Raw genomic sequence first — 57,671 nt, 5'->3', positions numbered from 1 at the left:
TCGAGATCCCGAAGCGCCGGCTGACGGTGTTCACCGGTGTCTCCGGCTCGGGCAAGAGCTCGCTGGTGTTCGGCACGATCGCCGCGGAGTCGCAGCGGCTGATCAACGAGACCTACAGCGCCTTCGTGCAGGGCTTCATGCCCACGCTGGCGCGGCCCGAGGTCGACGTACTCGAAGGGCTGACCACCGCGATCAGCGTCGACCAGCAGCGGATGGGCTCCGATCCCCGCTCCACGGTGGGCACCGCCACCGACGCCAACGCGATGCTGCGGATCCTCTTCAGCCGGCTCGGCAAGCCGCATATCGGCCCGCCCAGCGCTTACTCCTTCAACACCGCATCGGTCCGGGCGAGCGGCGCGATCACGGTCGAGCGCGGCGACAAGAAGACCGTGAAGGCGACGTTCAGCAGGACCGGCGGCATGTGTACGCGCTGCGAGGGCCGGGGCTCCGTCTCCGACATCGACCTGACCCAGCTCTACGACGACACCAAGTCGCTCGCCGAGGGCGCGTTCACCATCCCCGGCTGGAAGTCGGACAGCCAGTGGACCGTGCAGGTCTACGCCCAGTCCGGCTTCGTCGACCCGGACAAGCCGATCCGCAAGTACACCAAGAAGGAACTGCGGGACTTCCTCTACGGGGAACCGGTCAAGGTCAAGGTCAACGGCGTCAACCTCACCTATGAGGGGCTGATCCCCAAGATCCAGAAGTCGTTCCTGTCCAAGGACAAGGAGGCGATGCAGCCGCACATCCGGGCGTTCGTGGAGCGCGCGGTCACCTTCACCACCTGCCCGGAGTGCGACGGCACCCGGCTCAGTGAGGGCGCCCGGTCGTCGAAGATCAAGCGGATCTCGATCGCCGACGCGTGCGCGATGGAGATCAGGGACCTGGCCCGCTGGGTCGCCGGTCTCGACGAGCCGTCGGTGGGGCCCCTGCTCGACGCCCTGCGCCAGACCCTCGATTCGTTCGTGGGGATCGGCCTCGGCTATCTCTCGCTCGACCGGCCCGCCGGCACGCTGTCGGGCGGCGAGGCGCAGCGCGTCAAGATGATCCGCCACCTCGGCTCCGCGCTCACCGACGTCACGTACGTCTTCGACGAGCCCACGATCGGGCTGCATCCGCATGACATCGAGCGGATGAACGGCCTGCTGCTGCGGTTGCGCGACAAGGGCAACACGGTGCTCGTCGTCGAGCACAAGCCGGAGACGATCGTGATCGCCGACCATGTCGTCGACCTCGGTCCCGGCGCCGGTTCGGGCGGCGGCACCGTCTGCTTCGAGGGCACGGTCGAGGGACTGCGGGCCGGTGACACCATCACCGGGCGTCATTTCGACGACCGGGCCGCCGTCAAGGAGACGGTGCGCAAGGCAACCGGAGCGCTGGAGATCCGTGGCGCGACGGCGAACAACCTGCGGAAGGTCGACGTCGACGTCCCGCTCGGGGTGCTCGTCGTCGTCACCGGCGTCGCCGGCTCCGGCAAGAGCTCGCTCGTGCACGGGTCGATCCCGGCGGGCGAGGGCGTGATCTCGGTCGACCAGAGCCCGATCCGCGGCTCGCGGCGCAGCAACCCGGCGACGTACACCGGGCTGCTCGACCCGATCCGCAAGGCGTTCGCCAAGGAGAACGGTGTGAAGCCGGCGCTGTTCAGCGCCAACTCCGAGGGGGCCTGCCCCACGTGCAACGGCGCCGGCGTCATCTACACGGACCTGGCGATGATGGCCGGGATCGCCACCCCCTGCGAGGACTGCGAGGGCAAGCGCTACCAGCCTTCGGTACTGGAGTACCGGCTCGGCGGCCGGGACATCAGCGAGGTGCTCGCGATGTCGGTGGCCGAGGCCGAGGAGTTCTTCGGCGGGGGCGAGGCGCGTCTGCCGGCCGCGCACCGCATCCTCGAGCGGCTCGCCGACGTCGGGCTCGGCTACCTCAGCCTCGGCCAGCCGCTCACCACGCTGTCCGGCGGCGAACGGCAACGGCTCAAGCTGGCCACGCACATGGGTGACAAGGGCGGCGTCTACGTGCTCGACGAGCCGACCACCGGCCTGCACCTCGCGGACGTCGAGCAGCTGCTCGGCCTGCTCGACCGGCTCGTCGACTCCGGCAAGTCCGTCATCGTCGTCGAGCACCACCAGGCCGTGATGGCGCACGCCGACTGGATCATCGACCTCGGTCCCGGCGCCGGGCACGACGGCGGCAAGGTCGTCTTCGAGGGCACGCCCGCCGACCTCGTCGCCGGCCGCTCCACCCTCACCGGTGAGCACCTCGCGTCCTACGTCGGCGCCTGACCGGAAGCCCGTCCGGCCGCCGCCGGCCCGTGCGCACGTCCTGGAGCGGATCCCCCGGGGAAACCCGGGGGATCCGCGGGGGAAAGCGTCCTCTTGGTGACATGAGGGACCATGTACGTCCACTGCACACCTCGGTACCCACAAGCGGACGAAGCTCCGCCGTTCGCGCGCGTCCGGCCGAACGGATCCAACATTTCCGCAACGTCCGGCTCACGGACTGACGCCCTGTCAGCTCCCGGCGCCAGCAGTCGTACGGGACATTCCGTCTGAGCTGTCGATTGCCTGTGAAGACGCGACGGGTGCTGGTCAGGCACGGTTCGGCCGGGATGCCGGTGCCATTCCGCTTGGCCCCGGAATGCTCAACACCTGAGCTCTTCCAACCGAGTTGGATCGTTCCCGTGCCACTTCATATCCGCAAACATTCGATGCTGTACGCGTCCAGCATTCCGAGCCACGGCATAGGATCATGCCGCGCCACTGGAGCCCCTTCCTCCCCATACGCAACTGTGCAAACGATCCACCAGTGTTCCAACCGACACCCCCACAACCCGTTAACAGGTATCTGCGTGTCACCGATACTCAGCACCGGTTCCGGCGATGGAGCCGCGCAGTGAAGATCAATCGTCGTCTCGTCCTGCTCGTCACCGCACCGCTCACCGTGGCAGTCGCCTTCTCGGTACTGGCCCTCGCCCCTGCTACCGATCAGGCGCTCCAGGCCGACCGGCTGACGGCGATGGTCGATGTCGCCGCCGGCGCGGGAGAGCTGACCCAGCAGTTACAGCGCGAGCGGGTGGCAGCCACCGCCCTGGTCTCCGAACAGGGAGATACGGACGCCTTCCGATTAAGCACCGACGCGACCGACAAGAGTGTCGCCACCTTCCGCAGCAAGCTCGGGGACCTGTCCGAGGTACCCGGCAGCGCCCGGGACTCGCTGGACCGCATCGAGCGCTTCATCGATGAACTGCCCGCCCTGCGTGCCCGGGTGAGCTCGGGCAGCAGCACCATCTCCGCGCTGGCCTTCGGCTACCGGATCGTGATCGCCGACCTCAACAGCTACCGCGACGGCATCGCGCAGGCCGACGGCGTCGACGCCGACATCGCGGACCGGATCCGCGCGGCCGCCGCACTGTCCGAGGCCTCCGAGCACACGGCCCAGCAGCAGGTCACCGTGATGAGGGCGCAGGCCGCCGGCGGCTTCACCATCGCCTCCCAGCGGACGTTCGACGACAGCCGGCTCGGCTACACGGAGTCCACCGGTGTGCTGTTCGACCTCGGCCCCGGCGAATGGCGGACCTGGCTGGAGCGCACCCTCTCCGGCACGAAGGCGCTGGAGGCCCGGCGGCTCGAGGACGAGATCGGGCGCACGGGAACGACCAAGGACATCCAGGTCACCCCGAAGGCATGGCTCAAGGCCTCCAACGACCGCCAGACGCTGCTGCGTTCGGTGGAGAAACGCGTCGACGCCTCCGTCTACGCGACGGTCTCCGACGCACGCAGCAAGCTCGTCTGGACAGCCGGCGCCGAGGTCGTCCTGGTGCTGCTGACCCTGGTCGGCGTCGTCGTCGTGGCCGTCCGCCTGGGGCGCGTCATGATCCGCCGGCTGCGCGATCTGCGCAATGCCGCCCACGAGGTCGCCCACACCGGGCTGCCTGCCGTGATGAGCGAACTGTCGCAGCCCGGTGCGCTGAGCGGCGCGACACCCGAGCAGGTCGCCCTGCGCACCGGGAACCCGGTCCGGACGACGGGCGGGGACGAGATCGGCGAGGTCGGTGAGGCGTTCAACGCCGTCCACCACGAGGCCGTCCGGCTTGCCGCCCAACAGGCAAGGGTCCACGAGCAGTTCGCCGAGACACTGGTCCGGGTCGCCCGCCGGGGCGCACAGCTGACCAGTGTCATGGTGTCCGAACTGGACACGGTGCAGCGCGACGAGGCCGACCCCGAGCGCATGAAGACCCTCTTCGCCCTCGACCACCTCGCCATCCGCATGGAGCGCAACACCAACAACCTCCTGGTGCTGGGTGGTTACGGAAACGCCCGGGTGCGCTCGGCCGACATCGCCTGCTCCACGGTCATCGTGGCCGCGGCCCAGCAGATCGAGCGGTTCGACCGGGTGTCCCTCGGCGTCATCGAATCGGGTATCGGCATCTCCGCCCGCGCCGTGCACGACGTGGCGCACATCCTGGCGGAACTCCTCGACAACGCCACCCGGTTCTCGCCCCCCGACGTCCAGGTCGGAGTGGCCGTATGGCGGCTCTGGGACCGGGCCGTGGTGCAGATCGTCGACGAGGGAGTGGGCATCACTTCGGAGCGCCGCGCCCTCCACAACGCCACGCTGCGCGAACCGCAGGCCGGCCTCGCGGACGTGCGGTCCATGGGCCTGCACGTGGTGGCGCGGCTGGCCGCGCGTCACGGCATCGTGGTCGAACTGCGCGACTCATCGGGTCCCGGCACCATCGCGGAGGTCACCCTGCCCGCGGGTGTGCTGGCCGCGGCCCCGCAGGAGACCGTACCGCCGCAGGGCATGCCCGGCGCGGACGGGAGCGAGGGCGGCCGCGACAACGGTGTCCGCTACGAGACGCCGCGTCCGATCACCCGCCCCGGCCTGCCCGGCCGCAGACAGCCGGCCAACGCGGACGGGTCACCCGGCCGCAGTGGCGTCCCCGTCGGTACGGGCATCGGCGCCGGCCGGGGCACCTACGAGGGCGCGGGCTCCCGGGCCACGGCACCCGGCACCGCCGGGGACGACGGGTTCCACGGCGGCGGACCGGGCAGCGACGCGGGCGAGCGCGGCACCAGGCCCGCCCCGCACCCCGTGCACGACGAGCCGGTCTCGCGCATCGCCGGAGTCAGCTCCTCGGGGCTGCCCCTGCGACAGCGCAGCACGCCCCAGCAGTGGCCCGCCCCGGGCAAGCGGGGCGGCACCGAACAGCGTCCCGGCGCCGCCACGCCGAGGCCGTCACCACGCCGCCGGGACTCCCGGCAGGTCTCCGACGTCCTCGCGGCCTACGCCCAGGGGATCAACCGGAGCACGAACCGCGGGCGCTCCACCACCGACGACAACACCGAACGGACCAAGAAATGACCTCACCCACCGACCTGAGCTGGATCCTGAGCGACTTCGCCGGACGCATCCCGGAGGTCACCCAGGCGATAGCCGTGTCCGTGGACGGACTCGCGCTGGCCTACACCGGTGTGGAGCGTGACGACGCGGACCGGCTGGCCGCCATCGCATCCGGCGTCGTCAATCTGCTTTCCGCAGCAGCACAGTTGACGAACACGGACCCCGTCGAGCACAGCCTCACCGCGATGGAGGGCGGCTACATGTTCTCGATGGCCGTCTCCAGCGGCGCCTCGCTCCTGGTGACGACCACCAGGGAGGCGGACATCGGAGAGGTCAGCTACATGATGTCCGAACTGATCAACCAGGTCGGTGACTCGCTGTCCCCGCACGTCCGCGCCCCGAGCCCCTCGCCCACGCGCTGACCGCCGGCCGTCTCCCCCACTGCCGCACCACCCGCTCGTCGAGCGCGCTCCACAGCCAGTGACCCGATCGCCCCTTCCTCCCGATGAGAGCCTCCATGTTCTTCGACATATCCCGCCCACGCCGCCACCGCAGATTCCGGCCGGCCGGCGCTGCCGCGCTCGCCCTCGGCCTCGCAGCCGTCACCGGGTGCAGCAGCGACAGCGGCGCCGGCGACAACACCGTGAAGGTCGGCCTGGTGGCCTCCCTGTCCGGCACCTACAAGCCGGTCGGCATGGACCTGCGTGCCGGTTTCGAGCTGTACCTGAAGACCCACGACAACAAGCTGGGCGGGCGCAAGGTCCAGCTCATCGTGGCGGACGAGGGCGACGGTCCCCCGACCGCCGTCCCGGCCGCCACCAAGCTGGTCAAGAAGGACAAGGTCGACGTGCTGACCGGCCTCGTCAGCGGTGGGTCGGTCAACGCGGTGCTGCCGCTGGTCACCCAGGCCAGGATCCCCTTCCTGGGATCGAACGCCCGGCCGCCCGTCAAGGACCCCGAGTACGTGTGGACGACGAGCTTCATGTCCGACGAACCGGGCAGGGCCATCGCCCCGTACGTCAAGGAGAAGGTCGACGGACCGGTCTACGCGATCGGCCCCGACTACCAGGGCGGATACGACGAACTCCGCGGCTTCACCGACGAGTTCAAGCGCGTCAAGGGTGAGCTCGCCAACCCCGGCGGCAAGACCACCTGGACGCCGTTCCCCAAGACCACCAACTTCATGCCGTACTTCGCGGAGATCGCCAAGACGGACGCCAAGGCGGTGTACTGCTTCTACGCCGGCAAGGCCGCGATCGACTTCGCCAAGCAGTACGCGCAGTCCGACATCGCCGATCTGCCGCTGTACACGGCCTTCGTCACCGAGGGCAGCGTCCTGCAGGCGCAGGGCGCCGCGGCGAAGGACATCTACTCGGTCCTGAACTACGCGGCCGACCTGGACAACGCGGCGAACCGCAAGTTCGCCGCCGACTGGACGGCCGAGCACGACACCCAGCCGACCACGTACGCGATGGCGTCCTACGACGCGGCCGCCGTGCTGGACAAGGCGATCGCCGACGCCGCGAAGGACGGCGACGTGACGTCGAAGACCATCAACAAGGCCATCGCGGGCCTGGGCCAGATCGACAGCCCGCGCGGTGCCTGGGAGTTCAGCGACAAGGCGCACTCGCCGGTGCAGAGCTGGTACCTGCGTCAGGTGCGGCCGGACGGCGACCAGTTGGCCAACGTCATGGTCCAGGACCTGGCGACACTCGGCGGCTGACATGGAGCTGCTCGATGCCCACCTCGTGCCGGCGGTGGACGGGGTGGCCTACGGGCTGCTCCTGTTCGTGGTCGCCGCCGGCCTGAGTCTCGCGTTCGGCACCGCCGGCGTCCTGAATCTCTCGCACGGCACGCTGTACGCGATCGGCGCCTACACGGGGGCCGGGCTGAGCGACGGAACCTGGGGCGGCCTCGCCGCCGGACTGGCCGCCGGAACCGTGGCGGCGGCCGCCGCCGGAGCGGTGCTGTCCGCCGCGACGGCTCCGCTCGCCAGGCGTGGGCATCTCGCTCAGGCACTGCTGACGTTCGGGCTCGCCCTGGCCGGCGGTGATCTGCTCATCCAGCTCTTCGGGGCGGACGAGCTCCCGGTACGCGTCCCCGGCGCGCTCGACACCTCGGTGCGGCTGCTGGGGCACCGGTACCCCGCGTACCGGCTCTGCTTCATCGTGATGGCCGTACTGCTGGCGGCGTTCGGTACGTGGGTGCTGACCCGGACCCGGGTGGGGGCCGCGGTCCGGGCCTCCGCCGACGATCCGCAGATGCTCGCGGCCACCGGCTACAGCCCGCGGGCGGTGCACACCGGCGTTCTCGCGGCGGCGGGTGCGCTGGCCGGTGCGGCCGGCGTGCTCGGGGCACCGATCATCGGGCCGGGCCCCGGCACGTCCGAGAACGTGCTGATGCTGTCCCTCGTGGTGGTCGTGCTGGGCGGACTGCGCTCGCTGTGGGCGACGTTCGCCGCGGCGATCGCCGTGGGCGAGGTCCAGACGCTGGGCGTCTCGGTGCTGCCGGACCTGGCACCGTATCTGCTCTTCGCCGCGATGGCGGCGGTGCTGGTGTTCCGCTCCCGCTTCGCCGAACCGGCCGGCGCACACGGCCCGGACGGCCCCTCCCCGGATCCGGTGGACCGGCTCCGCCGCCGCCTCGCGGCGCGGCTGCGCCCGCGCGGGGCGGCGGGGCCGGTGGTGCCGGCCGGCGCTCCCTCGGCGGCCGGGGGGCTCGCGGAGCCCCGGGGGCTCGTGCGCGGGGCCGCGTGGCGGCGGGCCGCTCCGATGCCCGTCCTGCTCGCGGTGCTGATCGCGTTGCCGTGGATGCTCGACTCGTACAGCATCTCGCTGGCCGGTTCCGCGCTGGCCCTGGGGCTGCTCGCGGTCAGTGTCACCGTCCTGACCGGGTACGCCGGACTGCCCACGCTCGGCCAGACCGCGCCGTTCGCCGTGGGCGCGTACGCCACCGCGAACCTCGCGGATGCCGGATGGACGACGGGCCCGGTCCAGATCGTCCTCTCGGCGTGCGCGGCCGCGGTGTTCTCGGCGGTGACCGGACCCGCCGTGATCCGGGCCCGGGGCACCACCGTGCTGATGATCACGCTCGCCGTCGGTGAGCTGACCGGGGCGGTCATCAACCAGGTCAAGTCCGTCACCGGCGGCGCCGACGGTCTCGTCGGCTTCCCCGCCACCCGGGCGCTGTGGGGCGGGGAGGGGATGACCGGGGAGAGCGAGCTCTACACGTACGCGCTCGTCGTCTCGGTCCTCGCCGTCCTCATCACCCTGCTGGTGCTGCGCTCCCCCGCCGGGAAGCTGCTGACCGGTGTCCGGGGCGCCGAGGCCCGGATGCGTGCCTCGGGCCATCCCGTGGGGCGCTACCTGCTGGTGGCGCACATCTGCGCCGGTGCGCTGGCCGGTGTCGGCGGTTCGCTGATGGTCACCGTCCAGCAGTACCTCTCCCCCGCCGACGTCGGCTTCGAGATCGCCGCGTTCGCGCTGCTGGCGGCCGTCATCGGCGGGACGACATCGGTGATCGGCGCTCTGCTGGGCGCCGGGCTCATCGTCTTCACCCGGGACTGGGTCGCCGGTACGTGGCCCGGACACGGGCCGCTGCTGCTCGGGGCGCTGTTCATCGCGGCCGTGTACCTGCTGCCCCGCGGTCTGGCCGGCCTGCGCGGCGGCTCCGGCCGGGGCGGGCAGCCGCCGGACGGACAGCGCCCGGACCCTGCCGTCCCCGCCCCGTCCCCCGCCGGGAAGGCCGCCCCATGACGCCCGCACCGACCACCGCGCCGGTTCCACCCGTGCTGGACCTCGCCCGTCTCACCCGCAGATACGGCAGTCTCACCGCCGTCGACGACGTCAGCCTGACCCTGCCCGCAGGCGCCAGGCACGCCGTCATCGGGCCCAACGGCGCCGGCAAGACCACCCTGCTCAACCTGATCGCGGGTACGGACCGGCCCGACCACGGCACCATCTGCCTGAGCGGCGCGGACATCACGCGCAGGGGCACCGTCCGGCGCAGCCGTCTCGGTATCGCCCGCAGCTTCCAGCAACCCTCGGTGATCGCGGATCTGACGGTTCTGGACAACGTCGTACTGGCCGGCTGGCCGCACCACCCGAAGCGGCGCGGCGCCTGGCGCAGCCCGTCCCGCTACCGGCAGCTCACCGAGTCCGCGGCCCGCCATCTGGAGACCGTCGGCCTCGCGGACCTCGCCCACCGGCAGGCCGGCACGCTCTCCCACGGGCAGCGCCGCCTGCTCGACCTCGCCGCCGCGCTGGCGGGCGAACCGCGCCTGCTGCTCCTGGACGAACCGGCGGCCGGGCTGACCGACGGCGACATCGGCCGGCTGCTCGGCATCATCGGCGGTCTGCCGACGAGCATCGCGATCATCCTGGTCGAGCACCATGTGGAGGTCGTCGCCCAGCTCGCGACGTCGGTCACCGTGCTGGCGGCGGGACGGGTGCTCGTCACCGGCCCGACCCGCCAGGCGCTCGCGCACCCCGAGGTCCGCGACGCCTACCACAACACCGTTACGCAGGCGGGCCCGTCAACGGACCGCACCACGGACCCCGGTGCCGGGAACGCCGTCCCGTCCGCCACCGACGCGAGAGGATGACCGGCCCCCGATGCTCGAACTCACCGGCCTGACCGTCGGCTACCACGGCAGCACCGTCCTGCACGGGCTCGACCTGTCGGTCCCCGCCGGTACGGTCCACGCCGTCGTCGGGCACAACGGCGCCGGCAAGACCACCCTCGTCCACACCGTCGCCGGACTGCTGCGCCCCGGCGCGGGTACGGTCCGGCTCGACGGTCGCGACGTCACCGGGCAGCCCGCCCACCGGATCGCGCGCGCCGGGATCGGCCTCGTCCCTCAGGGCCGCCGTGTCTTCGCCGGGCTCACCGTCGCCGAGCACCTGCGGCTCTCGTTCCGTCCGCCGCGCCGCGGCGACACCACGCGCCCCAGTGTGTGGACGCCCGCACGGGTGCTGGAACTGCTGCCCCGGCTGGGCGAGCGGCGGGGCAACCGCGGCGCTGATCTGTCCGGCGGTGAGCAGCAGATGCTGGCGCTGGCCCGGGCGCTGCTCGGCTCGCCGAGTGTGCTGCTGCTCGACGAGCCGACCGAGGGCCTCGCGCCCGCCCTGGTGCGTCAGGTCCACGAGCTGGTGACGACACTGGCCGACGAGGGCATCGCCGTACTGCTGGTGTCCCCGAGTCCGATCCGTGCGGCCGAGTGCGCCCATGCGCTCACGGTCCTCACCTCGGGGCGCGTCGCGCTGCGCCAGGACGGGGCGGAGGCCCGTGCCGATGCCGGCGCCCTGCACGCCGCACTCGAACTCGCGCCCTGAGCAGCCCTGAGCAGCCCGGATCAGACCTGATCCGGTCGGGCCGGGGCTGATCCGGGCGAACAGGCCTACCGGGCCTTGAGGCTGTGGCCGCCGAAGCCGCTGCGCCGGTCGGAGCCGCTGTTCTGGTCCTGCCACCACCCGTCGAACTCCGGCTGCCCCATGGCGGACCAGTCCGGTGTGTTCTCGACCTGCGCACTGCCCATGCGGCGGGCGAGCGCGACCATGGCGGCGCCGATGGCACCGCGGCCGGAGTCGTACCGGTCCAGGACGTCCTTCCAGCTCTCCCCGGCCACCCAGGCGGCCTCGAGAGCGGTGGCGTCCTGAAGCGCCTTCACGCTGCCACCGCCGATGTGCGGACGCGCGACGCTGGCCGCGTCGCCGACGAGCACCATCCGTCCCGAGGTGTAGTGCGGCACCTCGAGGTCGTAGATGGGCTGGATGAACGTGGTCTCGGCGGGGGTGCGCAGCACCCTGGCCGCCCAGTACGGCGGGAAGTGCTCGGCCACCAGGGCGCGCAGGGCGGCGGTGAGTTCGGCGTTGAGCCGGCCCGGCGGCAGGGAGGTCGGGGTCCGCAGGTCGGGGTGGAGGCCGTCGGTCTGCGGGGGCGCGGTGTACAGAACCCAGTTGAGCCGGTGCCCGCCGGCGCCGTCCGGGATGCGGTAGATCATGCAGTGGCCGCCGGGGAAGACGACGTTGTGCGCCTCCTGACCGTCCGAGGGCAGGCCCTCGACGTCCGAGGAGGTGCCGCGCCAGCCGATGTAGCCGGCGTACGCCGGGCTGATGCCGGGGAACATGGCCTCACGGACGACGGAGCGGTACCCGTCGGCGCCGATCACCAGGTCGAAGTGCCCTTGGTATCCGTCGGCGAGCCGCAGCGTCACCCCGTCCGCGTCCGGCTCCAGGCCGGTGACCACGGCACCCGAGCGGTAGGTGACGTCCTCGGGCACCCGGCTGCGCAACTCGCTCCACAGGGAACCCCAGTTGTAGGCGCGGAAGGGGAACGGCTGCTCGCCGAGGGCCCGGCCGTGGTCCGCGTCGCCGTCGCGCACGCTCCACACCCGCCGGGTCAGGGGCGCCCAGGGCATCTCGGGGGCCACGTATCCGAGATCTCTCAGCTCGTCGTAGCGGTCGCTGTGAAGGGCGATGCCCACACCCCTGTCACGGAGCCGGTCATCGGCCCGCTCGAAGACGGTGACCTTGCCCGCTCCCGCGCGCGATACGGCCAGGGCCGTGGCACATCCCGCTATGCTGCCGCCGACCACGGCGATGCTGCCTCCACGCATGACTGGCTCTCCACTCATCTGGGGTTCCGGTCGCATCGCGCCGACGCGGCAGGCCGGAAGTCCGTTTGCACCAGGGCCTCTCGGGATCCTATCGAGGGGCATCCGGCCGGCGGTCCGGCGTCCGGTACGGCGAGCCGGTTCGCGCCCGGCCGGCACGGGGTCCGGTGGCCGGCTTCCTCGTCGAACTCACGTACAGCACGGATACCTTGATCGACATTGTCACGGTACAGCCGCCGGGTGTCCGGGCTTCTCAACGCGACCGCTGCGGAATCAGACGTTCAGTCAACATGGTTTCTCCCTCCCGTGCTTCACAGAAATGCCTCTCATCAGCCACAGGGGCACCGTGCGCAACGTGGCCCGTTCCAACTAGAGTTCGGTCATGTCCCCCTCGCCGGTCATCCGCTCAGATCGCCGAATGCCGGCCGGCTTCTGCGTTCCGGCCGGGCCGGGCACTCCTCATCCAGCCGGAAACGGCAGCGCACGGGCTCGTGGACGCCTCCCCCAAGCTCCGGAGCCCGGAGCCGGCCTCCGGCCGGACCGCGAGGAGGACAGGGAGCAGGCCCCGCCGCAACACGGCGCGCGCGCCGAATCCCGCCATTTCGCCGGTCCACCTGACCGTCCTCCCCTTCCCTCCTGCGTACACGGCGGCAGGGGACCCGGCGGATTCCTGATCACTCGCCCCGGCCGAACGATCCCCCGTCCACCCGCAGTCGGCCTCGGCGGCCAACAGACCCCGGAACCCCCCGGGCACTACGGAGTACAGACACGATGGAACGCCACCCCCGTAACGAGCAGTACGGCCCGACCGGCGACCTGCGCACCGGAACCGTCTCCCCGATGACCGCGAGGGCCTGATGACCGAACTGATACTGATCGTGGTCGCGTTGGCGGCCGGCACAGGTTCGACGGTCTACTTCCAGCGCAGGGCCCGCGCCCAGCGGCGCCGCGCGGACGGCCTCCAGCAGCACACCGAGCAGCTCGCGCAGCAGATCCGCGCCGCCGAGCAGTTCGCCGGCTACATCGCGCAGACCGTCATTCCGGCCGCCGCGTCGCATACCCAGAACGGACAGATCTACCAGCCCGATCTGGCGGTGCCGCCGCAGCTGGCACACACCCAGATGTCGGGCGCTCTCGGCAATCTCGCCGTTCAGGCCTGCGCCGCCGTCAGCCAGACCCGGCAGCTCGCGCAGAACGCCGCACAGGACCAGCTCGCCCAGGTCTGGAAGGAGGCCGAGCACCAGGTCGCGCAGGCGCGGCAGGAGTCGGTGGACGTGGCCCGGGCGGCGGTCCGGGCCTTCGCCTCCAGCACGGTGCAGCGGGCCGCGAAGCTGAGCAGCGCGATCAGCTCCGGCGTGCGCCGCCATGTGTCGGACGAGGCGTACGCCACGCTGGTCGAAATGGACCACCTGGCCCAGCAGATGCTGCTCACCGCGTCCGGGTACGGCGTCCTGGCCGGCGACAAGCTGTCGCGGCGCTGGCCGGCGACCACCCTCACCGACGTCGTACGCACGGCCATGGGCCGGGTCGAGGGCTACCAGCGCATCCAGCACACGGACCTGGAGTCCTTCGCCGTACAGAGCCGGGCCGTGGAGGCGGTCGTCCACACCCTGGCGGTGCTGCTGGACAACGCGCTCCGCTACTCCCCGCCCAACGCCCGGGTGCACGTCTCCCTGGAACACGGGGCGAACGCGGCCTTCCTCGTCGTGGACGACGCCGGACTGCGGATCGAGGACGAGCGGCTGAACTGGGCGCGCGAGGTGATGTCCGGCAAGCAGCGCGACGACATCACCCAGCTGGGCGCCTACCCGCAGACCGGGCTGCGGGTCGCCTCCGTGCTCGCCGACCAGTACGGCTTCCGCGTCGAGCTGACGGCGCCCAACCTGTACGGCGGCACCCGCGCGATCATCGTGCTCCCGCAGGCGCTGCTGACCACGCCCCAGCCTCCCCGGCCGTCGTCCGCGCAGAGCCTGCCGGCCGCACGTCCGGCCCCCGCCCCGGAGGCGGAACCCGCGCCGGCGCCGGCGGCCGCGCCCACCACGGCGAGCGGGCTCACCGTCCGCAGGCGCGCCGGGCGGCCCGCCACCGATGCACGGCCGGCCCCCGATCCGGTGGAGCCGGGTACCCCCGCGGTGGCCGCCGCCTGGATGGCGGGCAGCCGTCGCAGCCGGGACAACCAGAACACCGCCAGCACTGACGAAGGACGTTGAACATGTCGGACACCCACTCGAACACCTTGGGCTGGCTGCTGGACGAGCAGCTGGGATCCGTGGAGGGCGTCCGGTACGCCGTACTGATGAGCGGCGACGGCCTGCTCAAGGCCCGGACCGCGACCATCGGCCAGGAGGACGGCGAGAAGCTGGCCGCCCTGACCGCGTCGCTGCGGGCCTCGGGCCGGGCATGGGACGAGTTCAACGGCGGGCACGGCGTGCGCCAGCAGCTGATCGAGAGCGTCGAGCGGATCGGCCTGACGACGGCCGCCGGCCAGAACACGATGCTCTCGGTCGTCACGACGGGTCCGCACGCCGACGTCGGCCTGATCAGCCATCACATGGCCCTGCTCGTGGTGCGCCTGGGCGAGCAGCTCGGCACCGCGGAACGCAGGCCCGTTCTCCAGCCGGACGGAGGCTCCGCGGCATGACCGGTCCGCGGCATGACCCGGACATGGTGAGGCCCTACGTCCGCACGGGCGGAAGGGTGCGCCCGCGCCGGAACGTACTTCTGGAGAGCGTGGTCATCGCCGCGACCAGCCCCACCGACGAGCTGGGGCCCGATTCCCGGCGGGTGATGAACCTGTTCTCCGTGGGCCGCGGCGGGCTGGCCGTCGCGGACATCGCCGCCGCGCTGCAGCTGCCGCCCTCCACCATCCGGATCCTCGTCTCCTCCCTCATGGACAGCGGCCATCTGGCCAGCCCGGCGGCCGCTGTGAACGATCAGCCCGAAAACGACCTCCTGCAGAAGGTGCTTGATGGACTGCGAGAACTGGTCTGACACGCCGAACGCCGTCTCGTACGTGCCGGCCACGGTGACCCGGTCCGCCAAGATCGTGATCGCCGGCGGATTCGGCGTCGGCAAGACGACCTTCATCGGCAGCGTGTCCGAGGTGCGGCCGCTGCGGATGGAGGAGCCGATCACCGAGGACAGCGTCGGGATAGACGATCTGCGCGGCACACCGCACAAGACGACGACGACCGTGGGCATGGACTTCGGCCGCATCCACCTGGCCGGCGGCGCCCTTGCCCTGTATCTGTTCGGGCTTCCCGGCCAGATCCGCTTCCAGCCCCTGTGGGAGGACCTCGCACAGGGCGCCCTGGGCTGCCTCGTCCTGGCCGACACCCGCGACCTCGAGTCGAGCCACGGGGCGCTGAGTCTGCTCGAGGGCCAGAACATCCCCTACGCGGTCGCGATCAACGCCTTCCCCGACGCGCCCGTCTACGACCCCGAAGAACTGCGCCAGGCCCTCGCCCTGGACCCGCACACGCCGCTGACCACCTGCGACGCGCGGGACCGCACCTCCTCCCTCCATGCCCTCATCACGCTCACGGAGTACCTGATCTCGCACCGTGCAGCCATTTCCCTGGAGCCCACTTCATGACCTACACCAGCTCCGTGCCCCCGGTCGCACCGGGCAGGGTCGCTCTGTACGAACCGGGCTTCGCCGCCGACCCGCACGGTGCCTACGAGCGGATGCGGAAGACCTACGGCCCTCTGGTGCCCGTCGAGCTGTCCCCCGGTATCCCGGCCACACTGGTGATCGGCTACCTCCAGGCCCGCCGCATCCTCAACGACCCCATGTACTTCCCGCCGGACCCGCGCATCTGGGAGCAGCAGGTGCCTGCCTCGTGCCCCGTGCGGCCGATGATGGAGTGGCGGCCCAACGCCCTGCGCAACGGCGGTGCGGAGCACGCCCGTTACCGGGCGGCCAACACGGCGAGCATCAACGCCGTCGACCAGCACCGGTTGCGTGCCCAGGTGGAGAGGATCGCCTCGGAGGCCACCGCGGACTTCCTCGCGGCCGGCAGCGCCGACCTGCTCACCCAGTACGCGTGGCCGATCGCCTTCCGGATCCTGAGTGCCCTGCTGGGCTGCCCCGACGAGCTCGGAGCCCGTATCGCCGACGGAATGGCCCGGATCTTCAACACCACCGATGCCGCTCAGGGCAACCAGATCCTCGGCCAGGCCCTCGCCGACCTCGTCGCCCTGCGCCGGCGCGATCCCGCCGACGACATCACCTCGCGCCTGCTGGCCCACTCGGCGGCGCTGTCCGACGAGGAGATGAGCCACCAGCTCGTCACTCTCTACGGCGCCGGCATCGAGCCCCTGACCAACCTCATCGCCAACACCCAGCTGAAGATACTCACCGACGAGGACTTCTCCGCCGGACTGCACGCGGGCCAGTCCACGGTGCGAGACGCGCTCGACACCGTCCTGTACACCGACCCGCCGATGGCGAACTACTGCATCACCTATCCGCCCTATCCCGCGGACATCGACGGCTTCCTGCTCCCGGCCCACCAGCCCGTCGTCATCTCCATGGCGGCCTGCAACAACGACCCCGAACTCACCCAGGGGTCGGCCGGGATCTCGGGCAACCGCGCCCACCTGGCCTGGAGCATCGGCCCGCACACCTGCCCGGCCCGCTCCCACGCCTACCTCATCGCGGAGACCGCGGTCACCCATCTCCTCGATGCCCTGCCCGAGATGGATCTCGCCGTCCCCGCCGCTGACCTGCGCTGGCGTCCAGGCCCCTTCCACCGCGCCCTGGAATCGCTCCCCGTCCGCTTCGCCACCGCTCGCTGAAAGAGAGACACCATGTCCGAGCAGCCCATACTCGTCCTCGATCCCACCGGCTCCGACCGCCACGCCGAGTACCAGGCCCTGCGCGAGCGCGGTCCGGCCACCCGGGTGGACATCCTCGGGGTGACCGCGTGGTCGGTCACCGACCCGGCTCTCCTCAAGGAGCTCCTCACCAGTTCGGAGGTCTCCAAGGACGCCCGGGCGCACTGGCCCGCCTTCGCCGAGACCGTGGCCACCTGGCCCCTCGCCCTCTGGGTCGCCGTGAGCAACATGTTCACCGCGTACGGGGGCGACCACCGCCGGCTCCGCCGGATGGTGGCCCCGGCGTTCAGCGCCCGCCGCATCCAGGACCTGCGCGTATCGGTCGAGAAGACCGTCGCCGCTCTTGTCGATGATCTCGCCACCAGGCCGGCCGGCGAAGTGGTCGATCTGCGCCAGGACCTCGCCTACCCGCTGCCGATCGCGGTGATCGGCCAGCTCATGGGCGTCCCCGAGAACCGGCTCGACGGTTTCCGCGCCGTGGTCGACGGTGTCTTCGACACCACCCTCACCATCGAGGAGGCCACCGCGAACACGGCCGCGCTGTACGAGGCCCTCAACGGGCTGATCGCGGCCAAGCGCGCGGATCCCGCCGACGACATGACCTCGCTCCTCATCGCCACCCGTGACGACGAGGGGGACGGCAGCGCCCTCACCGACGACGAGCTGCGCGACACGCTGCTGCTGATGGTCTCCGCCGGATACGACACCACCGTCAACGTGATCGACCAGGCCATCACCGCCCTGCTGGCCGACCCCGAGCAGCTGGCCCACCTGCGGGCCGGCCGCGCCGACTGGAACGATGTCGTCGAGGAGAGCCTGCGGCACGAGCCCGCCGTCAAGCACCTGCCCCTGCGCTTCGCCCTGGCGGACATCCCCCTGCCCGACGGGCAGACGATCGCCCGGGGTGAGGCGATCCTCGCCTCCTACGCCGCCGCCAACCGCCACCCCGGCCTGCACGGTGACTCCGCGGACAGCTTCGACGTCACCCGGCCGACGAAGGAGCACCTGGCCTTCGGCCACGGTGTGCACTTCTGCCTCGGCGCCCCGCTCGCCCGCCTGGAGATCGCGACCGCGCTCCAGCAGCTCTTCGAGCGGTTCCCGGAGGCCGAACTCGCCGTTCCCGCCGCCGAACTGAAGCCGCTGCCCTCCCTGATCAGCAACGGGCATCTGACCCTCCCGGTCCGTCTTCGCCCGGCCGCCGGCTGATCCTCCGCGTACACGGGCCCCCGCCACCCACCTGGTGGGGGTCCGTACGCGTACGGGCATGTCCGCCGGGCGCGACTGCCGGCCGCGAGCCGGTGAATTCCGGAAACAGCCCGGGCCGACGCGATATGCTGATGCATAATGTGCACGCGGTTTGCAAAATGAGGAGGGTCATGGCTACTCGGGCGACCGACGCCGGCACGAACCAGAGCGTCGAACGCGCAGTCTCGGTGCTGCGCGCACTGGACTCCGGCCGCGCCGAACTACGCGTCGCCGATGTCGCCGAGCTCACCGGACTGGGCTCCTCCACCACTTCCCGGCTGCTGTCCACGCTGGAACGCCTCGACATGGTCGAACGCGACCCCGTCAGCAACCTCTACCGCCTCAGCCTCGGCATCCTGCCCCTCGCCGCGACCGCCGCCAACCGCCACCCCGTGCACCGCGCCGCCCGCATGGTCCTCCAGGACCTCGCCACCCGCACCGGCCTCGGAGCCAACGTGGCCGTCCGCCGGGGCACCGAGCTGATGTTCCTGTGCAATTTCGAGGGCACCCGCGCGCCCAAGTCCTACACCCAGGCCGGGCACACCGCCCCGCTGCACGCCACCAGCATCGGCAAGTGCCTGCTCACCGGGCTCACGCCCAAGGAGCGCCGCACCCTGCTTCCCGAACCGCTCGCGGCGCACACGGACTACACGACCACCAGCCACGACCTCCTCGACACCGAGATCGACACCGTGCGCCGCACCGGCTACGCCGTCGAGGCCGAGGAACGCGCCCTGGGCCGCGCCTCCCTGGCAGCGCCCGTCCGCGACGCCTCGGGTGATGTCGTCGCCGCCATCTCGCTCTGGGGCCCCACCTCCCTCCTCGGCAACCGCACCGAAGCCGAGGGGCAGCACCTCGCCCTCACCCGCGAGGTCATCGAGGCCGCCGACGCCATCAGCCAGGCACTCGGCGCCATCTGAATCACATGGCGAAGGGCCCGGGTGAAGGTCGGCCGACCTTCACCCGGGCCCTTCGCCCTGCGGCTACGCGCCGTACGCCTTGAACGCGATCACATGCACGTGCCGCGCCCCGTGCGTCGCGTCCACCACCAGCCGCAGCGCGTCGGTGCGCACGGGCCCGCCGTCCGCACGGCTCAGAGCGTGCACGCGGTGGCGGCGGCGGTTGCCCGTCACCGTCAGCAGCGTGCACCAGGTGCCGTCGGGCTCGCGGCACTCGATGCGGTAGTCGCGGACCAGTTCCGGCATCACCTCGAACGGGGTGCGGTGACGGTGCAGGTTGTTGAGGTACTCATCGACGTCGTCGTCGAACACCACACGCGCCTCGGTGAGCTGCTGCCCCCGCTCCCAGTCCAGGCGCAGCCACTGCGCGGCCCGTTCCGGGTCGGGCAGCAGCTCGGACGACCACATCTGCGGTCCCCCGTAGGGGCGCTGGAATCCGCCGACGGCGCGCTCGGGCAGGAACGCGGCGGTGTCCGGTGCCGCACGGAAGCCGAAGGTCCGGCGGCGCAGCCCGCGGGCCTGCCACTCCAGGACCAGCTGGCCCTCCTCCTCGGGGATGTCGTGGTCGACGGCCGCGTCGCCCTCGGCCCTGCTGCGCAGTGCGAGCACGCCGTCGGTGCGCTCGGGAACGAGGACCAGCGCCGCACCCGGGCAGGCGCGCACGATCAGGACGACGTTCTCGGGGGTGTCCGGGCGGTGGCCGAGGCGGGCCGTGACCCAGTGGGGGCCATCGGCCGGCACGGTCACGGTGGTGGTGAGCAGATGGTCCACGGGGACCGCGTTCTCGGGGCGGCCGGTGCTCCACAGTTCCACGGTGAGCTCGGCGGGCCCCTCGCCGGGGGCGCCGTGGACGAGCAGGTCGACCGTGTCGAGCGCGGGGTCCACCGGCAGCAGCAGCGCGAGGTCGCGGGTGAGCGGATACGGCTCACCGGGCGCGGCCGGCGTCGGCTCGGCGGCCAGGCGGCCCAGGTGCGAGGAGGCGCTGACGCGGGCCGTGCGGGCCAGGTTGCCGGGGTCGTCGTCGTCCAGGCCGATCACCGAGGCGTCCTGCCGCAGCAGGGCGCGGCGCACCAGCTCGGGGTGGTCTGCGGCCAGTTCGCGCGGGCTCAGCCCCTCGGAGACGCAGAGTGCGGCGGCCGTGCCCGCGGCCTCGCCGAGCGTGGCGCAGGTGGCCATCACACGGGTGGCTCCGAAGGCGATGTGGGTGGCGGATATGTTGCGCCCGGCGAACAGGAGGTTCGTGACGTTCGCCGAGTACAGGGAGCGCAGCGGGATGTGGAAGATGCCGTCCGCGTAGCGCTGGCGGGCGCCGGGCTCGTCGGCGTACATCCCCTGCACCGGGTGGAGGTCGACGGACCAGCCGCCGAAGGCGATGCGGTCGTCGAACTGCCGCTGCTCCAGGATGTCCTGCTGGGTCAGCACGTAGTCGCCGAGGAAGCGGCGGTACTCGCGCTTGCCGGGGAGGCTGCCGACCCACTCCATCGTGAGGTTCTCGGCGTCGGGGAACTCGCCGGAGTTCTTGATGTGGTCCCAGATGCCCATGATCACGGCCTGGAGTTCGTCGCGGATGCGCTCGTTGTCGTGGACGGTGTCGAGCTCGCCACCCCACTCGATCCACCAGTAGTCGCAGCCGTTGTCGCCGGTGCGCAGCACGCGGTTGCGCAGGATGGGGGTGCCGGTGAGGTCGCGCGCGTACGCGGGCGGCACGAACTTCACCGGCCGGCCCATGTCCTTGGTGTGGAACAGGATCGTCGATCCGAGCAGCGCCTCGTCCTGCTCCTCGGGGGCCCAGGGCTCGCCGAACTCCGAGCGTGACTCGCGGCCGATGCGGTGGCGGGCGCCCACGAGGCTGCCGAGCAGGCCGTCGCCGGTGCAGTCGAGGAACTGACGGGCGTGGAAGGTGATGCGCCGCTCGGAGCCCATCATCCAGCCGGTGCAGGAGTGCACCTCGCGTGCGTCGTCCGGTCCGCTCGCGTCGGCCTCGCGCACGTCGGTGTTGAGGTACAGGTCGATGCCGGGTTCGGCCCGTACGGCGTCGAGGACCACCTGGTCCCAGTAGTACGGATTGCCTTCGGGGTTGCGGTACTGGTTCTCGGTGTACAGCTCGCCCATGATGCCGGTCTCGCGGGCCCAGCGGTGCACACCGTGGGCGGTGGCGCCGCACACCCAGACGCGGATCTCGCTGCTGGCGTTGCCGCCCAGGACGGGCCGGTTGTTGACCAGGGCGACACGCCGGCCGAGCCGGGCCGCGGCGATGGCCGCGCAGGTCCCCGCCAGGCCGCCGCCGATGACGGCGATGTCGTAATGGACCTCTTCTTCCCGCACGGGGCGGCCTCCTCGGTGTGAAGCACGGACACTCTCCGCCTCGGCGGAGCGATCTAGAACGTACATCACATGCATATTGTGCAACCACTGTTCAGCCAGTGGGATGTGTTGTAAGTTTCCGGCGCAGCCGATGACATCGCCGCCGTGGACCGACGTCCGAGCTCAGGGCAGGTGTAACGACTCGGCCGGTCCCACACGGAACCGGTGATTCACCGACCAAAAGGGTTGACGCCTTCGCACGATATGGAGAACGATCCCGCATGCTGCAACTTGCGTTCAATGGAGCACGCATGGCATTCGCACAGGACCCCGGTCGAAGCAGGCGACGGGGCGGCTCGCCGCTGACACCCGGCCGCGTCGCATCCGCCCGCCGGCACACGGCCCACCGTGCCACGCCCTGCACCACCGCTCCCGCACCGTTCGAGAGGACAGACCCATGAGTACGGCCGCACCTCCCCGGAAGGCCCCTCCACGCCGTGAGCGGTCCGGCGGAAGGCTCTCCAACGGTGCGTTCGCACTGCTGCTGACCGCACCCGGGATCGCCCTGTTCGCGACGATCATCGTCTACCCGCTGGTGTCGGCCCTGATCACCGGCTTCTTCAAGCAGGATCTGCGGTTGCCGGGCCGGGAATTCGTCGGCCTGGACAACTTCACGTACTGGCTGGACGGCGACTTCCTCACGATCCTCAAACAGACGCTGGTCTTCACCGTCGGTGCGACGTTCGTCCCCTTCGTGATCGGCTTCGCGCTCGCGCTCGCGCTGAACACCGGGCTGAAGGGCAGCGGATTCCTGCGCGGCCTGTTCCTGTTCCCCTGGGTGATCCCCGGCGTGGTGATCTCCTTCCTGTGGATGTGGATCTTCAACGCGAACTACGGCGTGCTGAACGGCATCCTCATGCAGGCCGGGATCATCGAGGAGTCCGTCTCCTGGCTCGGCCGGCCGGGCACCGCCATGCTCGCCGTCATCGTCACCAAGACCTGGGCGAGCTTCCCCTGGATGATGGTGATGCTCCTGGCCGGTCTGCAGACCGTGCCCAGGGAACTGCACGAAGCGGCCTCCATGGACGGGGCCGGCTCGATCCGGCGCTTCTTCGCGGTCACCTGGCCGCAGGTCCGCGGCGTCGCCTCGATCGTGCTGCTCCTGGAGTTCATCTGGAACTTCCAGCACTTCGACACCATCTACGTGCTCACCGGCGGCGGCCCGGCCGGCACCACCGAGACCTTCGCGACCGCCGTGTACCAGACCGCCTTCAAGGGCTTCGACATCGGCCGGGCGACCGCGCTGGGCGGCTTGTGGATGCTGCTCCTGCTCATCCTGGTCGCCGTCTACCTCAGGATCACCGAGCGGAAGGGCGACGCCCGATGACCTCCACGACCTCCACCCCGCTGTCCGGCACCGACCGGCTGAAGTCCTCCGCCACGTCCGCCGGGCGCACCTCGCGACGCCGGATACGCAAGGACCTGCTGCGCTCACGGATCGCCGCCTGGACCGCGGTCCTGGTGATCGGCTCCTTCGGCATCCTGCCGGTCTACTGGCTGCTCGCCACCGCCCTGAGCAGGCCCGAGGACGCGTTCCAGTTCCCGCCGAAGCTCATACCCACCCACATCACCTTCAGCAACTTCACGGCCCTCGCCGAGAACGACCAGCTGATCCAGTACCTGATCAACTCACTCGTCGTCGCGTCGATCACCGCCGTGCTGAGCGTGGTGGTCGCCACGTACATGGGCTATTCGTTCTCCAAGTTCCGCTACCGCGGGCGGCGCTCGCTGATGCACCTGGTGCTGGCCTCGCAGATGTTCCCCCAGGCGCTCCTGCTGGTGACGCTGTACGCCGTGTTCTCCAGCTTCAACCTGCTGAACACGTACACCGCGCTGGTGCTGTCCTTCACCACGTTCACGATGCCGCTGTGCGTCTGGATGCTGAAGGGCATCTTCGACACCATCCCGGACGCCCTGCTGGAGGCCGCTTCCATCGACGGCGCGTCCCGGTGGCGGACGCTGCACTCCATCGTGGCGCCGCTGGCCGCGCCCGGAATGGTCGCCGCCGGCCTGTTCGCCTTCGTCCGCGGCTGGAACGACTTCATCTTCGCGGTGACGCTGGCCGACAAGGAGAAGCAGACCCTTCCGCCCGGCCTCGTCTCCACGTACATCGGTGAGTTCCAGGCCGCCTGGCCCGAGCTGATGGCCGCCTCGCTCGTGGTGTCCATCCCGGTGGTCGTCGCCTTCATGTTCCTCCAGCGCTACCTCGTCGGCGGCATGACCGCCGGTTCGGTCAAGAGCTGAACCGGCGGGTTCCGCCCGCCCCCTCCCCCACGCACTCCCCCTTCCGCACACTCCCCATGGAGACACCATGACCACCTCTGGCATCAGCCGGCGCGGCGCGCTGCGCATGTTCGGCATCGGCGCGCTCGGTGTGGCGGGCGTCGGCGCGCTGGGCGCCTGCGCGCCGTCCCCGGCCGGCTCCGGCTCCTCCTCCAACGGAGGCGACACGAAGTCGAAGGACTTCGACTTCACCTCCTGGTCGCTCAACGAGGAGGCCGCCAGGCCCTCGATCGAGAAGATCATCGGCGCGTGGGAGAAGGCCGAGAAGTCCAAGGTCCGCGCGGTCTCGTACCCGTACAACGAGTACCTGAGCCAGCTCACCCTCAAGCTCGGCGGCGGGGAGACGACGGGCGCGGTGCACCTGGACATCGCCTGGCTGGCCGCGGTGGCGCAGATGGGCAAGCTCGCCGACCTCGGTTCGGTGGCCCCCAAGGGCGGCTACACGGACGTGGCGCTGAAGAGCGGTGTGTACGACGGCAAGCAGTACGGCCTGCCGTGGAACACCGGCTCGATCGGCGTGATCGCCAACTCCCATCTCCTGGAGAAGGCCGGCATCAAGAAGCACCCCACCACCGTCGAGGAGTTCGAGGGCGCGCTGCGGGAGCTGAAGGGGCTCGGCGGCGGTGTGGTGCCCTATGCCGCGGCCACCAAGGTCGCGCAGCTCAAGGACATCTTCCCGTGGATGCAGACCTTCGGCTGCACGCTCATGGACGGCGACAAGGTGACCATCGGCGACGACGCCTCAGTCGACGCGGTCACCTGGTACAAGAAGCTGCACGACGCGAAGCTGATCGCCGCGGACGTGGACCGCTTCGACGCGCGCGCCCTGTTCGGGCAGGGGAAGGCCGCCTTCTACGACGACGCCGTCATCGGCAAGGGCGTGACCGCGGCCCAGTCCAAGGACAAGACGCTGGCCGACGCGATGCAGCCGATGCGGCGTCCGGTGCTGCACTCCGGTGACACGCCGCAGGCGCTGCTGTGGGGCGGCGTGATCGCGATCGTCAACGGCAAGGGGCAGGAGGCGGCCACCCGGTTCGCCCTGCACACCACCTCCGACCTCGCCACCACCTCCGAGTACTTCGTGTCCCGTGCCCTGCCGCCGTCGACCACGGCGGGCCTGGCCGACCCGAAGGTCGCCAAGGACACCTTCACCACCGAGTGGACCGAGAAGATCACCAAGACGGCGACGGGCAGCCCGTTCTGGCAGTTCGCGCAGAACGCGCAGATCGAGGAAGCCGTGGCCAAGCAGGTCCAGGCCGTTCTGGTGGGCACGTCGAAGCCGAAGGACGCGATGAAGAAGGCCGGCGAGGAGGTCGCCGCGCTGATCAAGCGCTGAGCCGTCGCGCGGCGGCGGTCCGGGGCCCGGTGAAGGCGGAACGGCCTTCACCGGGCCCTTCGCCATGCCCTCCACCGGAGCACTGCACCATGCCCTCCACCTGAGCACTGCACCGTGCGCTTCGCCGGACCCTGCGAGTGCCGCATACGCCTTCCCTCAGACGTACTTCAAATCCTCATTGTGCAATCCCTATTCACGATATGGGATCTGTTGTAAATTTCCGGCGCAGCGAAGGGACGGACCGGCCAAGGGGCCTCTCCTGTCCCCCTCCCCTCACCATCACCCGCCCGTGAAGGAGCTCACCTTGCGACGTCCCACGGCACGCGCGTACGCCGCCTCGGCCGCGGCCCTGGCCGCCCTGCTCACGCCCGGCCAGGCCGCCCAGGCCGCCGGCCCCGACCCCGCGGCGGCCGCGGCCACGGTGACCGAGAAGGTCCCGTACACGATGGACTCGTCGAACCAGGCCGCCTGGTGGACGCCGGTCGCCACGTACAAGGGCCGCGGCCAGTACACGTACTTCGCCTTCAACGAGCCCGGCTCGACGGCCGCCACGCACCGCCCGGCCATCGCCCGGCGCGACCCGGACGGTGTGTGGAGCCGTCTGCCGCTGCTCGACACGAGCGGACAGCAGGCCGAGTTCCCCGACGACAACGGCCACAACCAGCCGTCGGTCGCGCGCGACGGCAGCGGCCGCCTGCACGTGTTCACCTCGATGCACGCCAACCCCTGGCGCTACTTCCGCACCGAGGCCCCCGGCGGGGACGTCACGGACCACGCAGCCGAACTGCCCGACCAGGGCGAGGCCATCACCTACCCGATCGTGACGACCGCACCCAACGGCGATCTGTACCTGGCCGCCCGTGTCGGCGCCGGAGCCGACCGCCGGCCCGGCAGGCTGTACCGCTGGGACAACGCCGCCGCGCGCTGGAGCGTGATCGCCACCTTCGCCGACGCGCTGAACCGCTCCGTGTACCCCGACGACCTGACGGTGGACGCCGCCGGGCGCGTGCACCTCCTGTACGAGTGGGCGAAGGCCCCGGCGACCGCGTTCCGGCACCAGCTCTCCTACCTGCGCTACGACCCGTCGACCGGGACCTTCGCGGACAGCACCGGGGCGGCCGTGACCACTCCGGCGACACCGGCCACGTCCGACGTGATCCAGGACCTCACCGCGGGAGAGGAGTGGAGCATCGACAACGCCTACCCGGGTCCGGCGGTGCAGAGCGCCAAGCTCACCCTCGACGGCTCCGCCCCGAAGGTCGCCTACCGCTACCGCTCGGCCGACAGCGCCGGCAACTTCCGTGTGCACTACGCGTATCCGAGCGGCAGCGACTGGATCCGCCAGACCGTCTACGACGGCCCGACCACCGCGGCCCTCGGCATCACCTGGGACGAGACGGACGCCGGGCGGGTGTACTACGTGACCGGCTCCGGGACCGACCGGGTCTTCGCCGCCACCCGGCCTGGCAGCACCTGGACCTCGCAGTCCGCCGCACCCGGCGTGAGCGCGGACCGGCTCGCGGTGCGGCGGGACTCGGACGGGAACGATGTGCTGTACCTGCCGGACACGGCGCACAACTCGCTCTACTACGGGCTCCGCTGAGGGAGGGGGATCCCGCGTTCCGGCGGTCGCCGGTGCCGGGTTCCGGCCGGTCTTCGGTCATCGGCCGAAGACACACCGGAACCCGGCCCGGTCACGTCACGAGCGAAGCCGGGCGGACCGCGGGCATGAGCGCGTCCCCGGGCACGTGGGCCCCGGCGGCGAGCGCGCCCGGCCCACCGGGTGGGCGAGAGCGCCTGCGGGCAGCGTCCCGGGCCGGCCGCTGAGCATCACGCCGATGGACCCCACGCCACGACCCGTGGCAGGGGTCGGGCCGAGGCGCAGCAGGGTCTGCCGCGCGACAGCCTCCGCGGCCTGTCCTCCAGCCGCCCCGCCTTGTAGCCTCTGGTCATATTGTTCACGGAAGACGACGGTTCGGGCACGCCGTCATCGGTCTCCCCAGTGGGGCGAATGTCTACCAGCGATTCCGACCCAGGCGCCCCGCCGGCGATCTCGTCACCCGGTCTGGTGGGCCGCGAGCGCGAACTCGCCTCCCTGAAAGCGGCGTTGTGCGACCCGTCGGCAGTCGTGCTGGTCGAGGGCGAGGCCGGGATCGGCAAGAGCCGGCTGCTCCAGGAGCTTCTCGCCGCGCACACCCCGGCCCCGGAGCGGGTGCTGCTGGCGGCCTGTCCGGCCGTCCGGCAGCCGTTCACTCTCGGTCCGGTGGTGGACGCGATCCGTTCGGCGACCGGGGACGTCGCCCGGCTCGGCCTGAGCGATCTGGCCGGGGTGCTGCGGCCGTTGTTCCCTGAGTGGGCATCGGTGTTGCCGCCCACACCCGACCCTCCCGAGGACGCGGCAGCGGCACGGCACCGGCTGTTCCGGGCCATCGAGGAGATCCTGGAACGGCTCGGGATCAGGTTGCTCGTGGTCGAGGACGTGCACTGGTCGGACGAGGCCACCCTGGAGTTCCTGCTGTTCCTGACCTCCCGTCCGGGGCAGCGCATCAGCCTGCTCGTGAGCTACCGCCCGGAGGACGTCGCGCCGGACTCCCTGCTGCTGCGGCTGTCGTCGCGGCAGGCGGCGGGTGGGGCGCGGCTGCGGCTTTCGCTGGAGACGCTGGATGTCCCCGGGACTGCGGGGATGGTGTCCTCGATGCTCGGTGGGGAACGGGTCTCCGACGAGTTCGCGGCCTTCCTGCACGACCGTACCGACGGTCTCCCCCTGGCGATCGAGGAGTCCGTCCGGCTGATGTGGAACCGGTCCGGCCTGACCCGGCGGGACGGTTCCTGGGGGCGGCACCGGCTGAGTGAGATCGACGTTCCGCCGACGGTGCGCGACGCCGTACTGGAGCGCAGTGCACGGCTCGGCGCGGCGGCGCTTTCGGCGTTGCACGCGGTCGCCGTACTCACCGGCCCGTCTCCCGAGGGCACCGTCATCGAGGTGATGACGCCCGGGGACGGTCCGGCGAGCCGGCTCGAGGGCCTGGCCGAGGCGGTGGATTCAGGGCTGCTGCGCGAGGATCCGAGGGGGCTGGTCTCGTTCCGGCACATGCTGGCGTGCCGCGCGGTGTACGAGTCCCTGCCCGGGCCGCAGCGGCGGGCGCTGCATCTGCGTGCCGCACGCGTCCTCGAAGGCGTCACCCCTCCCCCGGTCGCCCGGCTGGCGCACCACTTCCGGGAAGCCGGCGACACAGCGCAGTGGTGCCGGTACGCGGAGCGGTCCGCCGAACTCGCCCTGGCCTCGGGCGACGACGCGACCGTGGTCGGCCTGGTGCACGATCTGCTCACCAACGCCGAGCTGCCGCCCGCCGACGTGGTCCGGCTGACCGGCAAGGTGCCGTTCTGCCTGCTCAGCGGGCACGAGCGCTACCGCGAACTGATGGACGCACTTCGCCTCGTACTGGACACCGGCGGGCCGACGCGGAGCGAGGCAGGGGAGATCCGGTTTCACGTCGCCCGGCTGTTGCAGCAGATGGAGCTGTTCGAGGAGTCGCGCATCGAAATGGAACGCGCCCTGCCCGACCTCGGGCACGACCCCGCGAAGGCCGCTCGCGCCATGATTTTCCTCGGCCTGCCGTACGGGACGACGACACCGGCAGCCGAACACCTCAAATGGCTGCGGCGAGTCAGCCGGGCACCGATCTCGATGGCGCCCGGGGACCGTTTGAGTGTTCGGGTCGGACGGGCGAGCGCCCTCCTCGTACTCGGCGAGGAGGAGGGCTGGGCCGAGGCTGCACTGGTCGGCGATGACGCGCCCACCACCGCCGAGAGGCAGCAGATCATGACCGGCCAGCTCAACATCGGGCACATGGCGCTCGTCTGGGGGAGATATCCGGAGGCGAGGCGGGCCCTCACGGTGGCCACAGGGCTTGCCGACAGGTACCAGTACCGGAAGCTCCACAGGATGGGCCAGGTGACACTGGCCCAACTGGACTGGCTCACCGGAGCCTGGGACGGACTGGCCGACCGGGCCGCTTCGCTGGCCGGTGACGAGGAACTGCTGCAGCCGGTGAGCCGCTTGGCCGCCGCCATGATCACCGGCCTGCTGTGGGCGGCCCGCGGTGACCTGGACAGGGCGGACGACTGTCTGCGACGCGTCCTCGAACAGGCGGACCGGCACGGCGGGGCGGAGTACTCCATCGAACCCGCCGGCGCCCTGGCCGGGCTGCGCCTCGGCGCCGGGCGGATCGACGACGCGCTCCGGCTGACCGACGGGCCGATTCGCTTCCTCGAGCACAAGGGCACATGGATCTGGGCCACCGAAGTCGCCCCGGTCCGGTGCGAGGCGCTCGTCCTGGCCGGCCGCGACGACGAGGCGCGTGAACTGACCGGCGCCCTCGCTGCGGGACTGCGCGATCGCCGCGCACCCTGCCCGCACGCCGCCCTTTCGGCCTGCCGGGCGATCCTGGCCCGGAGCGAGGGCGATCCTCTCGGCGCCGCCGCACTGTTCGCGCGCGCGGCCGAGGCGTGGCAGGCCATTTCGCGACCGTACGACGCCCTGCTCAGCCGTGAGCGACAGGCCGGCTGCCTGCTGCGTGCGGACCGGTCCGACGAGGCCCTCCCCGTCCTCACGGAAACCTTCCGGGGGCTGTCCGCCCTCGGCGCCCGTGGCGACGCCGAGCGCGTCATGCGCACACTGCGTGCGTCCGGTGTCGGGGTGAAGCGGCCGTCGTGGCACGGTGGACGGCGAAGTTACGGCAATGAGCTCTCGCCCCGGGAGCTGGAAGTCGTCCGGCTGCTCGTCGGAGGCCGTACCAACCGGGAGATCGCCGGTGTGCTGATCCTGTCGCCGAAAACGGTCGCGCGGCACGTGGAAGGGGCCATGCGCAAGCTCGATGTCTCCTCGCGGACGGCGTTGGCCGTGAAGGTCGTCGAGGCGGGCGTCGTCGCCGACAGCCCGGCCGACGCCCGGCGTTAGGGCCCGGCAGCAAAATTGGGTCATCTGCCCAGTCGCCCGGTGACCTGTGCGGGAACAACACTCAACGGCATGCGATCCACACCGCCGACAGCCGCCGGTCACTCCCCGCGTCCGCCGGCCCTCCGGCACACGGCCGGGCACGGAGAATCGCGGCGCCCGGCGCCTCCGTCGCGGCTCCCCCTCTGCGGCAACTCCCGTACAGGCCAGGCAGGCTGACCGAACTATCCAGTGGGCCTGCCCGCGTCCGGCCGTCGCCAGGACGGCAGGGCGCACGGTTCCCCGCCGTGCCGATACGGCGCCGATCGGCCCGGAGCGTCACCGGCCGGCACTCACCGGACGGATCTCAGCCACCCGGCGCGATGCCGGATCCCCGTAACCGCACGGTCTCCGCACGAATTTCCCCTCAGAGAAGGTCATTTCCCTATGACACAGTCCCTTCCGGCCGGGGCAAGCAGGTCCCCGGTCAACCTGCCCATCCCCATGCTCCGGCGCTTGCCGAACCGTTCGAGCCGGGCGCTCGCCGCGCTGGTCGTCGCGGCATGTGTGGCCGGCACGCTCGGCGTCCTCCCCGCGGCCACCGCCGCGACGCCGTCACCCGAGGCCGCCGGACCGACGCAGAACGGCCCGGTCGTCACGACCCACACGCTCACCCTCGTCACGGGCGAGGTGGTGACGCTGGAGCGCCACGCCAACGGCGTGCAGACGGCGACGGTCGCGCCCGCGTCCGACGGCACCCCGGCGGCGTTCTCCACCATCAAGGTGGGCGACGAGGTCTACGTCATCCCGGACAAGGCGCAGCCCTACCTTGCCGCGAACGAGCTCGACCGCGAGCTGTTCAACATCACGAAGCTGGTCGAGTACGGCTACGACGATGCCCGCCGCCCAGCCGTGCCGCTGCTGGCGACCTTCTCGGGTGCGCCGGGCAGGGCGGGCAAGGCGCTCGACCAGGCCGCGCCGGCCGGTTCGGTGAAGGCCGACGAGCTGCCCAGCGCCAACGCGGTGGCCCTGCGCGCGAACAAGAAGAAGGCGGCGACGTTCTGGGAGGCGGTCGACGACGACAGCGCCGCCGCGGCGAGGACGCCGAAGCTCGCCAAGGGCATCAAGAAGCTCTGGCTCGACCGGCCCGTGCGGGTGACGCTGGATCAGAGCGTGCCGCAGATCGGCGCGCCGGAGGCGTGGGCGAAGGGCTACGACGGCAAGGGCACCAAGGTGGCCGTCCTCGACACCGGGCTCGACCCCACACACCCCGATCTGGCGGGGCGGGTGAAGGAGGCGCAGAACTTCACCGATGACCCGGACACGGTCGACCACCACGGTCACGGCACACATGTCGCCTCGACCATCGCCGGCTCGGGCGCCGCGTCGGGCGGCAGGTTCAAGGGTGTGGCGCCCGGCGCCGACCTGTACATCGGCAAGGTCCTCAACAGCGCCGGTGAAGGCCCCCAGTCGGCCGTCATCGCCGGCATGGAGTGGGCGGTGGCCCAGGGCGCGGACGTCGTCAGCATGAGCCTCGGGTCCCAGGCCCCCAGTGACGGCACCGACCCGATCAGCGCGGCCGTCAACCAGCTCAGCGCGTCCTCCGGATCGCTGTTCGTCATTGCGGCCGGGAACACGGGCCCCGGCAAGTCGACCGTGAGCTCGCCCGGTGCCGCAGAGGCCGCACTGACCGTCGGCGCGGTGTCCAAACAGGACCAGCTCGCGGACTTCTCCAGCCGCGGCCCGGTCAAGGACACGTTCGCGGTCAAGCCGGAGATCACCGCACCGGGCGTGGGCATCGTCGCCGCGCGCGCCGCCGGCACCTCGATGGGTACGCCCGTCGACGCCGACTACACCGCGGCCAGCGGCACCTCGATGGCCACTCCCCATGTGGCCGGCGCCGCCGCGATCCTCGCCCAGCGCCATCCGGACTGGACCGCGGACCGGCTCAAGCAGGTGCTGGTCGGCACTGCCGAGCGGGGCTCGTACACCGCCTACCAGCAGGGCAACGGCCGGGTCGACGTGGCCAAGGCCATCGACGCCCCCTTCTACGCCAGTCCCGGCGTCGTCAGCATGGGCAAGTCGTCGGCCGACGACGCGCCGGTCACCAAGACGGTCAGTTACGTGAACACCTCCGCGACGGACACCACGCTGTCACTCGGACTCGCCTCTTCCGGGGAGACCGGACCCGCACCGGACGGCACGTTCACGCTCGACGCAACGAGCGTGACGGTCCCGGCGAACTCCACCAAGAGCGTGACGGTGACCTACCACCCGGAGCTCGGTGCCATGGGCGACAGCACCGGCGCCATCACCGCCACCGCGGCCGACGGCACCGCGATCCGCACCACCGTCGGCGCCACGAAGGGGGTGCCCACCGTCGGCCTCACCCTCAACACGATCGACAGGCACGGAGCCCCGGCGACCGGCGAGATCGCGGTGTTCAACCTGGACACGGGGGCTGCCCAGCAGGTCTTCCCCCAGGACGGAACCAAGACCGTCGAAGTGCCACAGGGCCGCTACTCGGTCATGGGCGTCGTGCACACGAGGCACAAGGTCGACTCCTCCCAGGTCACGGACTACACCCTCGCCGGTGAGCCCGTGGTGGAGCTGACGGCGGACCGGACCATCACGCTGGATGCCCGGCTCGGCAAGGAGGTCGAGGTCGCGACGCCCAAGGCGTCCGAGGCGACGAGCGGTTCCAAGCTCGGGTACCGCCAGCTGATCCCCGGCAAGCCCGGGATCGACTTCATGAAGGGCGCGTTCAGCCCGCTCTGGGACCACTCCTATGTGGTGCCCACCGAGCCGGTGAAGCTGGGCACGTTCGAGTTCCACTTCCAGCAGCGCAGGTACTCGCCGGTGATCCGGGCGACCTATGCGGGGCAGAGCCGCACGCTCCCGCTGGAGCCGGTGGTGTACGCGGCCCGGCTGTACGGCACCAGCACGCTGCGAGCGGTCGACGCCGGTATGGCGCGGCCGGAGGACCTGACGGGCAAGGACCTCAGTGGCAAACTCGCGGTGGTCACCCGCGATGCCACCCGCAAGTCCATCGACCAGATCACCGCGGTCACCGAAGCCGGCGCGAAGGCCGTGATCATCGTCAACGACCGGCCCGGCCTCTTCGCCACCATCGTGCCGCGCGCCACCGGCACCACCGTCCCGGCCTGGTCCCTCACCCAGGACGAGGGCGCGGAGCTTCTCGGCCGCCTGGCCGACGGCACCACCCGCATCAGCCTGAAGGGCGTCACCGGCGTTCCCCAGGTGTACAACATCGCCACGATGGTTCCCGGCAGGATTCCGGCTGACCCCGTCGACGCGGTCACCGCCGAGAACTCGACCGTGGTGAAGTCGCACTACCGCAGCGCCAAGGGCAGCGTGATCGGAGACGTCGTCTCGGCGATCCGTCCGAACGATGCCCTCGTCACCGACGTCTACGACGCCTTCGATGCGCCGATGGACCGGGAGGAGTGGTACTCCACCGGCAGCAAGCACCCGATGATGCAGGACATTCGGTGGTTTCACCGGATCTACCCGGACCGCGCCGACAACTCCCGCATGGTGAGGGATGAGCTCCGCACCTACCGGCCGGATGAGCACCGCGAGGAGACCTGGCTGGGCGCGACGAACGGACCGGCCGGACCGGGGGCAGCGCAAGCGGTCCGTGAGGGTGACAACTTCACCCTCACCGTCCCGGAGATGGGTGACGGCGGGGGGCACGCGGGCACCTTCGAGCACCCGGACGACCTGCGGACCGTACGGCTGTACCAGGACGGCGAGCTCATCAAGGAGGTGCCGCGACTTTCCCTGACCACGCTGCCGGTCAGCCCCGGCCCGGCCACCTACCGCCTCACCCTGGACACTTCGCATCCGGCGTGGTTCCCGCTGTCCACGAGGACCAGCACCGCATGGACGTTCAAGTCCGCCCGCCCGGACAGCGGCAAGGAGAACCTCGCGCTGCTCTGGCCGAAGTACGGACTGGACCTGGACGCGGAGAACAGTGCCCGGGGCGGCAGGACCGACCACTTCGATCTGGCGTTCGCCCTCCAGGACGGCACCGCACCGCAGATGCGCGGGGTCGAGGTATCGATGTCCTCCGACGGCGGAGCGACGTGGCGCTCCGCGACGGTGAAGCGCCAGAAGGACGGCACCAGCAAGGTGACCGTACGCAACCCGGCATCGGGCCATGTGTCGCTGCGCGTCAAGGCGTGGGACGCCAACGGCAGCCAGATCGAGCAGACCCTGATCAGGGCCTACGCCGTGCGCTGACCCTCGCGGCAGACCTCTGATGTGCTTGACCGCACCCCTGGCCCCGGGCATGTCCCGGCGCCAGGGGTGCACCCCGTGGTCCCCGTCCCGTCAACTCCGGCCGGCGTCAGGCGGGCTGCGGAGCGAGGGTGGGGAAGGGCCGTCCGTCGAGCGTCCAGTGCGAGTCGGGCATGATGCCCAGGGCCGCGTAGACATGGGCGGCGACATCGGCGTGGCGCAGGCCGTCCGGTGTGGTGGAGGGGTCGATGCCGGGGCCGGACGCGGCGATCCAGGCGGTGCGCTCCAGTTCGCTGCGCCCTCCGTGGCCGCCCTCGTCGCGGTGGCCGTGGTCGGTCACCGCGACTATGGTCCACTCCTCACCAGCGGCGTCGGGACGTTCGCGTACGGCGGTGAGGAGCTGCCCCAGCCGGCGGTCGGCGGCCTCGATCGCGCTCCGGTACTCGGGGCCGCAGCCGACGAAGTGGGCGGTCTCGTCGACGGCGCCGAGGTAGACGAAGGACGCGTCCAGATCCTCGCCCGAGCCGAGGATCCGTACGGCTTCGTCGGTCACGCTCTGGTCGCACTCCTCCCAGCCCTGCGGGGTGTCCTCGCGCGGGGCGATGTAGGAGAGCCTGCTCGGGGCCGCGAAGACCGGGCCGCCCTGCCGGGCCAGGAACAGGGGTTCCCAGCCGCCGGCCGCGAACGTCCGCCGCCCGTAGTCGGCGGCCAGCCGGGTGGTGAAGTCGGGGAATATCCCGATCCGGTTTCCGGAGAAGTTGTTGCCCCAGACCCCGTGCTTGGCCACGCCGGCGCCGGTGACGATCGTGGTCCAGCAGGGGCCCGACATGGTCGGTGTGTCGTCGTCGATGTGCACGGGCGCGAGGAAGCCGGCGTCCGCGAGTCCGTCGAGGTGGGGGGTGTCCAGCAGGGGCAGCAGATCGAGCCGGACGCCGTCGATACCGACGACCAGTACACGGGGTGTGGGCATGTTCTCGGTTCCTTGCGATTCGGGTGCGGAAGGGGTTGCGGGGCGTCAGACGGTTCGGCGCAACCGGATCAGGCGGCTGGCGTAGTCGCCTTCGGGCAGCCGCAGGTCGATCCCCCGTCCGGTCAGGACGGCGCCGCTGTGGACGGTGTCCTCGTCGATGTCGAGGTAGTGGGCCGCGGGGTCCAGGGCCACAAGGGCGAGCGCGGGGGCCGGGTGGCCGAAGCGGGTTGCGGGGCGCCAGGCGAGGACGGCGTGTTCCGTGTCGTCCCGGGACGCGTAGTGCACCGCTGTCACTCCGCCGGCGCCGTGGAGGCGGTACTGGCGGCCGTGCTGGACCAGCGGGCGGATCTGCTTGTAGCGGGCGACGAGCGCGGTGGCCTCGTCGAGCTCCGCCTCCGACCAGTCGGTGAGGTCCCCGCCGAGGCCGAGCGCTCCGGCCATGGCGACGTGGAAGCGGAACCGCAGAGGCGTGGTGCGGCCGGTGGCGACGTTGGGGGTGTCGGTCACCCAGGCAGCCATGGCCTGGGCGGGGAAGAGCTGGCTGAAGCCGTGCTGGATGCCGATCCGGTCGACGGGATCGGTGTTGTCGGAGGTCCATGCCTGGTCGGTACGGGCGAGGATGCCGAGGTCGGCCCGCCCGCCGCCGCCCGCGCACGCCTCGATCCGGAGGCCCGGGTGATCGGCGCGGAGGCGGTCCATGATCCGGTAGACGGCGCGGGTGTGGTCGATCCACAGCCGGTCGGGGTCCGGGCAGCCGGCCCATCCGGCCTCGGTGACCACCCGGTTGGCATCCCATTTGAACCAGTCGACACCGTGGTCGCGCACCAGCTGGTCCAGGGTTCGGTGGGCCCAGGCCTCGACTTCGGGGCGGGCGAAGTTCAGCATGAGCTGGTTGCGCTGTTCGGTGGCGTCCCGGGTCGCCGCGTGGACGACCCAGTCGGGATGGGCGCGGTAGAGGTCGCTGTCGCGGTTGACCATCTCCGGCTCGACCCACAGCCCGAACGCCATGCCCAGGCGGTGCACTTCGTCGGCCAGCGGGCGCAGCCCGTCGGGGAACGCCTCGGGCCGGGGTGTCCAGTCACCGAGGCCCGCCCGGTCGCTGGTCCGGCTGCCGAACCAGCCGTCGTCCAGGACGAAGAGTTCGGCGCCCAGACGTGCGGCCAGCTCGGCCAGACGCAGTTGGCCGGGTCCGTCCACGTCGAAGCCGGTGGCTTCCCACGAGTTGTAGACGACGGGGCGGTCGCGGTCGGGGTCCGGCAGGACGGTGGTGCGGATGTGGGTGTGCCAGGCCCGGCTGGCGGCGCCGAAGCCGTCGCGGGAGTAGAGGCCCGCGAAGACGGGTGTGTGCAGGCTCTCGCCGGGCTGAATGCTCCAGCCGATTCCTTCGTGGCCGAAGCCGCCGGTCCAGGTGGCCCGGCCGACCGGGTCGCGGTGCACGGTGATGCGCCAGCTTCCGCTCCAGGCCAGGGCGGTGCTCCAGACCTCGCCGTGTTCCTCGCCGGCGGTGCCGTTGTCGAGGGCGAGCCAGGGGCTGGCGTGGTGGCTGGTGACGCCGCGGCGGCTGGTGAGTACGGTCTCGGCGACGGGGAGGCGGTCCCGGTTCAGCTGGAACTCGCTGTTCCAGCCTCCCACGAGGTGGCTGAGCCGGTAGTCGGGCAGGGCCGGCAGCGTCCAGGAGGCCGAGTCCAGCCGGTCGACGGCGATCGGGCCAGAGTCACCGGCTCCGGTGTGGGTGAGTTCGGTCCAGCGCTCGATGACATCGCTGCCGGGGCGGACGCGGTAGCAGAGTTCGGCGGCCAGCGGATAGCGGCGGTCGGCCAGTTGGAGGCGGAGTTCGCCGTCCCGGACCGTGTGTCCGGTGAAGGTCCACTGGGCGCCGCGGGTGCCGTCGGCGAACCGTACCTGGAGTCCGGCGGGCCCGAAGCGCGCACCGGACTGCGGGGCCAGTTCGTCCGGGGCGGGGTCCGACTCGAAGCTGCTCGCGGCAGGTGAGTCGGCCACGAGCAGCTCGCCGAGGGCGTCGGTGCCGATCTCGTTGCCCCAGTGCAGATGCCGGGGGCTGCCGTCTGCGCCGATGCGTACGGCGTAGACGCTGTTCGGGGTGCGGAGGACCGCCAGCCCGCGGGCGGCGTCGAAGAATACGGATGAGGGCGTGGGAGGCACAGGAGATCCTGAGGGGTTTCGAGCGGCAGCCAGGGCCGGGCAACCGCCTGCGGCAAACAGCTTTTCAACTGGCTGGAGTTGGGCCAGAGCGTAGGACCGCACGTACGGAAAAATCAATACTGGACGAAGTTATTTATTTACCGTAGGTTGCCGCCGTGTTTCCAAACCAATCGCGACCGCTGGTTTCCGCACCGGCCGAAATCGCCGTCCTCACGCTGCTGTTGGCCGAGAGCCCGCTCAGCCGGGTGGAGCTGGCCCGCCGTACGGGGCTGTCCTCGACCGCTGTGACCAAGGCCGCGCGACCACTCATCGACGACGGCTACCTGCACGAGCTCCCACCGGAGCGCACCGCGCCGGGAGCCGGACGCCCGGTGAACCCGCTGGCCGTCACTCCCGACCGGGAGTTCTTCGTCGGTGTGAAGATCAGTGTCGACACCCTCTTCGGCGCGGTCTGCGACCTGCGGGCGGACATGCGGACCACCGCCAGCCGGCCCCTTGGCGACCGCGACCCGGCCGCCGTGTGTGAGCTGCTGGCCGGCCTCGTCTCGGAACTTCTCGACACGAAACCCGAATACCGGGCCCGTACCCGGCACTTGGGCATCGCGGTCTCCGGCGACGTGGACCGCTCCGGCGGACGTGTCCGCTACTCAGCGCTCCCCAGCTGGCGCGATGTGCCGCTGGCCGAGAACCTCGCCGCGGCCACGGGTCTGACCGTCACCGTGGAGAACGACGTCAAGGCCATCACCGCCGCCGAGCACTGGTTCGGCGAAGGCATCGGCACCGAGTACTTCGCGCTGGTCACCATCGGATCCGGGGTCGGTTCGGCGATCGTCATCAACGGTCAGCTGGTCCCCGGCGCGTACGGAGTCGCGGGCGAGGTCGGACACATCAGCATCGACCCGGCCGGACCGCGGTGCCACTGCGGGCAGGTCGGCTGCGTCGAGGCATTCGCCTCCACCAACGCCATACTCGCGGCCATCCGCCACGAGACCGATCGCCCGGAACTGGACTTCGACGGAGCGGTTCAGCTCGCCCGCGGTGGAGACCCCACCGCGCAGGGCGCCTTCGCCAGGGCGGGCCGCGCCATCGGCGTCGGCATCGCCACGCTGGTGAACCTCGTGGGTCCCGAGCGCGTCGTCGTCAGCGGCGAGGGGCTCGACACCTTCGACCTCTTCGGAACGCACATCAGGGACGCGTACGCCGCGCACACCTTCAAAGCGGCGGCGAAATGCCCGCTCACCCTGCGCCCCCTCCCCTGGGAGGAGTGGGCCCGCGGTGCCGCAGTCGCCGGCATCCAGGCCCTCTTCCCCTGAACGAGCGCCACCGTCACGAACGCCACCGTCACGAGCGCCTGCGTCACGAGCACCACTGTCACGTTCGCCGGTCCACGTTGCCGGCGCACCCGATGTCCCTCACCGTCTGCCAACCGTGAGTCCCGGACACCGGCTGTGCCGGCCAACCACACGTACGCCCAACCCTCTTCCAACCCGAAGGACACGAAGTGAGCGCACAGAAAGCCCAGCTTAGCCGCAGAGGATTCCTCGGCGGGTCCCTCCTGTTCGTCGCCGGTGCGGCGGTGGCCTGCAGCACCGACCCGGCCGGCGGCGGCTCCGGCGGGGCGAAGACCACGCTGAACGTCTGGTCCCACGCCTACGGCGAGGCCGGCACCCAGCAGGCCCTCACCCGCTATGCCAAGGCGTTCACCAAGGCCAACCCGGACATCGCGGTGAAGGTCACCTGGACCCCTGGCGACTACACCGGCAAGCTCAACGCGACGCTGCTCACTGACTCCGCCCCGGACGTCTTCGAGATAGGCGACTTCAGCGAGAGCCTCGCCCGCCAGGGCCAGATAGCCCCGCTGGACGACATCTACGGCAGCGCCAAGGCCGACTTCAACCCGGGCGCCCGCGAGATGGTGACCGTCGACGGCAAGCTCTACGGCGTCAAGACGCTCGACGACGTCATGATGCTCTACTTCCGCAAGAGCGTGCTGTCCAAGGCCGGCATCACCCCGCCCACCACCTTCGACGCGCTCGCCGACGCGGCCAAGGCCCTGTCCTCCAAGAAGACCAAGGGTCTGTTCGTCGGCCAGGACGGCCTCGGCGACAGCGCCATCCTGGCCGTGTTCTCCAACGGCGGCGACCTCGTCGCCGACGGCAAGGCGGCCTTCGGCTCCCCCCAGGCCGCCGAGGCCGTGGCCGGGCTCAAGCGCCTGCACGACGACAAGTCCCTGCTGCTCGGTTTCACCACCGACTGGTGGGACCCCGCCGCCCTCAACCAGAACGTCGTCCCGATGCAGTGGGGCGGCCTCTGGTCGATGCCCGCCATCAAGACCGCGCTCGGCGACGACTTCGGCGTGCTGCCCTGGCCCGCCTTCAAGGCCGGCGTCAAGCCCGCGGTGCGCGTCGGGGGCTGGAGCACCTGCGTCAACGCCAAGGGCAAGAACGTGGCAGCGGCCAAGAAGTTCGTCCAGTGGCTCTGGATCGAGCAGACCGACCTCCAGACCGACTGGTCGCAGAGCTACGGCCTCCACATCCCGCCGCGCACCTCGGTCGCCGCAAAGGCCGACAAGCTGACCCAGGGCCCCGCCAAGGACACCGTGGAGCTGGCCGCCCAGTACGGCAGGAACAACCCCAGCACCTGGAACACTGCCGTGAGCTCCCTCTTCTCGGCGGCTGCGATGAAGGTCGTCCGGGGACAGGGCGATGCGGGCAAGCTCCTGGCCGACGCGGCCAAGAAGGCCCAGGGCGAGATCGACAAGCAGCGCGCCTGATGACGTCCGTACCCTCACCCACGCTTCACCCCGAGCGTGTGGGGTGCCCCGCGGCCGAGCCGCGGGGCACCGCCCCCCTCCGCCGCTCCCGCCCGGACCTGCGGGCCTGGGGAGCGTTCGCACTGCTCGCCGGGCCCCTGCTGATCGGCCTGGGCCTCTTCAAGTACGTCGCCATCGGCTGGAGCTTCCTGCTCAGTCTCAGTGAGGCCCGCGGCTCCATCGCCCTGGGGCACTGGGTCGGCCTGGACAACTACCAGGCGCTGCTCTCCGATGCGGTGTTCCGCAAGTCGCTCGGCCAGATCCTGCTGTTCACGGTGGTCATCGTGCCGGTGACGTTCGCCGCCTCGCTGGGGCTGGCGCTGCTGGTGCACCGGATCCGGCGTGGCCGGGCCGTGCTGCGCACCGCCTTCCTGATCCCGGCCGCGGTCTCGTACGTCGCAGCCTCCCTGCTGTGGAAGATGAGCCTGTTCAACGGGCTGCCGAGCGGCATCGCCAACACGATCGGCGCCTGGTTCGGCATGGAGGCCGAACCATGGCTGCAGACCACCTCGCCGCCGCTGTACTGGGTCGTCCTGATCACGCTGCGCCTCTGGCTCCAGGTGGGCTTCTACATGGTGCTCTTCCTGGCCGGGCTCCAGGCCATCCCCAAGGAGATGTACGAGGCCGCCGCCCTCGACGGCGCCACCGGCGTGCGCCTGTTGCGCAGGATCACCCTGCCGATGCTGCGCAACACCTCGGTGGCCGTCCTGATGCTTCAGTTCATCGCCGCCTTCCAGGCGTTCGACGAGTTCTACAACCTGTTCAACAGCGGACAGTCCGGGGTGGCCACGGCTCCGGTCCGGTCCCCGCTGGGCTATCTCTACGACACCGCGATGGGCTCCCAGAACTACGGCCTCGGGTCGGCCGGGGCCTTCGTACTGACCGCCCTGATCGTCGGCGTGACCCTGATCCAGGGCCGGCTCACCGGCTTCGGCAAGGGTGAGGAATGAGCACGATGACAACCACCCGACAACTGCCCATGGTCATGCGCCGGTCCGTGCGCGGAGTGCTGGCCGGCCTGCTGACGGCCGTGTTCCTGGCGCCCTTCTACCTGATGCTGCGCAACGCGCTGATGGACACGCAGGGCCTGACGTCACCGGACTGGACCTGGTGGCCGTCGACGATGCACTGGGAGAACTTCAGCTCGCTCTTCAGCGATCCCTCCCTGCACATGGGCCAGGCCCTCGGCAACTCCCTGCTGATCGCCGCGATCACCGCCCCGGTGTCGACGCTGCTCGCCTCGGCCGCCGGGTACGCCCTCGCACGGATCCCGGTACCCGGACGCGGCGTCATGCTCGCCCTGGTGGTGGCCACGCTGATGATCCCCGGCTCGGTGACGTTCGTCCCCACCTTCGTCGTCGTGGGCTCCATGGGCGGGGTCAACACCCTGTGGGGCATCATCGCGCCCGGACTGTTCAACCCGTTCGCCGTCCTGCTCTTCCGTAACTTCTACCTCCAGTTCCCCAGTGAGATCGAGGAGGCCGGACGCCTGGACGGGCTCGGCTGGCTCGGCCTCTACCGGCGGATCGCGCTGCCGTCGTCCGGAGCGATGCTCGCCTCGCTCGGCGCGCTCGCCTTCATCGACAGCTGGAACGGCTTCCTGTGGCCGCTGGTCATCGGGCAGGACCCGTCCACCTGGACGGCCCAGATCGCCCTGTCGACGTTCCTCACCTCGCAGACCATCAACCTGCCCGGCCTGTTCGCCGGCGCCGTCGTGACCATCGCCCCCCTGGTGGCCATGTTCCTGGTCGCCCAGCGCTACATCGTCGAAGGCATCGCCACCAGCGGGCTCAAGGGCTGAGCCGCACCTGACTCCGGACCACCGGTCCGGGCCGCACCACCTGAAGGTCCAACCCCAACCCCACCCTCTGAGGGGACCATCATGAGATCCGTTAGGTCGGCTCCCGCCGTCAGGAAATTCTTCTCCCGGATCCTGCCTGCCACGGCAGCAGCGATCACGCTCCTCCTCGCGGGAACCTCCGGTTCTGTCGCAGCTCCCACCGACGCCACGCCCACCGCCACCCCCACCGCCATGACCGGGCCGCAGCTGGCCGCCTCGTGGAAGGGCCCGCTCAGCACCCGTGGGCGGTACATCGTCGATGCCAACGGCAACCGCTTCAAGCTGAAGTCCGGCAACTGGGCCGGCGCCCAGGGCACCTATGAGGGCAGCGGCGACGTCAACGACCCCGCCAACCACCAGGCGGACCAGATGTCGCACAACCTGCCGCTGGGCCTGGACCGCGCGCCCATGCAGCAGATCATGAACGACTTCCACGCGCTCGGGCTGAACAGCATCCGGCTGCCCTTCGCCAACGCCATGATGCGTGACACCACGATCGTCCCGGACTCCGCGGTCGCGGCCAACCCGGAGCTGAAGGGCAAGACCCCGCTGCAGGTGTTCGACGCGGTGGTGGCGTCCCTGACCGCGGAGGGATTCGCGGTCATCCTCAACAACCACACCACCACCTACCGCTTCTGCTGCGGCCTCGACGGCAACGAGCGGTGGAACAGCGGCCAGTCCGCGGAGCAGTGGCAGAACGACTGGCTGTTCCTGGTGAACCGCTACAAGGCGAACAAGCGGGTCGTCGGCGCCGACCTGCGCAACGAGATCCGCCGCGACACCTGGGACGACCCCAACTGGGGCTGGGGTGACGACCACGACACCTACGCGGCCTTCGAGCTGGCCGGCACCCGCATCCTGGGGGCCGACCCCGACATGCTGGTGATCATGGAGGGCATCAACTGGTACGGCATCCCGCTGGACGGCCTGGACTACGGCAGGCCGATGCTGACCCCGGTCCGTGAACTCTCCAACACCCTGACCACCTCGGGCAAGCTGGTCTACGCCGCGCACTTCTACGGCTACACCGGGCCGAACTACACGGGCGCCGACAGCGGACCGGGTCACACCAACGACTGGCCGTACGAGGACTTCCCGCTCGACAAGCTGAAGCAGCTGGTGCACGACGAGGCCCTGTTCGTCACGGAGTCCGGGCAGCACTTCACCGCCCCGGTCTGGATCAGCGAGTTCGGCGCCGGCGGACGCGGGTCCACCGACACGAAGGAACAGACCTGGTTCAAGAACTTCACCGACATCCTGGTCGAGAACGACACCGACTTCGCCATCTGGCCGCTGGTCGGCTGGACCGGCGCCAACGGCGCTCCGCAGGACACCTGGGCCCTGGTCTCCTACGACACCGCGGGCAAGCGGCAGAGCCTCAACGACTCCGGTGACTGGCGGACCTCCGACTGGAACAAGCTGGTCAACGCACCCGGCCGCTCCGGTCCGGTGGCCCAGGTCGACCACTGGAACATGCTCAACCTCGACTTCCGCGACCACAACGTCTCCACCCGGATGCTCGCCCAGGGCGACTGGAGCCCCGGCTACCGCAAGGGCAACTGCCCCGACAGCCAGCGCCTCACCGGCCTCGGACGCAGTGACAAGCGCGGCCTGTGCACCGACGCGAACCAGCCCGCCAAGGGTGCCGGTGACTGGGTGGCCGTCCATGACGAGCGCTACGTCACCCACGGCGACTGGGCCTCGGGCTACAACAAGCTCCAGTGCCCCGACAACACCTTCGTCGTCGGCTACAGCGTCAGCGGCAACGCCATGGCCGGCCTGCTCTGCGCACCGTCCGCGACACCGCTGCCGCTGACCGGCCGCAACGTCTGGTTCGACCAGGGCAACAACCGCCCCGCCACGGGCGGCTCGGTCGGGAGCGACTGGGCTCCCGGCTACTTCAAGGGCCAGTGCACCGACAACGAGTACATCGCCGGTGTCGCCTTCACCTGGAAGTGGAACCACGGCGGTGTGCCCGACGCACTGCTCTGCCGTCCGCTGAACTGACCCCACCGCAGACAGTTCCATCAGCCCCGTCATCAAGGAGACAACGGCCATGCCACGACTTGAGGTTGCCGCAGACGAATTCCGTCTCGACGACCGACCCCTGCGAATCATCTCCGGCGGGCTGCACTACTTCCGGATCCATCCGGAGCAGTGGGCCGACCGGCTTCGCAAGGCACGTCTGATGGGGCTGAACACGGTCGAGACCTACGTCCCATGGAATCTCCACTCGCCCCGTCCGGGTGAGTTCCGGCTGGACGGAGGTCTCGATCTCTGCCGGTTCCTCGATCTGGCCGCTGCCGAGGGCCTGCACGTGCTGCTCCGCCCCGGCCCGTACATCTGCGCCGAATGGGACGGCGGCGGTCTGCCCTCCTGGCTGCTCGCAGAAGAGGGCATCGAACTGCGCAGCCGCGACCCGCGCTATCTGAAGGCGGTGGACGACTACCTCGGCGCCCTGTTGCCGGCCGTCCTTCCCCACCTCTCCACACGCGGCGGCCCGGTCATCGCCGTACAGCTGGAGAACGAGTACGGCGCCTACGGCGACGACTCCGGCTATCTGGAGGATCTGGCCGAGCTGCTGCACCGGCACGGAGTCGATGTGCCGCTGTTCACCTGCGACCAGCCCGCCGACCTGGAGCGCGGCGGCCTCGACGGCGTCCTGCGCACGGTCAATCTGGGCAGCCGGGTGGACGCCGGGCTCGCCGCGCTGCGCACGCAGCAGCCGTCCGGGCCGCTGATGTGCAGCGAGTTCTGGATCGGCTGGTTCGACCGCTGGGGCTCCATCCATGCCACCCGCAGCGCGGCCGACGCGGCGGCCGACCTCGACCGGCTGCTCGCGGCCGGTGCCTCGGTCAACATCTACATGTTCCACGGCGGCACCAACTTCGGTTTCACCAACGGCGCCAACGACAAGGGCACATACCGCCCCACCGTCACGTCGTACGACTACGACGCACCCCTGGACGAGGCCGGCGACCCCGGCCCCAAGTACGCCGCCTTCCGCGAGGTGATCGCCCGGTACGCACCCGTCCCCGAGGAACCGGTACCCGGCCCCGCACCCAAGCTCTCCCCTGCCGTCGCCGAACTCACCGCATGCGCAAGCCTCCTGGACCAGAGCGAGCGGCTCGGCAGCGCGGTGCGCGCCGACCGTCCGCAGACCATGGAACAGCTCGGCCAGTCCTTCGGATTCGTCCTGTACGAGACGGCGCTCCCGGAGGCCGGGCCGGCCGTCCTGCGTATCGCCGAGGTGCACGACCGCGCCCAGGTCTTCGTCGACGGCCAGCCGGTCGGCGTCCTGGAACGCGAGAACCATGAGCACAGCCTCGCCTTCCATGTCCCCCGGCAGGGCGCGCGATTGGCCGTGCTGGTGGAGAACCAGGGCCGGGTGAACTACGGGCAGGCCATGCACGACCGCAAGGGACTGCTCGGCGAGGTGACCGTAAACGCGCGTGCCCAACAGGGCTGGTACAGCAGGCCGTTGCCCCTGGACGATCCGGACCGGCTGTCCTTCGCCGCATTCGATCCCGCCTCGCCCCGGGTGGGACCCGCGTTCCACCGGGGACACCTGGACATCGAGCAGCCGGCCGACTGCTGGATCGCCCTGGACGGCTGGACCAAGGGCCACGTCTGGGTCAACGGCTTCGCACTCGGCCGGTACTGGTCGCGCGGACCGCAGACCACGCTCTACGTCCCCGCGCCGGTCCTGATGGCCGGCCGGAACGAGATCACGGTCCTCGAACTGCACAGCTCCACCACCCGCAGGGTGGAACTGCGGAGCACCCCCGATCTGGGCCCCGTCGAGGACTGACGTCCGTGACACCGGCCGGTCCGCCTCAGCCGGCGGACCGGCCGGCTGAGGTGTGCCGGCCCGACGACGAAGGAATCCATGCACAGCAAGCGACGCCTCACCGAGCAGCGGCTCGACCGGGTGCTGAACGAGCGCATCAGGCCCGCGGTCCATGCGCGGACCGTCCCGGTGGAGATCGCGGTCTGGAACGTGACGGGCGAACCGGTCCCCGTGTCCGAGGGCCTGGCCGCACCGTACGAACCCGTGGCGCTCGGGCACCGGTGGGGGCCGCCGTGGTCCACGAGCTGGTTCAGGATCAGCGGCAGGGTCCCGCAGGAGTGGGCCGGCCTGCGGGTCGAGGCGGTCATCGACCTCGGCTTCGACGTCACCGGTGCGGGCTTCTCCGCCGAGGGCCTGGTCCACCGGGCGGACGGCAGCGTGGTGAAGGCCCTCAACCCCCGCAACGCGTACATTCCGGTCGCCGACCCGGCGGTGGGCGGCGAGGAGTTCACGTACTACGTCGAGGCCGCCGCCAATCCCGACCTGAACGATGACCACATCCCGTCCCGGACCGGGGACCGGCCCCCGTGGATGAGGGGAGCCGAATCGGAGGCCGCACCCCTGTACCAGCTGCTCCGCCTGGAGCTGGCGGTCTTCGACGCGGAGGTGTCCGGGCTCGTCCATGACCTGGACGTCCTCGGGGGGCTCATGCGCGAACTGCCCGAGGCCGAACCGCGCCGCTGGCAGCTGCTGCACACCATCGAGCGGGCCCTGGACGCGGTCGACCTCCAGGACATCGCCGGCAGCGCCGCCCCCGCCCGCGAGGTGCTGCGCCCGGCGTTCGCCGCTCCGGCGGCTTCCGGCGCCCACCGGATGTCCGCCGTCGGGCACGCCCACATCGACACCGCCTGGCTGTGGCCGCTGCGCGAAGCCGTCCGCAAGGTCGCCAGAACGCTCTCCAACGTCACCCACCTCATGGACGACCACCCGGACTTCCTCTTCGCCATGTCCCAGGCCCAGCAACTGGCCTGGCTCAAGGAGCAGCGCCCCGAGGTCTACGGCCGGGTGCGGGAGAAAGCGCGGAAGGGGCAGTTCCTCCCCGTCGGCAGCCTGTGGGTGGAACCCGACACCAACATCACCGGCGGTGAGTCCCTCGCCCGGCAGCTGATCCACGGAAAGCGGTTCTACCTCGACGAGTTCGGCGTCGAGACCCAGGAGATGTGGCTGCCCGACACCTTCGGCTACAACGCGGCCATGCCACAGCTGATGAAGCTGGCCGGGGTCCGGTGGTTCCTCACCCAGAAGATCTCCTGGAACACCACCAACAGGTTCCCGCACCACACCTTCTGGTGGGAGGGCATCGACGGCACCAGGATCTTCAGCCACTTCCCGCCGGTCGACACCTACAACGCGGAGATCACCGGCGCCGAACTCGCCCATGCCGTCGGCAACTTCCAGGACAAGGAGGCGGCCAACAGCTCACTGCTCCCGTTCGGTTACGGTGACGGCGGCGGCGGCCCCACGCGGGAGATGCTGGCGCGGGCCGAGCGTCTCGGCGATCTGGAGGGCTCGGCCAGGGTCGTCATCGAGAGGCCCTCGGACTTCTTCGAGCGGGCACACGCCGAGTACCCCGACGCGCCGGTGTGGCAGGGGGAGCTGTACCTGGAGTTCCACCGCGGCACGCTGACCAGCCAGTTGAGGACCAAGCAGGGCAACCGGCGCAGCGAGCACCTGCTGCGGGAGGCGGAACTGTGGTCGGCGACGGCCGCCGTGCGCACCGGGTTCGCGTACCCGTACGAGGCTCTGGACCGGCTGTGGAAGACGGTTCTGCTGCACCAGTTCCACGACATCCTGCCCGGCTCCTCCATCGCCTGGGTGCACCGGGAGGCGGAGCAGACCTATGCCGCCGTCACCGCCGAACTGCTCGCGCTCACGGACGCGGCCCAGCGCGCCCTGGCCGGCGAGGGCAGCCTGCCCGTGGTCTTCAACGCCGCCCCGTTCGCCCGCGACGGTGTCCCCGCCCTCGGCGCCACGCTCCGGACCGGGCCGCCGGTCCGGCCCGTCGCCCCGGTCCCCTGCGGGGACGGTTTCGTGCTGGACAACGGCCTGGTCCGGGTCCGGATCGATGCCCGGGGCCTGGTGACCTCGGCGTACGACATCGCGGCCGACCGCGAAGCGCTGGCCCCCGGCTCCCCCGCCAACCTCCTCCAGCTGCACCAGGACTTCCCCAACGAGTACGACGCCTGGGACATCGACGTCTTCTACCGCAACACCGTTCGCGACCTGCTCGACGCCGACTCGGTCGCGGCGGAGGAGGACGGTGTCCGGATCGTGCGGACCTTCGGCGACTCCCGCATCGAACAGCTGCTCTCCCTGCCCGAAGACTCCCGGCGTCTGGACATCGACACCGGGATCGACTGGCGCGAGAGGGAGAAGCTCCTCAAGGCCGCCTTCCCGCTCGACGTGCGGGCCGACCACTCCAGTGCGGAGATCCCCTTCGGTCACGTCCGGCGCCCCACCCACACCAACACCAGCTGGGACGCGGCCAAGTTCGAGATCTGCGCCCACCGCTTCCTGCACCTCGGCGAACGGGGGTGGGGTGCGGCCTTGGTGAACGACTCGACGTACGGGCACGAGGTCACCCGGGACGTCCGCGCCGACGGCGGCACCACCACCACCGTCCGGCTCTCCCTGCTCCGCGCTCCCCGCTACCCCGACCCGGACGCCGACCAGGGCCACCACCACCTGCGCTACGGGTTCGTCATCGGGGCCGGCATCGAGGACGCCGTCCGCGAGGGCTACGCGTTCAACCAGCCGGAGCGCAGCGTCCCCGGCGCGGCCGAAGTCCGGCCGCTCGTCACCGCGGACAACGAGGCCGTCGTCATCGAGACGGTCAAACTCGCCGACGACCGTTCCGGCGACATCGTCGTACGCCTCTACGAGGCCCACGGCGGACGCGCCCGAACCGTCCTGACCACGGGCTTCCCGCTGGCGTCGGCGGCCTGCACCGATCTGCTGGAGCGCGAATCCGGCCCGCCCGAGAACACGGAATCCGTACGGACGGACGGCCCAGGGGTACGTCTGGCCCTGCGTCCGTTCCAGATCCTCACGCTCCGGCTGAGACCCCTGACCGGTGCCTGAGCCCCGGTGACCGTCACACCACCCACGCCCGAGAAAGCAGAACCGCCGTGCCCGCACTCCCCGCCGCCGTCCTGTTCGACATGGACGGCACCCTGGTCGACACCGAGCACCTCTGGCTCCAGGCCACCACCGAACTGGCCGCCGCCCTCGGCCACACCCTCGTCGAGGAGGACCTGCCCGAGGTGCTCGGCCGCGCCGTCGGCCACACCGCCGCGCATCTGCACCGCGTGACCCGGACCGGCCTCACTGCGGACAGCCTGGCCGAACTCCTCACCAACGCGTTCAGCAGCAAGGTCGCCGCCGGAGTCGTCCCCCGGCCCGGTGCCCTGGCCCTGCTCGCCGGACTGCACGACGCCGCCGTGCCCACCGCGCTGGTCTCGGCCTCCCCCCGCCGCATCGTGGACCTGGTTCTCGGCCACCTCGGCCACGACTGGTTCCGCCTCACCCTCGCCGCCGAGGACACCGAGCGGACCAAACCCGACCCCGCCCCCTACCTGGCCGCCGCCGCCCGGCTCGGGCTGGACCCTGCGGCCTGCGTGGCCGTCGAGGACACCCCGGCAGGGGTCGCCTCCGCGCACGCCGCCGGCTGCGCGGTGCTGGCCGTCCCCTCCACCGTGCCGATCGCCGGGGCCGCCCGGATCACCCTGCTGGACAGCCTCGAACAGGCCGACCTGGCGCTGCTCTCCACACTGACCACGCCGACTACCCAGCCCACCCCTCGCCCGTGACACCGGCGGCGATGTCGGCCCCGCCCTCATGAAGGAGCCGCGGCAGGGCGATCGGGCGAGTGCGGCCGCCGGCGGCCGGCCCCGGAGGCACACCAGGTCAACACCGCGGGCTCCGCTCTACAGCAACTCCAGAATCTCCCTCAGCTCTGCGGCGGAGGGAATCCACTCCCCCGCCGCCGCGTTGGCCCTCACCTGTTCCGGCTTCGTGGCCCCCGCGATCACCGAACTACAGCCCGGGAACGCTGCGAGGCCACCGACCGCGATCTCCAGGACGCTGCGGCCGTACTTCCCGCCCCACGCGATCAGCGCCTCTACGGTGTCGAGCCGCGCCTCCGTCACTTGATAGGCGCTCTCGGCGATGCGGGTCCCTTCCGGAATGTCCTTGCCCCGCCGCACCTTTCCGGTCAGCAGGCCGTTCGCCAATGGAAAATACGGAAGTACTCCCAGTCCGAAATGGCGTGCGGCCGGGACGACTTCATTCTCGCTGTCGCGATTGAGCAGCGACCAGTGGTTCTGCGCGGATATGAAGGGCTCGAACCCTCCGGAACGGGCGATACACGCGGCTTCGGCGATCTGCCAGCCCATGAAGTTGGAGTTGCCGATATAGCGGATCTTTCCTTCACGAACGAGCTCGGACAAGGCCGCGAGCGTCTCCTCGACCGGGGTGATCGGATCAGGCGTATGGATCTGGTAGAGGTCGATGTAGTCCGTACGGAGACGCCGGAGGGACGCCTCGACGGCGCGGCGGACGTACGCACGTCCGCCCTTGGCGCCGGCTGCGGGTCCGTACCCCATATCCATTCTCTGATGCCCGAACTTCGTGGCCAGGACGACATTCTCCCGCTCTGTCCGAAGGCATTCACCGAGCACGGACTCGGAGTCTCCGTAGACGTCGGCCGTATCGAAGAGGGTGATCCCGGCGTCCAGCGCAGCACTGACCACCGGGCGCGCCTGGTCAAGCCCGACGGACCGGCCCAGTTCATTGCATCCCAACCCGACTGCGGAGACCCGTAAACCCGAAGTGCCCATTGGCAGATAGCGCATGGTTTCACATTCTACGGATACGTGACGAGCGTTCAAGAGGTCCTCGCAGAACGCAAGAACACCATCCGAATCAAGTCTTGCCGATGCCATCGGGATCAGGGCCGAAATGAGCGCCGGAGTGTCTGTTGCAGCGGATCAATTGGGCAGCAGTGACGTGAGAGACAGAGGGGAGGGAGATATTCGTACCAGGATTTGGCCGAATCCACAGGAGACACAGGTGGAGCCTCTTGACGTTCCTGAATGGTTGCCGACAATCGAATAAGTCGGGTGCTGATTTCGTCGTGCTCTGTGCAGAAGATCTCGGCGGCGACAGAGCACACGCGGACCGCGCGGGTAGCGTCAATGCCGCCTTGGCAGCCCGCCGCACATCCCTGCGATGACGGCACCGCCGACGCACGACTGCCGAAGTCACGAATTCGACCGGCTCACCATTGCTGTCCGTGGTGGGGACGTCTGCCCGGCATGACCAAGGGAGCAGGACAGTGACCGAGGAATCGCCCAGGACCGAGGTCCGCCGCATCGCCGGAAGGATCGGGGCGGAGATCCGGGGTGTCGAGCTGAGGGAGCCGGACAGGCTGGGGCCCCAAACCATGGCGGAGATCCGGGCCGCCCTGCTCCGGCACAAAGTGATCTTCTTCACCGGCCAGCACCTGAACCATGCCGACCATGTGGCGCTCGCCCGTCGCTTCGGCGCGGTGACCCGCCTTCCGGGCTCGCAGCACGGTACCCATCCGGAAGGATTCCCGGAGATTCTGGTCGTCGATACGGCTGCGAACGAAGCTCGGCGCGGCATGAGGTTCGAGGAGCGGCTGCGCCGTAAGTCGGAGCGGCATGACTCCGGTTGGCACGTGGACGTCGCCTCCGTCGTGAATCCGCCGGCCCTGTCGGTGCTCAGCTGCGAAGTGGTCCCGGAGTTCGGCGGCGACACCCAGTGGACCAGCCTCGTCGCCGCCTATGAGGGGCTGTCCCGTCCGCTCCGGCAGCTGGCCGACGGTCTGCGCGCCGAGCACGCTCTGCACGCCGGGGTACGGCTGCTCCTGTCCGACGATGAGGACCTGGAGATCATCCGCAAGCGGGTCCGGGAAACACTGGTGTCCCTCCACCCCGTGGTGCGGGTGCACCCGGAGACCGGAGAGAAGGCGCTCTTCCTGCCACCGTCCTCCGTCTCCCACATCGCCGGCCTGCTCCCCTGGGAGAGCGACGGCATCCTCGACGTGTTCCTCACCCACCTCAGCCGCCCGGACTACACCGTGCGACATCGCTGGGCACCCGGCGATGTCGCCATCTGGGACAACCGCGCGGTCGCCCATCTCCAGCCCGCTGATCTCCCTCACACCGACTACCGGCGCACGATGTACCGGGTGCTGGTCCTTGGCGACCGCCCGGTCGGACCGGACGGATTCGTCTCCGAGTCCGTCCGGGGCGAACCGCTCAAGGACTTCAGCCAATCCGGCGGGGGCGAAGCCACCGGACCGGTACCGGAATAGATGTACTGCGGACAGGACTCCGGCGCCCCGGGACTCAGGCCCCCGGCCCCGGCCCGAAGGCGATGCGCACTCCACAGAGGTCGGTGCCCCCGGCGCCGGCCCTTCCCGAAGGCCGCGACGTCCACAACGCCATCGTTGCGACGCACCGACCGGCACCCGCTTCAAGTAGATCGGCTCCACCCACGTCTCCGCCTACGAACCATCGAGGTGAGGTCCTCTTGCGGATCGTCTATCTGCACGCGTGCGAGATTCCCTCGGTCTACGCCAACGGCGTTCATGTGATGCGCATGTGCGACGCCTTCGCCGACGCGGGGCATGAGATCACCCTCTACGCGGGGACGGGTTCCACGTCGGCCGATGACATCCACGCGTACTACGGGAACCGCAACCGGTTCCCGGTACGCATCTTCGGCACTCCCCGGATTCCGGTGCTCGGCCGTTGGATCCGCGCCTGGCGGATCCGCCGGGACGTGCGCCGCTCCGGTGCCGTCGATCTCGTCTACGGCAGGGATCTGTACGCGCTGCTCGCCTCGGCCGGTCTGGCGCCTCTCGTCTACGAAACGCACCTTCTGAGGCCCGGCAGGGGCCAACGCCTCGTCGAACGGGTGCTCTTCCGATTGCCGGGTCTGCGCCGCGTGGTCACCGTCACCCATGCGCTCGCCGAGGACTACCGCCGCACCGTCCCCCGGTTGCGACGCCGCGGCGGGCCGGAGGTGGTGGCCGTCTCCGACTGTGCCGATCTCCCGCCGGACACAGGGCCGGCGGCCACGCTGCCGGGCCGGCCGGACGCCCTGAAGGTGGGGTATGTCGGCCATCTCTACCCGGGCCGGGGCATCGACGTCGTGCTCGCTCTGGCCGGCTCCCTGCCTGATGCGGACTTCCACCTCGTCGGCGGCACGGACGAGGACCTGGCCCACTGGCGGAGCCGGCCCCGTACGCCCAACGTGTACTTCCACGGCCATCAGCCGCCCGCCCGGCTGCACCCCTACTACCGCGCGTTCGACCTCGTCCTCGCCCCCTACCAGCAGCGCGTCGCCGTGGCCGGTGGCATGGGCGACATCAGCCGCTGGATCTCGCCGATGAAACTGTTCGAGTACATGGCCCACGGCAAGACGATCATCGCCTCCGACCTGCCGGTGCTCAGGGAGGTCCTGACGGACGGCGTCAACTGCCTGCTCTGCCCGCCCGATGACCTCGCGGCCTGGACCGCGGCCGTAAAGCACCTGGCCGGCGCGCCCGAGGAACGTGCGGCCCTGGGAGCGACGGCCGAACGGCAACTGCGCAGCGACTACACCTGGCGGGCCCGCGTGGACCGGGTCCTGCCCAACCTGGACAGCGCACCCGGGCTCGGGAGCGGATGACGACAGTGAACACGAACGAGCCGGTCGCCGATGCGGCGATCGACGGCGTCCTCATCACTGAAGAAAGGGCATTGCCTTGTTGATCTGCGGCATCAAGGTTTCGCATGACGGCGGCATCGCGGTGATCGACGGAAACCGTCTGCTCTTCAGCGTCGAGTTGGAGAAGTTCGACAACAATCCACGCTACAGCCCACTGGGGGATCTCCGTCGGGTGCCGGACATCCTCAGGTCCGAGGGTGTGGACCCCGAGGACATCGACCGCTTCGTCGTGGACGGCTGGAGGACATCGGTCGAGAATCCCTGGGCCGTGTCCACGTTCAAGGACGGAGAACCGACTGTCCTGCCCGTAGCGCCCTACGTGGACGGCTCGCTGTCGGCCGATCCTCTGCACCGCTACACGTTCACCGCGCACGACTTCAGCCGGAGGTCTCCCGGTTACGTCAGCTACCACCACGTGACGAACCATGTGCTCGGCGCCTACTGCTCCGGCCCCTTCGCCGCGCAGGGCGATGACGCCCTCGCGCTCGTGTGGGACGGCGGCACCACGGCCAGGCTGTACGCGATCGCGCCGAAGGAAGGGTCCGTCAGGCCGGTAGCCGAGTTACTGCCGTTCCGTGGAAGGCTGTTCGCTCTCTTCTCCGCAAACCTCGGGCCGTTTCGCACGAACTCCGAGGAGGATGGCCTCGAAGCCGATTGGCGCTACCGCTCCGTCCCGGGAAAGGCGATGGCCTATGCGGCGCTGGGCAAGGTGGAGCAGGACGCGCTCCCGGCTCTCGGCGCTCTCCTCGACGGCATGTCCGAGGCGGACAGGGAGAGCAGCCTCGCCCTGGGCCGGGAACTGACCACCAAGCGCGAGCGGCTCTTTCCGGGCATGTCGGACGCCGACCTCATCGCGACCTTCCAGGAATATCTCGGTCGCGCGCTCGTATCCGCCCTCGCAGACGTGGTGCGAGACAGATACAAGGGCCGATATCCGCGCCTGGTGATGGCCGGCGGCTGCGCTCTCAACATCAAATGGAACTCGGCGATCCGGGCCGCCGGGCTCTTCGAGGAGATCTGGATCCCGCCGTTCCCCAATGACTCCGGCGCCGCCATCGGCACCGCCTGCTGCGAGATGGTGAGCAGCACGGAACACCGCTCCCTCGACTGGGACGTCCACAGCGGTCCGCGCGTCTCCCGGGACGGGAGCCTGCCGCAGGGGTGGCGCGTACGAGCCTGCGACGAACGCCAGCTGGCCGAGCTGCTGCACGCCGAAGGGTCGCCTGTCGTCGTCCTCTCCGGCCGGGCGGAGCTCGGGCCGAGGGCGCTGGGGAACCGCAGCATCATCGCTCCCGCCACCGACGCCGGGACCAAGGGCCTGCTCAACGCGATGAAGGAGCGGGAGGCGTACCGCCCCGTCGCGCCGGTCTGTCTCGCGCACCGGGCGAGCGAGGTGTTCGACCCGGGGTGCGAGGACCCGTTCATGCTCTTCGAGCACCGTGTGCGGCCGCAGTGGGTACGGCGCATACCGGCGGTCATCCACCTCGACGGCACTGCGCGGCTGCAGACGGTCGGTTCCACGTCGAGCAGCGCCGTCGCGCGCATCCTCACGGCCTATGAGGAACTGAGCGGCATCCCCGTCCTGTGCAACACCAGCGCCAATTACAACGGGCGCGGCTTCTTCCCGGACGTCGCGTCGGCCGCCGAATGGGGCCGCGCCCGGTACGTCTGGTCGGACGGCCGGCTCTTCACCCGCCCTGAGCAGGCCGAGAAGTCGTAGCCCCGGTGAGGGGCGTGAGCGTCGCGCACCCGCGCACCGCGCACCGGGTTTCAGCCCGGTGCGCGGGTGCGTCGGGTGAGTCAAGTGAGTCAGGTGCCGGTGAGGCCGTCGGCCATCGGCTGGATGTCGCGCAGGGCATGTGCCATCAGGTGATCGGGTACGTCGCCGCCGCGGCCCTCCCAGGAGACGGGCAGGACATGGACGCCCGGCAGGTGAACAGCGTGGTAGGTGGGGAACGACGTCGTGCTGCTCAGTGGGCGGGCCGCGAGCAGGACACGTCCGCCGGGCACGACCGAGGCCAGTGCCTCACGGATCCCGGCGGTGGTGCCCGTCGTCTCGACGGCCACCTCCAGCCGCGGACCGGAGCCCGGTGCCGGGCCGGGCAGGGCCAGCCGGACGAGGCGGGCGAGGGCGCCGTCCCCCACCACCTGGGCGGCGGCCCCGCCCACGACCGTCGCGATGTCGTGGGCGGTGGCGGCCCAGGCACGCGCGGCGCGCTCGCCGGCTCCCACCGGGGGGTACCCGTACGCCCAGGTCTCGGCGGCTTCCGGGTCGTCGGCGAACCACACCAGGTCCGCTGCCGCCGGGGAGCCGTCCCAAGGGCGTGTGACGCGCCGCCAGGCGCTCACGGCGCGCCGCCTTCGAGGAGACCGGCCGGGGAGACGGCGCGGCCGAGTCGCGCGGAGGTGTAGGCGGCCTCCACCACTGCCTGGGTGCGCAGGCCGTCGGCGAGGCTCACGTCCACCGGTGTGCCCTCGTGGACCGCCCGCGCGAAGCGGGTGAACGCCCAGGTGCGCAGGTCGATCGCGGTCGGTGGCGGCCCGGTGGCGGGCCCTGACTCCGGATCGGGCGTCCCCCGCCGGGTGAGCGCGTAGTGCGGTGTCAGCCGCACCTCACCCTTCTCGCCCCAGACCCGGGTCCGCATGCCGCGGCCGCCGGCCACGCTCGCGCTGCCCACGAGGGTGGCGACGACGGTGCCGAAGCGCAGGACGACACTGACCACGTCCTCGATTCCGGGGGCCGACGCCGTCGACGAGGGTGCGGTCTCCGCGTAGACGCGGTCGGGTTCGCGGCCGATGAGTGCCCGGACCGCGTCGATCTGGTGGATGAGGTTCATGATGAGGAATCCGCCGCCCGCGCGCTCTTTCGACAGGCGCCAGGTGGTGGAGACGCGACCGCTGATGCCGCCGAGGAAGTACGCGGCGGGCTTGTCGGTGAAGTACGTGGTGGCGGCGCCGAGCGGCTCGCCGATCTCCCCCGCCTCGACGGCCGCGCGGGCCTGGAGGAACCTCGGGTCCGTGCGGGTCGGGAAGAGGACACCGGTGCGCAGCCCGCTCCTCTCCGCGAGCTCGGCCATCCGCCGCGCCGGGACCAGGTCCTGGGCGACGGGCTTCTCCAGCAGGACGTGCTTGCCGGCGGCCAGTGCCTGGGTGAGCAGCGGCTCGTGGGTGTCGTGCGGAGTGGCGACGACGACCACGTCGACGTCGGGGCGCGCCAGCAGGGCCGACACGGAGGTCTCCCATGCTCCACCGAACCGGGCGGCGGTCTCCTGCGCCAGCTCCGCGACGGGGTCGTGGCAGGCGGTCAGCTCGGCCTCGTCCGCCGCGGCGAGCGCCCTGGCGTCCTCGATGCCGATGTCTCCGCAACCGAGCAGGCCGAAGCGCAGCGGGCGGGCGACGAGAGCGGGCCGGCCCGGGGCAGGGCTCGGGGCGTCCCAGTGCAGCACGGCGCTGATGAAGGCACGGTCGTCGGCGAGGCGCCGGTAGACCTCCGGGGCCTTGTGTGCCGGATAGTCGGCCAGGACGTCCCTGACGGTGAAGCGGCGCTGCTCCAGCAGGGAGAAGAAGAGGTCGGAGAGCCGTTCCTCATCCGCCTCGGTCATCCGGGAGACATGGGCGCCGCGCAGGTGGATCCGGCGGTCGTGGAGTTGCTGGAGCGGAACGTGGGCCTGTTCGGCCCTCGGCGATCCCAGCAGTACCACCCGCCCGCCGTCCGCGGCCGCGGCGATGGCGACGGCCAGGCCGGGGCCGGTGTCGGTGGCGTCCACGACGAGGGGGGTGCCGCCCTCGAGCCGTCCGGGCTCCTCGAACACGGTGAAGGGTTCGCTCCTGGTGCTCCACGTTCTGGCGGCGGACGCCGCGACCGCCCGCACCCTCGGCGCGCCGAGGGCCACCGCCAGCCGGCGGGTGATGACACCGAGCAGGCCCTGGCCGACCACCGTCACCGGCTCTCCCGGGCATCCCCCGGCCTCGATGCCGTGCAGCGCGGTGAGGGCGAGCTGCCAGACCGCGGCATCGGCGGGCCGGACGCCATCGGGCAGCGTGCGCACACAGCGGGGTGGCACGACCGCCACATCGGCGTGGCGCGCCCGGCGTACCGCTACCCGGGTACCCGCGGC

38 protein-coding genes (2 of these 38 running past the window's edge) are annotated in these 57,671 nt (G+C 70.8%); 31 read left to right on the top strand and 7 right to left on the bottom strand.

All coding sequences use genetic code 11. The features are described from left to right. From OG782_RS28935 to OG782_RS28905, 7 genes are all read left to right on the top strand, one after another. Nucleotides 1-2,279: the 3' portion of an ATP-binding cassette domain-containing protein gene (locus tag OG782_RS28935; protein WP_406455857.1), read on the top strand. It extends 112 nt beyond the left edge of the window; 2,279 of the gene's 2,391 nt are visible here — the last part of the coding sequence; its start codon lies off the left edge, out of view; its stop codon occupies nucleotides 2,277-2,279. 610 nt (nucleotides 2,280-2,889) lie between these two features. Beyond that, a complete protein-coding gene (locus OG782_RS28930) occupies nucleotides 2,890-5,361 on the top strand; it encodes a nitrate- and nitrite sensing domain-containing protein (RefSeq protein WP_406455855.1) in 2,472 nt (823 codons plus the stop codon). Next, nucleotides 5,358-5,762, top strand: a complete 405-nt coding sequence (locus OG782_RS28925; RefSeq protein WP_406455853.1) for a roadblock/LC7 domain-containing protein — start codon at nucleotides 5,358-5,360, stop codon at nucleotides 5,760-5,762. Before OG782_RS28930 ends, OG782_RS28925 begins: the two co-directional genes overlap by 4 nt. A gap of 95 nt (nucleotides 5,763-5,857) precedes the next feature. Then, on the top strand, nucleotides 5,858-7,063 hold the full coding sequence (locus OG782_RS28920) for an ABC transporter substrate-binding protein (protein ID WP_406455851.1): 1,206 nt from the start codon (nucleotides 5,858-5,860) through the stop codon (nucleotides 7,061-7,063). 1 nt (nucleotide 7,064) lies between these two features. Then, nucleotides 7,065-9,095, top strand: a complete 2,031-nt coding sequence (locus OG782_RS28915) for an ABC transporter permease subunit (protein WP_406455849.1) — start codon at nucleotides 7,065-7,067, stop codon at nucleotides 9,093-9,095. Further along, nucleotides 9,092-9,943: an ABC transporter ATP-binding protein gene (locus OG782_RS28910; protein WP_406455847.1), complete on the top strand. Its 852-nt coding sequence runs from the start codon at nucleotides 9,092-9,094 to the stop codon at nucleotides 9,941-9,943. Before OG782_RS28915 ends, OG782_RS28910 begins: the two co-directional genes overlap by 4 nt. Nucleotides 9,944-9,953: 10 nt before the next feature. Next, nucleotides 9,954-10,673 (top strand): ABC transporter ATP-binding protein, encoded by a 720-nt coding sequence (locus OG782_RS28905; RefSeq protein WP_406455845.1) that lies wholly within the window; start codon nucleotides 9,954-9,956, stop codon nucleotides 10,671-10,673. A gap of 65 nt (nucleotides 10,674-10,738) precedes the next feature. Here OG782_RS28905 and OG782_RS28900 read toward each other — a convergent pair whose 3' ends face one another. Beyond that, a complete protein-coding gene (locus tag OG782_RS28900; protein WP_406455843.1) occupies nucleotides 10,739-11,956 on the bottom strand; it encodes an FAD-dependent monooxygenase in 1,218 nt (405 codons plus the stop codon). A gap of 854 nt (nucleotides 11,957-12,810) precedes the next feature. Here OG782_RS28900 and OG782_RS28895 point away from each other — a divergent pair. The 7 genes from OG782_RS28895 to OG782_RS28865 all read left to right on the top strand — a co-directional run bounded on the left by OG782_RS28895 (nucleotide 12,811) and on the right by OG782_RS28865 (nucleotide 18,957). Further along, nucleotides 12,811-14,163: an ATP-binding protein gene (locus OG782_RS28895; RefSeq protein ID WP_406455841.1), complete on the top strand. Its 1,353-nt coding sequence runs from the start codon at nucleotides 12,811-12,813 to the stop codon at nucleotides 14,161-14,163. 2 nt (nucleotides 14,164-14,165) lie between these two features. After that, nucleotides 14,166-14,594, top strand: a complete 429-nt coding sequence (locus OG782_RS28890; protein WP_406455839.1) for a roadblock/LC7 domain-containing protein — start codon at nucleotides 14,166-14,168, stop codon at nucleotides 14,592-14,594. Beyond that, entirely contained in the window at nucleotides 14,591-14,944 is a 354-nt protein-coding gene (locus OG782_RS28885; protein ID WP_406455837.1) for a DUF742 domain-containing protein, read from the top strand. Before OG782_RS28890 ends, OG782_RS28885 begins: the two co-directional genes overlap by 4 nt. Beyond that, nucleotides 14,922-15,548 carry a GTP-binding protein gene (locus OG782_RS28880; protein WP_406455835.1) on the top strand — a complete coding sequence of 209 codons (627 nt, stop codon included), beginning with the start codon at nucleotides 14,922-14,924 and terminating at the stop codon, nucleotides 15,546-15,548. Before OG782_RS28885 ends, OG782_RS28880 begins: the two co-directional genes overlap by 23 nt. Continuing rightward, nucleotides 15,545-16,753 carry a cytochrome P450 gene (locus tag OG782_RS28875; protein ID WP_406455833.1) on the top strand — a complete coding sequence of 403 codons (1,209 nt, stop codon included), beginning with the start codon at nucleotides 15,545-15,547 and terminating at the stop codon, nucleotides 16,751-16,753. The genes OG782_RS28880 and OG782_RS28875 overlap by 4 nt, the downstream gene beginning before the upstream one ends. A 12-nt stretch (nucleotides 16,754-16,765) precedes the next feature. Continuing rightward, on the top strand, nucleotides 16,766-17,998 hold the full coding sequence (locus OG782_RS28870; protein WP_406455831.1) for a cytochrome P450: 1,233 nt from the start codon (nucleotides 16,766-16,768) through the stop codon (nucleotides 17,996-17,998). Between the two features lie 170 nt (nucleotides 17,999-18,168). Further along, nucleotides 18,169-18,957, top strand: a complete 789-nt coding sequence (locus OG782_RS28865; RefSeq protein ID WP_406455829.1) for an IclR family transcriptional regulator — start codon at nucleotides 18,169-18,171, stop codon at nucleotides 18,955-18,957. A 63-nt stretch (nucleotides 18,958-19,020) separates the two neighbouring features. On the opposite strand, the gene OG782_RS28860 is transcribed toward OG782_RS28865, so the two are convergent. Next, nucleotides 19,021-21,321, bottom strand: coding sequence for an FAD-dependent oxidoreductase (locus OG782_RS28860; RefSeq protein ID WP_406455827.1), 2,301 nt, complete (start codon nucleotides 21,319-21,321; stop codon nucleotides 19,021-19,023). Between the two features lie 436 nt (nucleotides 21,322-21,757). On the opposite strand from OG782_RS28860, the gene OG782_RS28855 reads away from it, so the two are divergent. The 6 genes from OG782_RS28855 (at nucleotide 21,758) to OG782_RS28830 (ending at nucleotide 34,181) form a co-directional block, all read left to right on the top strand. Further along, nucleotides 21,758-22,687: a carbohydrate ABC transporter permease gene (locus OG782_RS28855; RefSeq protein ID WP_406455825.1), complete on the top strand. Its 930-nt coding sequence runs from the start codon at nucleotides 21,758-21,760 to the stop codon at nucleotides 22,685-22,687. Beyond that, nucleotides 22,684-23,604, top strand: a complete 921-nt coding sequence (locus tag OG782_RS28850; protein ID WP_406455823.1) for a carbohydrate ABC transporter permease — start codon at nucleotides 22,684-22,686, stop codon at nucleotides 23,602-23,604. The genes OG782_RS28855 and OG782_RS28850 overlap by 4 nt, the downstream gene beginning before the upstream one ends. A 67-nt stretch (nucleotides 23,605-23,671) precedes the next feature. Next, nucleotides 23,672-24,979: an extracellular solute-binding protein gene (locus OG782_RS28845; RefSeq protein ID WP_406455821.1), complete on the top strand. Its 1,308-nt coding sequence runs from the start codon at nucleotides 23,672-23,674 to the stop codon at nucleotides 24,977-24,979. Nucleotides 24,980-25,283: 304 nt separating this feature from the next. Continuing rightward, on the top strand, nucleotides 25,284-26,582 hold the full coding sequence (locus tag OG782_RS28840) for a BNR-4 repeat-containing protein (protein WP_406455819.1): 1,299 nt from the start codon (nucleotides 25,284-25,286) through the stop codon (nucleotides 26,580-26,582). Between the two features lie 408 nt (nucleotides 26,583-26,990). Then, nucleotides 26,991-29,939: a helix-turn-helix transcriptional regulator gene (locus tag OG782_RS28835; RefSeq protein ID WP_406455817.1), complete on the top strand. Its 2,949-nt coding sequence runs from the start codon at nucleotides 26,991-26,993 to the stop codon at nucleotides 29,937-29,939. A 492-nt stretch (nucleotides 29,940-30,431) separates the two neighbouring features. Then, nucleotides 30,432-34,181 (top strand): S8 family serine peptidase, encoded by a 3,750-nt coding sequence (locus tag OG782_RS28830; protein WP_406455815.1) that lies wholly within the window; start codon nucleotides 30,432-30,434, stop codon nucleotides 34,179-34,181. 106 nt (nucleotides 34,182-34,287) lie between these two features. Here OG782_RS28830 and OG782_RS28825 read toward each other — a convergent pair whose 3' ends face one another. Further along, a complete protein-coding gene (locus OG782_RS28825; RefSeq protein WP_406455813.1) occupies nucleotides 34,288-35,148 on the bottom strand; it encodes an alkaline phosphatase family protein in 861 nt (286 codons plus the stop codon). A gap of 45 nt (nucleotides 35,149-35,193) precedes the next feature. Continuing rightward, on the bottom strand, nucleotides 35,194-37,311 hold the full coding sequence (locus OG782_RS28820; protein WP_406455811.1) for an alpha-galactosidase: 2,118 nt from the start codon (nucleotides 37,309-37,311) through the stop codon (nucleotides 35,194-35,196). A 155-nt stretch (nucleotides 37,312-37,466) separates the two neighbouring features. Between OG782_RS28820 and OG782_RS28815 the strand changes: the two genes are divergently transcribed. The 8 genes from OG782_RS28815 to OG782_RS28780 all read left to right on the top strand — a co-directional run bounded on the left by OG782_RS28815 (nucleotide 37,467) and on the right by OG782_RS28780 (nucleotide 49,622). Then, nucleotides 37,467-38,624 (top strand): ROK family protein, encoded by a 1,158-nt coding sequence (locus OG782_RS28815; protein WP_406455809.1) that lies wholly within the window; start codon nucleotides 37,467-37,469, stop codon nucleotides 38,622-38,624. A 188-nt stretch (nucleotides 38,625-38,812) separates the two neighbouring features. Continuing rightward, nucleotides 38,813-40,084: an ABC transporter substrate-binding protein gene (locus OG782_RS28810; protein ID WP_406455807.1), complete on the top strand. Its 1,272-nt coding sequence runs from the start codon at nucleotides 38,813-38,815 to the stop codon at nucleotides 40,082-40,084. Then, entirely contained in the window at nucleotides 40,084-41,073 is a 990-nt protein-coding gene (locus OG782_RS28805; protein WP_406455805.1) for a carbohydrate ABC transporter permease, read from the top strand. The genes OG782_RS28810 and OG782_RS28805 overlap by 1 nt, the downstream gene beginning before the upstream one ends. Before the next feature lie 5 nt (nucleotides 41,074-41,078). After that, nucleotides 41,079-41,924, top strand: coding sequence for a carbohydrate ABC transporter permease (locus OG782_RS28800; RefSeq protein ID WP_406455803.1), 846 nt, complete (start codon nucleotides 41,079-41,081; stop codon nucleotides 41,922-41,924). An 81-nt stretch (nucleotides 41,925-42,005) separates the two neighbouring features. Then, nucleotides 42,006-43,970: a glycoside hydrolase family 5 protein gene (locus OG782_RS28795; RefSeq protein WP_406455801.1), complete on the top strand. Its 1,965-nt coding sequence runs from the start codon at nucleotides 42,006-42,008 to the stop codon at nucleotides 43,968-43,970. Between the two features lie 49 nt (nucleotides 43,971-44,019). Then, nucleotides 44,020-45,774, top strand: coding sequence for a beta-galactosidase (locus OG782_RS28790; protein WP_406455799.1), 1,755 nt, complete (start codon nucleotides 44,020-44,022; stop codon nucleotides 45,772-45,774). A 78-nt stretch (nucleotides 45,775-45,852) separates the two neighbouring features. After that, entirely contained in the window at nucleotides 45,853-48,894 is a 3,042-nt protein-coding gene (locus OG782_RS28785; protein ID WP_406455797.1) for an alpha-mannosidase, read from the top strand. Nucleotides 48,895-48,941: 47 nt separating this feature from the next. Next, nucleotides 48,942-49,622 (top strand): HAD family hydrolase, encoded by a 681-nt coding sequence (locus OG782_RS28780; protein WP_406455795.1) that lies wholly within the window; start codon nucleotides 48,942-48,944, stop codon nucleotides 49,620-49,622. Nucleotides 49,623-49,739: 117 nt separating this feature from the next. Here the strand turns inward: OG782_RS28780 and OG782_RS28775 are convergent, their stop codons facing one another. Next, nucleotides 49,740-50,666 (bottom strand): aldo/keto reductase, encoded by a 927-nt coding sequence (locus OG782_RS28775; RefSeq protein WP_406455793.1) that lies wholly within the window; start codon nucleotides 50,664-50,666, stop codon nucleotides 49,740-49,742. Nucleotides 50,667-51,148: 482 nt separating this feature from the next. On the opposite strand from OG782_RS28775, the gene OG782_RS28770 reads away from it, so the two are divergent. The 3 genes from OG782_RS28770 to OG782_RS28760 all read left to right on the top strand — a co-directional run bounded on the left by OG782_RS28770 (nucleotide 51,149) and on the right by OG782_RS28760 (nucleotide 55,273). Continuing rightward, nucleotides 51,149-52,153 (top strand): TauD/TfdA dioxygenase family protein, encoded by a 1,005-nt coding sequence (locus OG782_RS28770; protein WP_406455791.1) that lies wholly within the window; start codon nucleotides 51,149-51,151, stop codon nucleotides 52,151-52,153. A 218-nt stretch (nucleotides 52,154-52,371) separates the two neighbouring features. After that, nucleotides 52,372-53,514: a glycosyltransferase family 4 protein gene (locus OG782_RS28765; protein ID WP_406455789.1), complete on the top strand. Its 1,143-nt coding sequence runs from the start codon at nucleotides 52,372-52,374 to the stop codon at nucleotides 53,512-53,514. Between the two features lie 76 nt (nucleotides 53,515-53,590). Further along, entirely contained in the window at nucleotides 53,591-55,273 is a 1,683-nt protein-coding gene (locus OG782_RS28760) for a carbamoyltransferase N-terminal domain-containing protein (RefSeq protein WP_406455787.1), read from the top strand. 89 nt (nucleotides 55,274-55,362) lie between these two features. On the opposite strand, the gene OG782_RS28755 is transcribed toward OG782_RS28760, so the two are convergent. Then, nucleotides 55,363-55,902 carry a hypothetical protein gene (locus OG782_RS28755; RefSeq protein WP_406455786.1) on the bottom strand — a complete coding sequence of 180 codons (540 nt, stop codon included), beginning with the start codon at nucleotides 55,900-55,902 and terminating at the stop codon, nucleotides 55,363-55,365. Further along, on the bottom strand, nucleotides 55,899-57,671 hold the 3' portion of the coding sequence (locus tag OG782_RS28750; RefSeq protein ID WP_406455784.1) for a Gfo/Idh/MocA family oxidoreductase. The gene runs 219 nt beyond the window's last position; only the last 1,773 of its 1,992 coding nucleotides appear in the window; its start codon lies beyond the right edge, outside the window; its stop codon occupies nucleotides 55,899-55,901. Before OG782_RS28750 ends, OG782_RS28755 begins: the two co-directional genes overlap by 4 nt.

The organism is Streptomyces sp. NBC_00876, assembly GCF_045207435.1.
GTDB lineage: Bacteria > Actinomycetota > Actinomycetes > Streptomycetales > Streptomycetaceae > Streptomyces.
Note: the sequence above shows the minus strand (reverse complement) of the source record. Positions and strands in the feature narration are given on the sequence as shown.

Excerpts from the sequence above, each read along its gene's own strand:
- OG782_RS28915 (WP_406455849.1), top strand. The coding sequence starts at position 7,065 with ATGGAGCTGCTCGATGCCCACCTCGTGCCGGCGGTGGACGGGGTGGCC.
- OG782_RS28775 (WP_406455793.1), bottom strand. The coding sequence starts at position 50,666 with ATGCGCTATCTGCCAATGGGCACTTCGGGTTTACGGGTCTCCGCAGTC.
- OG782_RS28910 (WP_406455847.1), top strand. The coding sequence starts at position 9,092 with ATGACGCCCGCACCGACCACCGCGCCGGTTCCACCCGTGCTGGACCTC.
- OG782_RS28795 (WP_406455801.1), top strand. The coding sequence starts at position 42,006 with ATGAGATCCGTTAGGTCGGCTCCCGCCGTCAGGAAATTCTTCTCCCGG.
- OG782_RS28885 (WP_406455837.1), top strand. The coding sequence starts at position 14,591 with ATGACCGGTCCGCGGCATGACCCGGACATGGTGAGGCCCTACGTCCGC.
- OG782_RS28805 (WP_406455805.1), top strand. The coding sequence starts at position 40,084 with ATGACGTCCGTACCCTCACCCACGCTTCACCCCGAGCGTGTGGGGTGC.
- OG782_RS28870 (WP_406455831.1), top strand. The coding sequence starts at position 16,766 with ATGTCCGAGCAGCCCATACTCGTCCTCGATCCCACCGGCTCCGACCGC.
- OG782_RS28845 (WP_406455821.1), top strand. The coding sequence starts at position 23,672 with ATGACCACCTCTGGCATCAGCCGGCGCGGCGCGCTGCGCATGTTCGGC.
- OG782_RS28895 (WP_406455841.1), top strand. The coding sequence starts at position 12,811 with ATGACCGAACTGATACTGATCGTGGTCGCGTTGGCGGCCGGCACAGGT.
- OG782_RS28890 (WP_406455839.1), top strand. The coding sequence starts at position 14,166 with ATGTCGGACACCCACTCGAACACCTTGGGCTGGCTGCTGGACGAGCAG.
- OG782_RS28850 (WP_406455823.1), top strand. The coding sequence starts at position 22,684 with ATGACCTCCACGACCTCCACCCCGCTGTCCGGCACCGACCGGCTGAAG.
- OG782_RS28825 (WP_406455813.1), bottom strand. The coding sequence starts at position 35,148 with ATGCCCACACCCCGTGTACTGGTCGTCGGTATCGACGGCGTCCGGCTC.
- OG782_RS28865 (WP_406455829.1), top strand. The coding sequence starts at position 18,169 with ATGGCTACTCGGGCGACCGACGCCGGCACGAACCAGAGCGTCGAACGC.
- OG782_RS28835 (WP_406455817.1), top strand. The coding sequence starts at position 26,991 with ATGTCTACCAGCGATTCCGACCCAGGCGCCCCGCCGGCGATCTCGTCA.
- OG782_RS28800 (WP_406455803.1), top strand. The coding sequence starts at position 41,079 with ATGACAACCACCCGACAACTGCCCATGGTCATGCGCCGGTCCGTGCGC.
- OG782_RS28925 (WP_406455853.1), top strand. The coding sequence starts at position 5,358 with ATGACCTCACCCACCGACCTGAGCTGGATCCTGAGCGACTTCGCCGGA.
- OG782_RS28905 (WP_406455845.1), top strand. The coding sequence starts at position 9,954 with ATGCTCGAACTCACCGGCCTGACCGTCGGCTACCACGGCAGCACCGTC.
- OG782_RS28790 (WP_406455799.1), top strand. The coding sequence starts at position 44,020 with ATGCCACGACTTGAGGTTGCCGCAGACGAATTCCGTCTCGACGACCGA.
- OG782_RS28875 (WP_406455833.1), top strand. The coding sequence starts at position 15,545 with ATGACCTACACCAGCTCCGTGCCCCCGGTCGCACCGGGCAGGGTCGCT.
- OG782_RS28880 (WP_406455835.1), top strand. The coding sequence starts at position 14,922 with ATGGACTGCGAGAACTGGTCTGACACGCCGAACGCCGTCTCGTACGTG.
- OG782_RS28900 (WP_406455843.1), bottom strand. The coding sequence starts at position 11,956 with ATGCGTGGAGGCAGCATCGCCGTGGTCGGCGGCAGCATAGCGGGATGT.
- OG782_RS28920 (WP_406455851.1), top strand. The coding sequence starts at position 5,858 with ATGTTCTTCGACATATCCCGCCCACGCCGCCACCGCAGATTCCGGCCG.
- OG782_RS28855 (WP_406455825.1), top strand. The coding sequence starts at position 21,758 with ATGAGTACGGCCGCACCTCCCCGGAAGGCCCCTCCACGCCGTGAGCGG.
- OG782_RS28785 (WP_406455797.1), top strand. The coding sequence starts at position 45,853 with ATGCACAGCAAGCGACGCCTCACCGAGCAGCGGCTCGACCGGGTGCTG.